Source organism: Pirellulales bacterium (assembly GCA_035499655.1).
Classification (GTDB): domain Bacteria; phylum Planctomycetota; class Planctomycetia; order Pirellulales; family JADZDJ01; genus DATJYL01.
The window spans coordinates 1-45,754 of sequence record DATJYL010000075.1; the positions used below are offsets into that span (position 1 = coordinate 1).

The following is a 45,754-nucleotide window of genomic DNA, read 5'->3' on the forward strand; positions in this document are numbered from 1 at the left end:
GCGCCGCTGGTGTCGGCCATCGGCGTGTCGTTCATCTTCCAAAACATCGGCCTTTTGTGGAAAGGCCCGGCCGATTTAAGCGTACCCAATCTCATTTCGCAGCGGAATTTACTGGGCGATTCGGCAATCACGTTCACGCCGTCCGATGCCGTACTGTTGGTGGTCGTGGCCGCAATTATGGCAGCCTTGACCGTACTGGTGAAATTCACACGGCTGGGTAAATCTATGCGCGCCGTATCGCAGGACCCGGTTGCCGCGCAGTTGATGGGCATTCACGTGGAGCGGGTGATTGGCGGCACGTTTCTCATCGGCGGCGCTCTGGCCGGCTTTGCTGCGGTCATCTATGCCATGTACATCGGCACCATCGGTTTTCAAATCGGCTACGTCAATGGCTTGTATGCATTCACTGCCGCCGTCTTGGGCGGCATCGGCAACATTCCCGGCGCGGTGCTCGGCGGCTTGGTGCTCGGCATGGTCCGATCGTTGGGCTCAGCGTATGTTGAAGAACGGTGGACTGCGGCCATCATCTTCGGCATCTTAATCGTGATTTTAATTTTCCGTCCTTCCGGATTGCTCGGCGAGCGAACTCGCGAGAAAGTCTAACCTCCACCAAAACATTGCAGCCTCGGCCAGAAAAATGGCTCTAACCCAAAAACAACCGGCGCGCTCATTCTGGCGATGGAATCTGTTCCCGCTGGCCCTGTTGGCGCTCTTTCCGGTTGCCTGTTCGCTGGCTCGTTCGATTTTCCCCAATTGGCTGGGCCCGACTTTCGGCAACTCACTGGGCGATCAACTTTCCACCCTGTTCATCTTTGCCATTCTGGCCCTGGGCTTGAACGTGGCCGTCGGTTACACAGGCTTGCTGCAATTGGGTATCGCCGCGTTCTTCGGCATTGGCGTGTACATCACGGGCATTTTGCGCGTACCTTCTTATCCGTTTCAGGTGCCGTTTACCTTGGCGCTAGTGCTGTCGGCCGTGGGAGCCGGATTATGCGGTTTAATTTTGGGCGCGCCCACCTTGCGGCTACGGGGCGATTATCTGGCCCTGGTCACGCTCGGCTTCGGCGAAGTCGTAAAAGTCACGCTTCGCAACTTGGAAGAAATCACCGCCGGCACCAAGGGGCTGAATCCCATTCCGCCGCCGCACATGCCGCAATGGCTGGCTACAGGCGTGGGCTGGCTGGGCATCGAAAACAGTTGGGAAACCGACTATCGCCTGTTCTACTTTTTAACCCTGGCCATCCTGGCGCTGATGATTGTCCTGCTGACGAACCTGGAACACTCACGATTAGGGCGCTCCTGGATTGCCATCCGCGAAGACGAGCTCGCCGCCGCCTGCATGGGCATCAATGCTCCCCGCGCCAAACTTGCCTCCTTCGCCGTCAGCGCAAGCCTGGCCGGCTTAGCGGGCTGCCTGTACGCCACCAAGCTCACCACGACGGCCGATCCTAACTCGTACGATTTCAATCGATCCATCATCATGCTTTGCTGTGTAATTCTTGGCGGCCTTGGAAGCGTGCGCGGCGTATTGTTGGGAGTATTTTTGCTGCTGGGGTTTGACAACATCCTTTCGCCCCAAATTAACTCCTGCTTGCAGTCGTGGATGCAGGGGACGAGTGGCGGGAAATTATCGCCCCTGGCAGAACGATTGTTGTCGTTCAGCAATTGGCGGTTGATGATTTTCGGATTTGCCCTGGTCGCGATGATGCGATTCCGGCCCGAAGGCTTGTGGCCTTCGGTCCGCGTTCAGCGGGAACTGCACAACCAATGACACGGGCTCATTGATCGGCCAATGAACATTAAATGACCAATTCCCAACCGCTGCTCAACATCCGCAATTTGACCATGCGTTTTGGTGGTCTCACGGCCGTCAGCAAGGTTGATTTGCAGATCGAGCCGGGGAAAGTTTTCTCTGTCATCGGTCCCAACGGAGCCGGAAAAACCACCGTCTTCAACGCCATCACCGGCATTTATCAACCAACTGCCGGAACTATTCTGTTCGACGGTCGCCGCCTGCAACGCCCGGTGAATTGGCGTTTATTCGTTGCCTGTGCCCTGGTGGGCATGATCACGGCTTTGGCCGCCGTCGCCGTGAGTGCGAACATCGATGACCTGTGGCACGCCACGATCAAACGCAATTACGATTTTGCCTCGAAACAATTTCATGTTACCAAAGCCTGGAGCGATCTGTGGAGCTACTTAGATGGCGCACTGGCTGTCGAGCCGCAGCCACGCGGCCGCTGGGCCGTGGTCACGACCAATGGCGAACCATTGTTGGGCGCCACCGCCAATCAATCCGGTCGCGCCGCCGCGGAACAACAATGCCAACAACTTCAACAGTTGGTCGCCTGTGGCAAGCCGATTGAGCCTGCGATGCACGGCGATCGCTGGGCCATTATGTCCGCAGCCGGCGATCAGGTTCTAGCAGATTATGCTTCGCCCACCACCGCTTCTCGCATCGCCGCTGCCATCTACGCTGTCCGCGACGAACAGGCCGATCGGCACCGCACCGAATGGGTTACATTCATTGTCGGCCTGTTTTTGGGGATCGCGGGCACGTGTGTCGTCTGGAGCCGGGCTCGTCGCACGCCCGATGTCATCGCTCTGGCCGGCATCGCCCGCACGTTTCAAAACATCCGTTTATTCTCCAATATGACCGTGCTGGAAAACGTTATGATCGGGCTTGATCGCAGCCAATCACGGAACCCTTTTCGAATGATGCTCCGTACGCCCGGCATTCGCCGCGAAGAAGCAGCCCTGCGTCAAACAGCCCGCGGCGCCTTAAAGTTTGTCGAACTCGACGCTAAATCGAACACGCTGGCCAATTCGCTGGCCTACGGCGATCAGCGGCGGCTCGAAATCGCGCGCGCTTTGGCAACCCAGCCGAAACTGCTGCTGCTGGACGAGCCGGCGGCAGGGATGAACCCGGCCGAAACGAGCGAGCTGATGCAACTCATCCGCCGTATCCGCGCCGCCGGCATTACCGTCCTGTTGATCGAACATCACATGAATGTGGTGATGGGGATTTCAGACCGCATCGCCGTCTTGAACTACGGCCAAAAAATCGCCGAAGGCCCCCCTGAAGTTGTCCGCAATAATCCCCAAGTCGTCGAGGCCTACCTCGGCAAGGAACACGAATAAATTTGTACTCATCCGCCGCCGCCGGCGACTCAGCAAAAATCGATTCACTCGCCACATGACCGCACTCCTCTCCATCAATAACGCCGATGCCGGTTACGGATCGATCGAGGTCCTCAAAAATGTTTCGCTCGAAGTGCGCGCCGGAGAAATTGTTACTATCATCGGCGCTAATGGAGCCGGCAAAACAACCACGCTAATGTGCATTTCTGGCGTCAACCGCTTGCGGTCTGGCAATGTTGTATTTCAAGGGCGGGAAATCCATCACTTGCCGCCGCATGAAATCGTGCGTTTAGGTTTATGCCAATCGCCCGAGGGACGAAAAATCTTTCCACGATTAACGGTGTTGGAAAATTTAGAACTGGGGGCCATCGCTCGGCACGATCATGCCGACATCCGCCGAGATTTGGATCGAGTTTATGGACTGTTCCCCATCCTACGGGAACGCGCCAAGCAGGCCGGCGGCACACTTTCCGGCGGCGAGCAGCAAATGCTGGCCGTCGCCCGGGCGCTCATGGGCCGCCCTAAATTGCTGCTCCTGGACGAACCCTCGCTGGGTTTGGCTCCCCTGATCGTGGCGAAAATTTTTGAAGTCATCCGCCAACTCAATCAGGAAGGAATCGCCGTGCTGCTTGTAGAGCAAAATGCCCGAATGGCATTAAAATTGGCCCATCGCGGCTACGTACTGGAGACGGGCCGCATCACCACCAGCGCCCCGGCGGCAGAATTGCTCAACGATCAACGAGTGAAAGACGCATACCTGGGCGAATGAATTGCCAACAGTGGGTCCGGTTGTCTACGGTTGTTTGGTCGTGTCAGATTTCTATTTCCGGCACAGCAATATTCTGCCTTCTGCTTTCCGCCTTTTGCCTTCTACCTTCCCTTAATGCTTCATCCACGGATGGTTATACAGTAAGTACATCAGGCCAAAAACAACTACCGGTACTAATGCAAAGAAAATTATCATCCGCGCGGTTCGCCATTTGGTTTTCCAGACCACTGGCGGCCGCAAGCGTTCGTGCCGGCCGGTTAGGGGCACGTTGTCCGGCGCGTCTAAATCGGCTTTCATTTCCGCCGCCGAAGCGTAACGCTTGTCCGGATCTTGCTCCATCGCGTGCAGAATGATTTCTTCCAAGTGCGGCGAAAGCTCCTTGTTCCGTTTGCGCGGAGCGATTGGGTCGCCCCCCAGCCGCGCGTTCATAATCAAGTATGGGTTCGCGCCGTCAAACGGCGGGCTGCCGGTCACCATTTCGTACAACATCGCGCCTAAAGCGTAAATGTCGGTGCGGGCGTCGCCGCGCTTCCCTTTGACCTGCTCCGGCGCCATGTAATCGGGCGTGCCCATCGATGGGGAAAATCCAGCGAACGTCAATCGCCGCAACCCTTCGGCCTTGGCGATGCCAAAATCCATAATCCGCAGGCCGCCTCCCTTCAGCAGCATAATATTTTCCGGCTTCAAGTCCCGGTGTACGATGCCTTTGTCGTGCATGTAAGCCAGCGCGTCGCAAATTTGGCTGGTAATTTTTAAGGCATCGGCCACAGGCATCACGCCGTAACTGCGCATGACTTGCCGCAGTGTTTTTCCTTCCAGCAATTCCATGGCGATGTACGGCCGGCTTTTTTTCCCGTCCACGGGAATCATGCGCAAGATATTCGGGTGCTGCAGCATCTTGCCGATTTCTTCTTCTCGCTGGAACCGTGAGAAGAAGGCCGGATCGCTTTCGAACTGCATGAACGGCACTTTCACGGCCACAATTTCGCCAGTTTGGCGGTCGAGCGCTTTGAAAATCGAAGCCATGCCGCTGCGGCTGATCACGCTTTGCAGCTCGAAGCGGTCGTCCAGCACTTGGCCGAGTTCGGTTTCTGTCATGGCTGGAGGAGGCTCATCATAAACCGGCAATCCGCGGTAGTAACGCACCTGAGTTACACTGTCGATCACCGCCACTTGCACTGATAAATTGTCGCTGGTTTTGCGCCGCTCGGCCAGCTCGATCAATTGCTTGCACGCTTCTTCCGGCGTGGCGTGCGTGACAATTTCCAAAATTTCATCGTCGGTGATGCAGGCGTACAATCCATCGGAGCATTGCACCAAATAATCGCCGCGGTTCACCGTGCGGGTGTAAAAATCAACTTGAACTGTCGGCTCCTTGCCGATGCTGCGGGTCAGCACGCAGCGCATTTCGCTCGTGGCCGCCTCCAACGGCGAGAGTAATCCCATTTTGACTTGCGAGGCCGCATAATTGTGGTCGGCGGTCACCTGCTCGATGCGACCATTTTGAATCAGGTATACACGGCAATCGCCAACGTGACCTATCGTCAGTTCGTCATGACGAAATATCGAAACGGTCAGCGTCGTGGCCATGCGACCCACGCCGCGGTTCGTCATGCCCCGGTCGTACACCGCCACATTGGCGGCCGTGATCATTTTCCACAGAACTTGCCTGGCAGGAGTCTCCGGCTTGACTTCCAAAAACCGTCGCAACGCCACTTCCACGGCCAATTGGCTGGCCTGCTCCCCATCGCCGTGGCCACCGACGCCATCGGCCAGGGCCAACACCGTTCCCCGAGTTATACGGTCTTCTTCATTTTCGGGCTCCCAATGCCCCACCCAGTCTTCGTTGTTTGGGCGTGGGCCCATCGACGACTGTTGGGCGAACGTCAACTTCATCTGCTAAATGACTCCGCTGTAAACGGCTGATCGGTGGACTGGATTAGAACCACCGCCTATTTTTTCGCTGTTGTTTGCCCGGCCCACTATATCAAAAGTTATTCACAATACAGGACGGGTAAAAAAGACGCCTGCAGGACGACCTGTTCGGCGCAAACGCCCCACTTCATGGCAATACTTGCCTGATTCGTTAGCATATTTTTTATGCACGAGCTGTCCGACGCACGCCAGATAATATCGTCTAAAACATTATGAATCAAACACTTATAAAAACAACGAAGGCGATAAAGATTTTCTAAACTCTGCTGGTACGTTACTTGCAAAATAAACGCCGCATTAAGAAACAGGGCACAGGCGGAGGCGGATTGTCCATGGCCAGCGCGACTACGCGCGAGAAGGGACTTCTCCAAGAGATCAACGCGTGCATATCGGACGGGAAAAATTCGTACGGCCCCCCGGGCTGACAGATTGTTCCCGCTGGTGTTTCGTTCTCTTTCCTTCTCGATGCCCAAACCGCGCTCGGTCTGTGAGGCGGTCGGACGATGTGTTTGCTAACGTGTTTTTAGGCGAGGTGTTGTTTCGTAGCCGCAGTCCCTGTTTCGACTCCTTCCAGGCGTTTGTTCCCATCCTTCTGGCAAATTGAACGAGGTGTTGCATGTCTGCTGATCCTTCCTCTGGCCCGGTAATGAAAAAGACGCTCGGTCTCACCGGGCTAACGATGAACGCCATGGCGCTCATCGCCCCAGGCGCGTTTTTGTGGTTGACGTTGGTAGAACAGTCCCAATATGGGGCTCCCACGGCCGGGTGCGCAATTTGGTTTGGCATTTTCGCAGCCGTTTTGCTGTGTTATGCCACTGCCATTTCTTATGCCGAATTGTCCAAGCTTTATCCCGGAGCGGGTTCATCATATTTTTTTGCCGAACAAGCATTTCTCTCGAAAACCCATGCCTATAAATTCGCACGACTTGCCAAATTCGTCATCGGCTGGGCAAGCCACTTATATTACTGGGTTTATCCAGGGCTGATGGTAGGGGTTACCGGTATTTTCATCGGTTACATCGCGGGTACGCTGATGCCCGACACGTTCAGCAATGCCGTCGGCAGCCCAACATTGATGATTGGTTTCTGCGTCTTTTTCTCAGCCTTTGTTTCCTACATTGCCTATCGCGGAGTCGTTGGTTCCACGGGAGTCAATATCGCAGTCAACGTCATTCAAATCACGGCGCTGTTGATTTTCTCAGTCATTGCCATTGGTTACCGATTGAATCATGGGGAAGGCTCCGTCGGTTGGACTTTAGATCCCGATGGTTACCCCATCAATTACAACATTGCCAATGATAAAGATGGCAAACCGATTAAGGATGATAAAACCGGGCACTATCAACCGGATGTGGTCAAGGACGACAAGGGCAACCCGGTCATGGACAAAGACGGCAAACCGCAGATTTCGTACTTGACTCTCAACTACGCAGGACAAGGTTTCCAACAGTTACCATCGGACCCGAACGATCCCAAAAGTGAAAAGCAAGATACGTTCCAATTTCACGAATCTGCCGTGTCGGTAATCGCGCCTCATCTAAGCGGCGAGCATGGCAATCCTACATTTTTGGTCGTACAAGCCTGCATCGCAATTCTCATCCTAGTGGGCTTTGAATCGGTCACTTCGTTGGGCGAAGAAGCCAAGGATGCCAAGCGCGATATTCCCCGCGCGGTGTTGTTGGCGTTGTTCGTTCAAGGCGTAATTTGTTACTTATTCGAATACTTTGCCGCGGGCTACTTCCTCAATCCGGCTTACCCGATTACAACTGCCGCAGGTTCAAGCGCCCCCTTAGCAGATATGATGTTGTTGGCCGGAACTTGGTTCTTTGGCAGCGCCAGTGCTGCAAAAACCTTCATGTTGGTCGAAGCGGTCACCGTGTTCCTGGCTTTGATTGGCACAACTCTGTCGTGCATGAATACCGGCGCGCGAGTGACTTATGCCATGGGTCGCGATGACGAAGTTCCTTCCCATTTCGGCATGTTGCACGGGAAAAATCTGACGCCACATCGGGCCATCTGGACGCTCTGTTTTGTTTCAATGTTCTTTGGGATTATTACCGTTCTGTGGTATTTATGCGGACCTGGGGCCACCGCAGGGCTCGATACCGCTCTGTCGGACACCCAGAAGGCCAGCATCTGGTATCCAGCCTTTTTGGTGCATTCGTTCGCAGCAGCGCAGAATATTCCGAACAGCTTCCTGATCGTCACTTTGGTAAGCAACTTCGGAACATTCATGCTCTATGGCCTCACCTGCTTTATCGCCATTGTGGCCTTTAGAGAGCATCACACTTTCAGCGGAATTAAACACATGTTTATTCCGCTGTTTGGCATATTCGCTAATTTGGCGTGCATGGTGTGTTACCTCGTAGGGCCATTCTTTATCGCGGGAATGAGCAAGCTGGAGCCTTTTATCGCCTTGGGGGTCGCTGGAGTCTGGGGCGTTTATGGCGTCTTCTACTTCGTCACTTCCGGCAAGAAGAAAGGCAAAACATCGTTTGTCAGTTCCGCCGATGCAGCTTCTCGCAAGGTTTCCCCTGCCTAACTGATTGTCTGATGTTACGTTTCGGTGGTTTAACCTAAACTTGAGGTGCCACGGGTAGCAATTGCCCGTGGCACCTTTTATGTTTTTATAGAGGCAGTTTCCACCGTACACGTTCTTCCCGGTGGAAGATGCTTAGTTCCCCAAGCGACCGTGCCAAAGGCGAACCTGCCGTGGTGGAAGTACAATTGCAAAGAGGAACAAATTATCTCGCGGAAGTGCTGTTTCAAACCGATTGAGGGAGCTTGCATGTTTCAAAGGCGGACCGTTCCTTTATGCGCCGGGTTGTGTCTAGCTTGGGCGCTCATCAATTCACCTGCTGCGCTTGCGCAAGATTCCAAATCGCCCATGCCCAGCGCCGCCGCTTCATCGTTTTCGCCGTTCGTCGTTTGGGCGCTCATGGCAGGTTGCCTGACATTGCTCGTGCCCGGGGGCCTCGCGCTGGTTGCCGGCGGCTTGGGACGACCGAAGAATTCCGCGCATCTGTTCGCCGTGAATTTGATGATTGTGCCGTTGGCCGGCTGTGCGATTTTTTTGTATGGCTTTGCCCTGGGATGGGGAAACCTAGCGGGCGGACTCGCTCCGCCCGGCTGGTCTGCGGGGTTGGACAGCGACATGAATCTGCTCAACCACGGCGTAGGCATCGGTTCCGATCCTAACGCCCCCGACATATCAACCAACGGCCTACTAGGCACGAAAGGTTTTGGACTCGCCGGATTGAACTCGCCCGCCGTATTAGCATTTTTCTTTTTGATGGCCGCACTTCTGATTGTCGCCGCCGCGATTCCCACCGGCGCCATGGCCGAACGCTGGGCTTGGCGAAATTTCGTTTTGTATAGTTTTTGGGTGATCGTGCCGCTGGCGCTATTTGCCAACTGGATGTGGGGTGGCGGCTGGCTGGCCCAAATGGGAAAAAATTGGAATTTGGGGCACGGCGCCGTCGATTTCGCCGGTTCTGGAGTGATTCACGCCATGGGAGCTGTCATCGGCTTGGCTGGCACCATTTGCATGGGTCCGCGGCTGGGAAAATTTGTGAATCGCCGGCCACGCGCCATGCCCGGGCACAGCATTCCTTTCGTCATTATCGGCACGCTCATTTTGCTGTTCGCCTGGTTTGGAATGACAGCGGGCGCCACGCTGGCGGGAACCGATTTGTCGCTCAGCTCGGTCTTCGTGAACACTGCGCTGGGTGGTTTTGGCGGCGCGGTAGGCGCCATGTTTTATCTGATGTTTACTGTGAAAAAGCCCGATCCTACGCTCATGTGCAACGGCTTGGTCTCCGGATTGGTGGCGATCAGTGCAGCCTGTGCCTTTGTCGAACCGTGGGCGGCGCTGGCCATTGGCGCTATCGGCGGTGTGTTGGTCATTATTAGCGTGCTGTTTTGGGATAAGGTCGGCATCGACGATCCCGTCGGTGCAATCTCCATGCATGGCGTGGCCGGCCTGTGGGGCGTCATTGCCGTCGGTTTGTTTGCCACTGGAAAATTCGGCGCCGGCTGGAACGGCGTGGCCCGCGATGATTACGCCAAGCTACCCGGCGGCGTCGATGGTGTCCGCGGGCTGTTTTACGGCGACGGAGGCCAACTTGTGGCGCAGCTTTTAGAAGCCGGCGTGCTGCTTGTCTTTGGCTTCATCGCCGCGTATGGATTATTTAAACTCAGCGCGCTGGTCACGCCGCTGCGTGTCAGCCGCGATGCGGAACTCCAGGGACTCGACGGCAGCGAAATGGGCACCCTAGCATACCCCGATTTCGCGCTCAAAAGCGGAATTTTAGATGCCTGATGTCCACAACCAACCCTGACTCACCGGCCTCCTCCCACACTGCGGCTCTGCAGAAAGCCCCGTTTTCTTGGAAGCGTTATGCGGCCACGGCGGCGGTCATTGCCAGTTGCGGCCTGCTGGGCTGGCTCAGTTACAACGTCGGATTGACGACAACCAACATCGCCATGATTTTCCTGGCGGCGGTGGCGGTCGTAGCGGCACGCTTTGGACGCGGGCCCGCCATTGCCGCGGCGGTTCTCGGAGTATTGGTTTTCGATTATTTCTTCGTCGTGCCGCTTTTTACTTTTGCCCGCAGCGACACACAGTACATCGTCACGTTGGGAGTGATGTTGGGCATCGGCATTTTGATTAGCGAGCTTACGGCCCGGCTGCAAGCGCAATTGCGGACCTCGCAACAGCACGAACGCCAAATGGAGGAACTGTTTCTTGCTTCTCAGCAACAGGAGCGCCGCACCGCGCAACTCTATCGTATGACACGCCAATTAAGCGAGCTGGCCGGGACGGAGTACTTAATTCCCCGGGCTGGCCGCCAATTGATCGAGGCATTTGCTGGCGAAGTCGTGTTATCTTTGTCCAAGGCTGACGGCGAATTACAAATTCAATTTGGCGCCGAAACCGCTCTGGCCGGCAATGCGGCTGACATCTCCGCCGCGCAATGGGTGGCGGAAAACCGCTGCACCGCAGGGCTGGGGACCGATCTGCTTCCCAACGCCATGGCCATTTGGATACCCTTAATCGGTTCCCAGCGCCTGATGGGTGTGATGGGAGTTCGGCCCGGCGACGTTCGTCGGTTGTTCGATGTTGAAGAGCGCCGCATGTTGGAAACCTGCGCCAGCCTGATCGCCTTGGCCATTGAGCGCGATCAATCTCGCCTGGAAGTTCAACAGGCTCAATTGCGTGTCCAGGCGGAGGAGTTTCGCAATGCGCTGCTCAGTTCGGTCTCGCACGATTTGCGCACGCCGTTGGCGATGATTGCCGTCACCGCCGCCAGCTTGCTGGACAATTCGACCGACCCTAATTCCGCTGGCAGCCGCGAAATGCTGCAAACCATGGTCGATGAATCGCATCGCTTGTCGCGACAGGTCGATAATCTGTTGGAAATGGCCCGCCTGAATTCAGGTACACTCGTGCTCAATTGCGAGTGGCAAGTGCTGGAAGAACTGGTGGGGGTGGTCCTGGCCCGCATGCGCGGAGAACTTCAGAAGCATACCGTACAGGTGAATATTGCCCGTGATTTCCCCCTGCTTTGGGTCGCTGCCGAACTCATCGAGCAAGTTCTCGTCAATTTGCTGGAAAATGCTGCACGCTACACGCCGCCAGGCACACGCATCGAAATCACTGCCCATCGCCAAGGCGATGTCGCCGAAATCTGCGTGGCAGACAACGGGCCAGGCCTGTCACCCGGTAGTGAAACCAAAATATTCAATAAATTTTATCGCGGCTCGCGAATTGTGGCTGACGGCCAGCGCGGCATCGGCTTAGGCTTACCCATCTGCCAAGGTATCGTGCATGCCCACTCGGGGAAAATCCGCACCGCCAATCGGACGGCCGGCGGCGCCGAATTTATTATTACGCTGCCCTGCCCACCGCGGAGCCCGCAAGCTAATCTAATGGTAGAGGAATCACTCGCCTGAACGCGCTCAAATCAAACTTTTCAACACTCGCGAATTCCATGTCCGCCAGCATTTCCTCGCCGCCGCTGGTCCTGTTGGTGGAAGACGAAGCGCCCATGCGGAAATTTCTACGGGCGTTTCTGTCCGGCGCCGGTTATCGCATTGAGGAAGCCAGTGCGGGCGAGCAAGCGCTGTCAGTGGCTGCGCAAAATCCGCCCGACGTCGTGATATTGGATCTCGGTCTCCCAGACATGGATGGCCAGGAAGTGCTTCGCAAACTGCGCGATTGGCTCAAATCCCCGATTATCGTCCTGTCGGTCCGCAATCAGGATGCGCAAAAAATCATGGCATTGGACCACGGCGCTGACGATTACCTGCAAAAGCCGTTCAGTACCGGCGAATTGCTCGCCCGCATTCGCGTGGCCTTGCGTCATAACGCCTACGTACAAAACGGCAACGAGACGCCAATCTTCGAATCGGGTGATTTGAAGGTTGATCTGTCCGCCCGCCGCGTTGTTCTCAGCGGCGCTGAAGTGCATCTCACGCGCATGGAATACAATCTGCTCACCACGCTGGTGCGTCACGCCGGAAAAGTGCTGACGCATCAATTTCTGCTGGCGGAAGTCTGGGGGCCATCGCAGGCTGAAAACACGCAACATTTGCGCGTGTTCATGGCCAGTTTGCGTCGCAAGATCGAAGCCGATCCTGCCCAACCGCATTACTTGCTTACGGAGCAAGGCGTCGGATACCGGCTGGCGAGCGAATGAGTCAGGCCGATTGGCCGCCAGCGAAGGAACTTGAGATAGACGATCCTAAATCGTTGCGGTGAAATATCTAAGTTATCTTTGCCCAGCTACCAGAGCGTTGAATGGCTCGCGACCGTCATCTTCGACATCCTCCTGTTGCCGTGGCGCCAACGTCACGGTTGCCAGTTTCTTCGCACAGCGTAATTATCGGCGTTGGTATAGTCATCGTGTGTTATGCAGTGTCGGTTTTGGTCGGCTGGCCGCAGCACGCCACGACCTTAATCGTCAACGAAATGCACGCCGCTGCGGCATCAGCAGCGCAGCCCGATGCTAAAATCAATGTCGCGGGAACCAAGGCTGCGGCCCACGATCAACAAGCGGAACTCACACCGCCACCGCTTTACACGGTCCTCCCCTTCGTGCTCATGTTGGCGGCCATTGCCATCCTCCCGCTTTTGCGCGGAGCCAAACATTGGTGGGAAAGCAATCTCCACCGCTTTTACGTGGCCGGCGGTTTGGCCGCCCTTACCGTGTTGTATTACGCGCTGGCACATCAATATCCCATCATCGGCCACTTTCCCGCTCAGCACGTGGCGCCTTTTGTCCCCGACGAATCATTCCACATAGGCACCGTCAGCAATCTGCTAGCCAATGCGATATTGAACGAATACGTCCCGTTCATGGTCCTGTTGACAAGTCTGTACACTATCAGCGGCGGCATTCGCATCGAGGGCGATCTGCCAGCTCACCCATTCACCAATACGGTCTTTTTGGCGATCGGGGCACTGTTGGCCAGTTTCATCGGCACCACGGGCGCGGCAATGGTCCTTATCCGCCCGTTACTGGAAACAAATCGAGAGCGCAAGCATGTCACGCACACCGTGGTGCTGTTCACGTTCATCGTTTGCAACTGCGGGGGTTGTTTGTTGCCCCTGGGCGATCCACCCCTGTTCCTCGGATACTTGCAAGGCGTGCCGTTTTTGTGGACCCTCACGCTGTGGAAAGAGTGGCTCTTCATCAATGGGTGCCTCTTGGCCATCTATTGGGCCTGGGACAGTTACTATTTTTATCCGCACGAGGATGCGCGCGACATCGCTCGTGATGAATCCCGAGTGCATCGCTTTCGTTTTGCAGGCTGGCAATTGAATGGGCTGTTGCTGTTGGGTGTCATCCTAGCGGTGGCCTTTCTCGATCCCAGCAAAGCCCTTCCCGGCACCGATTGGCATCCCTGGCTCTACTTGCGCGAAGTGGTTCAGCTAGGGCTGCTGACGCTGTCATTGCTGCTGGGTTCGGCCCACACCCGCAAAATGAACGATTTCAATTTCGCAGCCATTATCGAAGTCGCGGTGCTCTTTTTCGGCATTTTCATTTGCATGCAGCCGGCGCTGCAAATTTTGAACGCCCGCGGAGTTGAGCTCGGTTTGAATAATCCCTACAAATTCTTTTGGGGCACCGGAACGCTTTCGTCGTTCCTCGACAATGCGCCCACGTATTTGGTGTTTTTCCAAACCGCAAACGCCATGACCACCGCTCCCGGCCACGGCATTTTAGCACTGCAAAGCGGGCAATTCATCCGTGAAGATCTGTTGGCCGCCATCAGTCTGGGCGCGGTGTTTATGGGCTCGATGACCTACATCGGCAACGGCCCCAATTTCATGGTCAAATCGATCGCCGAATCCTGGGGCGTGCGAATGCCTAGCTTTTTCGGCTACATGGTCTACAGTTGTGCCATCCTGCTGCCGTTGCTAGTGCTGTTAAACGTGTTTTTCTTATAAAATAGAAATCTCGAATCAGACTCGTCCGCTGGCCGATTCGCCGACAACGATGTCTTCGGCCGCACTTTTCCAACGGGCTTGGGCTCGCTTCCTACTTCCAACATTCTCCTCCCTACTTCATACATCCATTTCAGTCCGTGCGAAGATTTCATAAACTCACTTCGCGATCGCATAAATACTCTATAAATTTGCCAATCTTTCCGGCAATCACCGCTTCGCAGCGTAGCATTTCTGTTTTTCATGCCGCGCACTCGCGCATGCAATTTTTTTATCGCTGCGCATTCCTAAGCTAGCGGTCAGCAAGCAGTTGCAAGCGTTCGTTATGAATTGTTTGTGCAGCGCTGCGCTCTGGTACAGCGATTGCAAATCGGCACGCAGCCTTTGATAGGTCGACGCCCATTAATCGCATTGTGGTGTGCGCTGCGCACGGACTTTTTATCCGAGGAGAATGTCATGTCGAACAGGCGGAAACAGCATTTGTTAGGAGAACGGCGGATGACTTACGCGGAAAAATTTTTCCGCTTTCGTCAACGTTTGAAAGATCCCGAGTGGCGGCGTTACGGCAAGCTGCTGTTTGCCGGCAAGTTTCTGGGCATCGCGATGGTGTTTGCAGCGATGATCGGCGTTCCCACGCTAGTGCGGGAACTTCCCAAAATGATTTGCGGCACGGCCCAGGCGCAAGATGCAAAACCCGCAGATCAATCGGCCGCACCCGCGGCTGCTGCCGCCGCGCCGGCTACTCCGCCCGATCCGTTTGAACAACCCATCGCCAAGGCGAAAGACGTTGTTGACCCGGTCAACACCGCTTGGACTCTTGTGGCTGCGTATCTGGTGTTCGGCATGCAAGTGGGCTTCACCATGTTGGAAGCCGGTTTTTGTCGCTCACGTGAAACCGTCAACGTGCTCATGGAGTGCGTCGTCGACACTTGCTTGTGCGGCTGCTTGTTCTATGCGTTCGGTTACGCTTTCATGTTCGGCCACGGTTGCGGCTTCATCGGCTGGGGTGATGCCGACGGCCATCCGTGGTGGTTCTTGCAAAACGGACCAGTCACGTATGAAGGAACCGGCGTGGCGTTTTTAGCCCACTGGATTTTCCAATTCGCATTTGCCGACACCTGCTCCACGATTACCTCCGGGGCCATGATCGGCCGCACTGGTTTCGTGGGCGATTTGCTTTACAGCGTCGGCGTCTCTGGCTTCATTTATCCGATCATTGGCCACTGGGCTTGGGGACCGGATGGTTTCTTGGCCACAATGGGCACGCCCGATCCCAGCGGTAAATGGATTTTCCTGCCCGATTTCGGCATGAATTTCCACGATTTTGCCGGTTCAACGGTGGTACATACCATCGGCGGGTTCATCGCCTTGGCAGGCTCCATCGTGCTGGGTCCGCGGTTGGGTCGAAAATTCAAACGTGATGGCGGCGGTCCGATGCTGCCTCACGATTTAACGGTCGCCGTAGCGGGCGGTTTGATTCTGTGGTTCGGCTGGTACGGATTTAATCCCGGAAGCACGCTGTCAGCGATGGATTTTGAAGGCATCGGCCGAGTCTCAGCCAATACCACACTGGCCGCTTGTGCAGCCGGTTTGGGGGCCATGCTTACCGCCTATATTCCCAGCAAAAAATGGGATGTTAGCTTTACGACAAACGGCTTCCTGGCTGGTTTGGTCGCCATTACTTGTCCGTGCTACTGGGTCAGCCCGACGGGCGCGGTCATTTTGGGATTCATTGCCGGCATCCTGGTGGTGCTAGGCGTCGAACTGCTCGAATGGCTGCGAATTGACGATCCCATCGGAGCGGTTCCGGTGCACGGGTTCTGCGGCATTTGGGGCACCTGGTCGCTTGGGTTGTTCGCTTGCGGACAATACTCGGCCGGAGGCAGCGGGCCATTCCCTCCCGACGTTTCCGATCCCGCTTCGCACCTTACCGGTTTATTTTATGGCGGCGGTTGGAAAGTGTTTGAAGCCCAGGTCATTGGCAACGGAATCATTACGCTGGCCACATTTGGCGTGGCAATGATTTTGATGCTGGTCGTCAATGCCACGGGAACGTTGCGGATTTCCAAAGAAGGCGAATTGTACGGACTCGACTTGCACGAGCACGGTATTTCCGCCTATCCGGAATATGTGCTTTCGAATTGGGCAGCCCCCGGCGGAATGGCCCCAGAAAGCGTGAATAAGCTTTCTTGATGTTGCATTGAACGCAGTCCGGCCGGTTCCTCAATGTGCAGTTGGGGAACACGGCCGGACGGCTTGAATAGATTTCCGAATCGCGGTTTTACATGCCGCAGATTGCATCACCAACAAGTCGGCGTCTCGCTCCGGCGGTGTGGCGCCGTGCGGAGCGAGATGCCGCAACCGGCAAATCGATATCCTTCATCCTTCTCAAACGACAGTTTCTGATCCAGGAGAATTCCCGTGAAAAAGATCGAGGCGGTTATCCGACATTTCAAATTGGACGAGGTAAAAAACGCCCTCAGCGCCAAAGGCGTGCAAGGCATGACCATCACCGAAGTGCGCGGCTTCGGCCGCCAAAAGGGTCATACCGAAACCTACCGCGGCGCTGAATACGCCGTCGATTTTCTCCCCAAAGTTAAGCTCGAAGTCGTCGTCGACGAAAAAAACGCCCAAGGCGTCATCGATACCATCGTCGGTGCCGCCCGCACCGGGCAAGTCGGCGACGGAAAAATCTTCGTCAGCGCGCTTACCGACGTTGTTCGCATTCGCACCGGCGAAACCAGCGCCGCCGCCATTTAAACCGCTGCCGGTGCTATTGAACGTACTGTTTTGCAGTGCGACGTCCCGCACCGTGAATTTTGTAGTGCGATCGAGCTGCGAACGACTACCGCGCGACCGACTCCACGTGCGCCAGCACCAGTCGAATCATATCGTACGGCACACGGCCATCCAAGCGTTCAAAAATGGGACTCAATCGGCGTTCTTCCAGTTGAGCCGCAGCAGCGGTCACTTGGCGGTAAAGTTCGTGGCTGACCCAGCAATCGATCCGCGGCGGTTTTTCTTCGGCGATGAACTCCGCCAGATAGCCGCAGGTCGTGCTGCGCGCCCGATTGATTTTGTGTTTCACATCGTCGATCGACCAACGTTGACGGAACAACTCGAAGGCTTGTGATTTCGCCGCATTGGGAAGCTTGGGCTTGATATATGCCATCGGCGCTTCGCCGCCGCTGCCATCCCCCATGGAAATGGAAGTTGCAGCAGTTTGATCGGTCTCGACTTTATGTTCCGTGCAATACTGGCGAACCAGTTCGACCAAGGCGGCGCCAAAATCGGCCAGCCGTTTTTCGCCGATCCCACGAACTTCTTTCAGCGTTTCCAGTCGCGTAGGCCGAATTCGCGCCAGGCTGCGCAGCGAGGCATCGTCCAGCACCAAATAAGGCGGCACTTGGCGCTGCTGGGCTAACTCCAGCCGCCATGAGCGCAACTGTTCGAACAGGCCGCGGTCTACGCCATCCCAGGAATCGGCATCGACCTGGGCTTGCGTCGGGGCGGTCTGCTTGGGCCGCAGCAATTTCACTTCGCGCTGGCCATGCAACACTTGCCACGAAGCATCGTTGAGTTTGAGTAGCGGCCGTTCCCCCGGCGTGCGATCCAGTAAACATTGATCGATCAGTTGATAAACCATCGATTGCACCTGCTTCTTGGGTACGTCGCGCAACAGGCCATATGTACTGAGTTGCTCGTGCCGGCAGTTGCGGGTCATTTCTGTGTTCGCGCCGGTCAATACATCGACCACGTGCCCCACGCCAAATTTCTCTTCCACCCTGGCAACGCACGATAGAATTTTTTGCGCCGCGACGGTGCCATCTTCCACGCCTTCCACATCGGCCAGGCATACATCGCAGGCGCCGCAGTTTTCCCGTTCGTAAGTTTGGCCGAAGTATTCGACCAGTGCCCGATGGCGGCAGCGCGGCGAATTGCAGAGCCGTTGCATTTGCTTGAGCAATTGCAATTGGGCGTCGATCAACTGGCCCGGGTTCTCGGCGCCGGCGGCACTTTTGTGAATCAGGCCGTCCCACCGCATGGCATCGGCGAACGAATACAGCAGCACGCATTCGGCTTCCAGACCATCGCGCCCGCCCCGGCCTGTTTCTTGCTGATAATGCTCCACCGTTTTGGGCATGGCCGTGTGCAACACGCAGCGCACATTGCTGCGATCGATGCCCATGCCGAACGCCACCGTGGCCACCACTACATTTAATTGCTCCGCGGCAAAAGCATCTTGCACCTGATGCCGCACCTGCGGTTCCAAGCCGGCATGATACGCCGCCGCTTGTATGCCATTGGCATTGAGCACGGCCGCCACGCGCTCAGCATCTTTTCGCGTGATGCAGTACACGATCACCGCTTCGTTGCGATGCCGCCGCACGATTTCGATGGTTTGCCCATACACGTCGACCTGCGGCAGCACACGGTAAACCAAATTCGGCCGATCGAACGAACCGACCAACACCGCCGGATCGCGCAAGTTCAATTGCCTGACCACGTCGTCTCGCACCCTGTGTGTGGCCGTGGCAGTGAACGCATTAAAACTGGCCTGCGGAAATTGCTCGCGCAGCTTCGCCAGTTGGCGGTATTCCGGCCGAAAATCATGACCCCAATGGCTGATGCAATGGGCCTCGTCAATGGCGAACCGCCGCACCTTCAGCCGTTGGGCCATGTTCAAGAACGAAGCTGTGACAGCCCGCTCCGGCGCGACAAACAACAGCCGATATTCGCCGCGGATCAATCGCTGCTCGATGTTTTTCCGCTCCTCGCCTTCAATGCCGCTGTGCAGCGCCGCCGCCGGATAGCCGCATTCGCGCAAACCGTCGACCTGGTCTTTCATGAGCGAAATAAGCGGCGAAATCACCACGTCGGTCCCGCCGCTCACGGCCGGCGGCACTTGATAGCACAACGATTTGCCGCCGCCGGTGGGCAGCACCACCAGTGAATCTCGCCCAGTCAAAGCCGCTTCGATCGCCTCCGCCTGCAATGGCCGCAGTTGCTGAAAGCCCCAGAACCGGCGAATCGTGGCCAGCACCGCGGAATTGACCGTGCCGGAAGCATTCGTCGGATCCGTGGGTAAGGCTGAGACAGCTGCAGTGGACATATGAACCCTTTCTATGAAAAGCCGTTATACCACCCTTTCGGATGTTGTAAAGCTAGCGGAGGAGAAATCTGTCGCCCTATTGGCATTCTATAAATGCGGCTGCATAAATCTCGCCATCTCGCTGGACGAGCGGCAGGCCGACATTTATCATTGAACCTCTCGTCGGGGGAAACCGCTCGCTGCCAGTCAGAACTGCTAGACCATAGCCCAGGATTGTTTCATGGCCGAATTGAATTTGGAAACGCCGGACAAAATCGACCTGCATCCGGGCCCTTGGTATCGCGAGATGAACGGGCACTGCTGGTTTGTGCTTGCCGTGGCGGCCATGGCCTGGCTGTTCGATTGTCTCGATCAGCATTTGTTCAATCAGGCGCGCAGCCCGGCCATGGAAGAATTGCTCACTGGGACCGGCAAAAGTCCCACAGCTTACGGTTATTTTGTGACGGGCATGTTCCTAGTTGGCTGGGGCACCGGTGGCATTTTCTTCGGCGCGGTGGGGGATAAAATCGGCCGCGCGAAAACCCTCGTCATCTGCATTTTGCTCTACTCAGTCTGCACTGGACTCATTTATTTTTCGCACGCCTTTTGGGATTTTGCTGTTTTTCAGATGATGACGGGGTTGGGCATCGGCGGCGTGTTTGCCGTCGGCGTCGCCTTGGTGGCCGAAACGGTCCCTTCGTCCGCCCGTGCCGGCGCGCTCGGTTTGCTGCAAGCCCTTTCTACCGTCGGGAATGCTCTGGCCGGAGTCATTGGCTACGTAATTGGCAAATACTGGCGATGGATGTTTGTCGTGGGCTCGCTGCCAGCGCTAGGGGTTGTGTTTGTGATCTTGAAGCTCCGCGAACCGGAAGCCTGGCTCAAAGCCAAGGCCGAAGGCAAACTTGCCGTCGGCCTGCTGGGCTCGCTGGGAAAAATGTTTTCAGACCGCCGCTGGCGAAAAAACGCCATTGTCGGACTTGTGTTGGGTTGCTCCGGCATCGTCGGCTTCTGGGGGATTGGCGTTTTCAGCAATGACTTGGTTCACGGCGTACTGCAAGATCATCTCAAAGCCCAAGGCTTGGAAGGCGATGCCGTCAAAAGCCAGCTGAGCACCTGGGTCTCTCTGAATACGTTGATGATGCAAGTTGGCGGCTTCACCGGCATGATGCTGTATGCACGTATGGCTCGTGTATTGGGCCGCCGGCCAACTTTTGTTGTTGCCTTTATCCTGGCATTTCTGGCAACGATTTGGGAGTTCCAGGGACTGACGTCGCACTATCAAGTCTTCTGGCTCACGCCGATCATGGGATTTTGCCAGCTTGGCATTTTCGCGCTGTATGCAATTTACTTTCCCGAATTATTTCCCACTAGCCTGCGGGCGACGGGCACTTCGTTCTGCTACAACTTCGGCCGATTCGTTACCGCCAGCGGCGCTCTCATTCAGGGTTATTACGCTCTCCATCAGGCATCGGGCCGATCGGTCGAGACGCTCCGCAGCATTGGCACTTGGACAGCCTTAGTGTATCTGGTCGGCATTCTCGCCCTGCCTTTTGCCCCGGAAACCAAAGGCAAACCGCTGCCGGAATAATGGCGCGGGTATGGTATGGTTATCTAGACATAGCCGGAAGGCCACGCCTTCCGGTCCGGATGCTGTTAACATCCGGCTACTTCAAATTAGCCTTGGTGGGCGCCCGGAGAATTATCCTTGGCATTTTTTCAGCGAATCGTTGAAAAAGTCAAATGGCTGATGAGCCTGGCGCAGCCGGATAATCTGCGCACGCTTGTCAACCTTGGCGGTCCGCCGTGGGTGAGTTATGCCATTCTCGGCGCTATTGTCTTTAGTGAAACCGGCCTATTAGTTGGCTTTTTCCTGCCGGGCGATTCGCTCTTGTTTGCCGCCGGGTTTTTGTCCAGCCAAGATGTGTTCAACATCGCGGTGCTCGATCTGGTTTTAATTCCGGCCGCCATTTGCGGCGACGCTTGCAATTATTTTCTCGGGCGGCAACTGGAAGCACACGTGTTCGAAAAAGGCCGCTTGCGGTTCGTCAAGCATTCGCACCTGATGTCGGCCAAGGCGTTTTACGAAAAGCACGGTGGCCGTGCGATTGTGTTGGCCAAGTTTGTGCCCATCGTCCGCACCTTCACTCCGTTTGTGGCCGGAATTGCCCGCATGACGTACCGCCGTTTCCTCATGTTCAACGTGCTTGGCGCCAGCAGTTGGATTCTGCTGATGACCTGGGCCGGCTACTGGCTGGGCCGCTTCGCCTGGATTAAAGACCATTTCGAACTGGTCGTGCTGGGCATCGTGATCTTAAGCGTCCTGCCGGCACTCATCGGCGCATGGCGTGCTTGGCGCGGCGAAGAACTGCTTCACGGCGATGAACGGCCGACGGCCGATTGAATCTCGCCCCGCGTCCCTCGCCCCACATTCTCGCTCGGCTACCGCCTCGCGGCTAAACGCCCCTTACCCCTCGCCACTTACTTCTCGCCCTTCCCCTCGATCCGCTCTTCTAGCTGCTCTGGCGGCAGCACCACCCCGCAACTGACGATGTATTCCACCGCTTGCTCCACGGTCATCTCCACGTCCAGTACGTCGCTTTTAGGCACCAGCATCGTGTAACCGCTCACCGGCACGGGACTGGTCGGCAACAAAATAGTTACCATCGGCATGCCGGCCACCGTTTGCACGTCGTTCATTCCTTCGTTGGTGACAAACGCTAGCGACCACACGTTGCGGCACGGATATTCCACCGCCACCACGCGGGTAAAATCCAACTCCCGATCGCTGAACACGTAATTTGTGACCTGTTTGGCGGAACTGTACACAGCCCGCACCAGCGGCAATCGGCCAATCCCCTGCTCAAACCAACCCCAAAACGCCCGGCCCAAACCGGCTGCAAACAAAATCCCCAGCACGTACATCAGCAGCACGAACACGACCAAAAACACCGGTCCCACAATCCACGGCCGCAGGTAGGTCACGTCCAGCCATCGCCGATATGCCTCTTGCCCGCTTTCCGGCGGCGCCTCCCCTGGGCTGCGCTTCATGACCGTGGAATAAACCGAAAGCGGTATAAATTGATCGCTTTCCAGCCGCTTGTATTCCTTGCCATCTGAAACGACCACGCTAGGGTCGGACGTGGCTTGTGCATCGGAAAGTTGCGTGCGAATGTCGGCCCATTCACGGACCACCAAATCTCGAGTGGCATTCAGCACCGGCTCCAGAATGTAATAATCCACCGTTCGCACAATCCACAGCAAAATCACCAGAGTCAACAGCGGCGCTGCCACCACGCCCAGGCCACGCAATACCGCCGTGCGAAACGGCCGCAAGCCAGACGATAATTGCGACGACAGGCCCGATGTTTCTGGAGCCATGACTGGCTAGGGCATTCGAAAAGGAACGTACGGCAAACTGAACACGCTGAGCAGCATTTTATCGTTGCGGCCATCCATGGCTCGGCAATTCAACGTCGAGTCTAAGCGTTTTTTCCCGCCGTTACCAGTTGCACGCGGCCCACCGCCTTGATTCGGCAGGCGGCAGCCGATAAATTGGTTGGTTCATGTTTTCGAAAGCGCGTAGGAGATTATCCGCATGGTTCGCATCCGTCCCCGCACCAAACTCAAGCTGAAGCGCAAAGCCCGCCGCTGCCCGAAGTGCGGCGCAAAGCTCAATAATCAACAAATCCGCTGCAAGCGCTGCGCCGCCGAAGTCAGTCTGATGGGCGTGGCCCCTGGCACCCGCAAGGGCCGCTTCGTCAAAGCCTACCGCCGTCGCCGCAAACGAGCCTTGGACGGTGGCTAAACAACTTCAACAACCAAGTCGCCTTCAATTCCGAGAATCGTAGGCGTTTTCTAAGTCGGTCGTCGCCGTGCAGAGTGCGCGATATATTGGGTGGATGCTGGCTGATCCTTCCCCATGCCCGGTGTCCCATCGTGTCCAATTCTCATTCCGCCGATCACCCTGAACTGCTTGCTCCCGCCGGAGATTGGGAGTGTTTGCGCGCCGCCGTCGCCAACGGGGCCAATGCCGTCTATTTCGGCCTGTCGAATTTCAACGCACGGCATCGCGCCGAAAATTTCACACTCGAAGAACTGCCCAAAGTCATGGCATATCTCCACCGCCACAACGTGTGCGGATACGTCGCCTTCAACACCCTGATTTTTTCCAGCGAACTGCCTGAAGCCGTGCGGTTCATTGCAGCCATCGTGGCGGCCGGTGCCGACGCCGTCATCGTCCAAGACCTCGGCTTGGCACATTTAATACGCCAGGTCGCCCCGGGCTTGCCTATCCACGGCTCCACGCAAATGACGCTGACAGAGCCGCGCGGCATCGAATTCGTCCGTCGCTTGGGCGTCGAGCGAGTGATTGTAGCCCGCGAGCTCTCGATCGACGATATCGGCCGCATCGCTCAGCAAACCCCTATGTCTCTGGAGGTCTTCGTTCACGGCGCCCTGTGCGTGGCCTACAGCGGGCAATGCCTGACCAGCGAAGCTCTCGGCGGCCGCAGCGCCAACCGTGGCCTATGCGCCCAGGCCTGCCGCTTGCCCTACGAGCTGTTTGTCGACGGCCAACCGCGCGATACTGTCGATCGGAATTACTTGCTTAGCCCGCAAGATTTGGCCGCCTACGATCTGATCGATCCGCTGGTCAAACTCGGCGTGCGCAGCTTCAAAATCGAAGGCCGCCTGAAAAGCGCCCAGTACGTCGCCATCACTTCGCAAACGTATCGATCCGCCATTGACGCCGCTCTGGCACAACAACCCTTCGCCCTAGACGTCCAGGAGCAGCGCGACCTGCAGCAAAGTTTCTCCCGCGGCTTCAGCCACGGTTTCCTGGGCGGCGTAAATCATCAAGTGTTAGTCCAAGGCCGCTTTCCCAAAAATCGGGGCGTGCGCTTGGGTATGGTGGTCGATAAAACGACCCGGGGCGTGATGGTGGAGTTGGAGGTTGCGCATGCCGGTCAACCGAGCGACATCGTTCAACCCGGCGACGGAATCGTGTTCGACGAAGGCCATCCCGAGCAGGACGAACAAGGGGGCCGCGTGGTGGCGGTGCGAAGGGTTGCGTCCAACGCTTCATTTAGCCGCGTTGCTTGCAACGCATTGGGTGGTGAACATCGCATCGAACTCATTCTGCACCACGGCAGCGTGAACCTGTCGGCCATCGCCATCGGCAGCCTGGTATGGAAAACCGACGATCCGCAACTGCGGCAGCGGATGGAGCAATCGTTTGCCCGCGACGTGGTGGTTCATCGCAAGCCGGTACAGTTCGTTTTGGCCGGCACACTGGGGGGCGCTTTGAACTTGGAAGTGTGCGATTCGACCGGCAACCGCGGCGGCGCAACCTGGCCCGGGCCATTGCAAATCGCTCAAAAACATCCGGTCACGCTGGAACTGCTGCAAAAACAACTTGGCCGGCTGGGCGAAACGCCGTTCGAATTGGCCGGCGTGCAATGCGACCTGCCGCCAAATGCGATGGTTCCCAAAAGCGTGCTGAACGAATTGCGGCGCCAGTCCATCGCCGCTCTTGAGCAAATGCGAGATTCAAAACGCCAGCGGACGATCAATCAGCAAGCGCTGGACGAGTTGCGAAGCGAGGCTCGGAACTACCGTGCTTCATCGCCCGACAGTAAATCGTCGCTGTACGTGCTGGTCCGCAATCTGGAGCAGCTTGAAGCCGTGCTGGCCTGGCGGCCGGAGTTGCCTCTTTCGACGCCGGCCATGGTGTACTGCGATTTTGAAGACCTGCGCCGCTATCACGAAGCCGTTGCCAAAGCCCGCGCGGCGGGGATGCCCATCGGACTGGCCTCGCTGCGGATCATCAAGCCCGGCGAAGAAGGCTTGCTGTGCATCATCGCCAAAGCCCAGCCCGATGCCGTCTTAGTGCGAAACCTCGCCGCGTTGATGCTGTTCTGCGAAAAGGCAACCTTGGCAAAATCAGAAACACTCCATATCCCTCACCCCTCACCCCTCACCACTCACTCCTCCACGCCGCAACTCATCGGCGATTTTTCGCTCAACGTCGCCAACGAATTAACCGTCCATTTGCTAACGCATGAAGGACTCAGGCGCCTGGTGCCCAGTTACGATTTGAATTGGGAACAACTTGCCGCCATGCTCCGCCGGATTGATCCAGGGTTGTTTGAAGTCGTCGTCCACCAGCACATGCCGATGTTCCACATGGAGCATTGCGTGTTTGCTGCCATGCTGTCCAACGGCAAAGACGCCCGTGATTGTGGCCGACCCTGCGACCGGCATAAAGTGGAATTGCGCGATCGGACCGGCGCGGCCTTTCCCTTATTAGCCGACACCGGCTGCCGCAACACGGTATTCAATTCCGTGGCTCAATCGGCTGCCGAGTATATCCCAGAAATGCTGGCCTTAGGCGTGCGTCACTTTCGCGTCGAGTTGCTGCGCGAATCAGCCACCCAAGTTGCACCACTCTTGGAACATTACACCCGCGTAATTGCCGGCTTGGAACCGCCTCGGCAAGCCTGGCGCAGCTTGCAAGTATTGAATCAACTGGGAGTTACGCGAGGGACGCTTCAATTGGCGTGAACAAAAATAACTGCACCTTACATCAATCTGAATTACAATTAAACAAGCGGAGTTTTGCTGAGATAACATCGGAAATGATTGCCTTCCGATCGAACCCGCATCTGCACGGAAGCCTGCATTTTTCGGAGGTTTCCGTGCGAAGTCTTACACCTGGGCGCATCACACTTCGATCGTTCGCCCCCACGGCAATGGTGATTCTGCTGTGGTTCGCTCCTGCCCTTCCTGCAGCCGCGCAATTCGACCAGGGATCCAGCAGCAACTCGCCCCCAGGCGCCAACGCCCCTAAGACCGATCAATCAGAAACTTCTAAAATTCAATTCGGCGTAAAGGTCAAGGCCATTGGCGGGGCCTGCCGCGGCATTGTCGCAACCATTCCGGTTCCGCTGGATTGGCCCGAGCAAAAGGTGTCGGTCGACAGCGAAGACATTTCCCCAGGCGTCCACGAAATGAATTACCGCACGCTCCAGGGAGGCGCCAAACAAATGATCGTTACCATCCCGGTTTTGAATGCCGGGGAGGAAGCCCATGCCCTGGTAACATTTGAAGTGACCCGGTCTTCCGTGTTGCCTCCCGATGATACGTCGGTTTATAAGGAGTGCCCCAAGGACAAGCTGCCCAAAGACGTGCTGCAGTATTTGATGCCTAGCCCCTACATCGAAAGCACGCATCCCAAAATTGTCGCTCTGGCCAAAGATACGACGGAGGGAAAAACAGATTGGGAAAAGGTCGAAGCCCTGTATGACATCACCCGCGAAAAAATCAAATACAAAAATGGACCGCTCAAAGGCGCTCTCAAGGGCTTGCTCGATGGCACCGGTGATTGTGAGGAACTAACGTCGCTGTTTGTCGCGCTCTGCCGGGCCAGCAATATCCCGGCCCGCACCGTGTGGGTGCCCGGGCATTGCTATCCGGAATTTTACTTGGTGGATGGGGCCGGCCAAGGCTACTGGTTTCCCTGCCAGGCCGCCGGAGCGCGAGCGTTTGGCGGAATTCCGGAACATCGGCCGATTTTGCAAAAAGGAGATAACTTCCACGACCCAGACCGCCCGGAAAAAAAGCTTCGCTATGTGAGTGAATTTCTTAAAGGCTCCTCCGTTACTCCACATTCCGGCACTGGCGCAAACGCGCCCGTCGGCAGGCCCCAAGTCCAATTTCTAGGAGGCGAATCGACTTGAGCGGGTTGTCCGCTGCTTGCGATTTTTGCCTTTGCTAGCGTCGCGTGGCCGCTATTGGCTCCACCTCGGCAATTTGTTAGAACTGCGAACCCTTTGCGGCGGAATGGGCTGGCGATGATAGCATCGGCGTGAGCCAATTCCGCGCGATAAAACCGCGGCGCAGGATGCGCGAAGCGAACCAAACCTTCTCCCGATTTACTCTGCCACGGATGGCTTTGGTATGAAGAATTTTTATCGCACATTGCGGATGGTGTTTCGCTACAAGTGGACGCTGGCCGCTTCCACGTTCACTGCCATTATGGTGGCGCTCTTATGGGGTCTCAATATCGGCGGCGCTTATCCGGTAATTGCCGTCGTAACCAGCGGTAAGTCAATACAGGAATGGCTCAAAGCTGAGATCGATACATCGCAACAAAAAATCACCGACTTCAACAAGGAAATTAACAAGCTATGCGCCGACTTAGCCGCAGTTCCTCCGGAACAGCAAGTACCGTTGAAATCCAAGATTGCCAGCGACCGCAGCGGCGTGAAAGCCGAACAATCGCACCTGGATAATTACCTAAAAATCCAACCGTATGCGGAAAAGTTTTTGCCGTCTGACGCATATCTGGCGTTGTTTGTGATCATGATGGTTATTTCGGCGGGCTACATTCTCAAAAACATTTTCCTCGTTTTCGATTCGGTTTTAGTCGATCGACTCTCAAATTTAGCAACATTGGATTTACGCAAAAAGTTCTACCGCCGGACGTTGCGCATGGATTTAGGCAGTTTTAGCGATGCCCGCGTCAGCGAGCTTATGACCCGGTTCACGAACGACGTCGGCGCCATCAATGGCGGCATTCAAACGGTCATAGGCAAGGCAATTCGTGAACCGTTGAAGATGGTGGCGTGCCTCATTGGGGCGGCTTACGTATGTCCGCGGCTATTGGTCATCTCGCTCTTGGTTGCGCCGCTCGCCGGATATTTGATCCGCCGCTTGTCCAAAACGCTAAAGCGCGCCAACCACAAGGCGCTGCAAGAAACCTCGACTCTATACAACATACTCAGCGAAACGTTTGGCGGCATTAAGGTTGTCAAAGCTTTTACTATGGAGCGCCAGGAACGGCTCCGGTTTCACCAAAACTGCAAACAATACTATCGCAAATCGATGAGAATTTCGTGGCTCGATGCGCTAATTCACCCAGTGACGGAATTAGCCGGCATCACGATGATTTGCCTCACGATTTTGGCCGGCACCTATTTGATCATTAAGAACGAAACACACCTGCTCGGAATTAAAATTTGCGACCGGCCGCTGGAATTCGCTGAATTGGCTTTATTCTATGCCATGTTGGCTGGATCAATCGATCCGGCCCGCCGCTTGTCCGACGTTTTCAACGGCATTCAGCGCGCCTTTGCCGCTTCAGACCGAGTGTATGAATTGCTCGATCGTGAACCCACCGTGCGCGACCCCGTGAAGCCGCGTGTATTGGCTCGTCACCATCGGCATATCGTTTTCGACAATGTGAATTTTAGTTATCTCGCCGACCAACCCGTGCTCTGCAATCTTAATCTGCGCATCCCGTACGGCGAAACTTTAGCAATTGTCGGAGCTAACGGATCCGGCAAAACCACCATGGCCAATTTGATTCCGCGGTTTTATGATCCCACTAGCGGATCGATCCGTATCGACGATGTCGATTTGCGCGAGGTCCGCATGCGCGATTTACGCGGCCAAATCGGTTTGGTCACACAGGAGCCGTTCTTATTTGATGATACCGTATTCAACAACATCCGCTATGGTTCACCGCAGGCCACCAAGCAACAAGTTATCGAGGCGGCCCGCAAGGCCTACGCCCATCGGTTTATCGAAGAGCTATTGGAAAATGGCTACGATACCAATGTGGGGCAATTGGGGGGACGCCTTTCTGGCGGTCAGCGACAACGCATTTCAATCGCTCGGGCTATATTGCGCGACCCGCCGATTCTCATTCTCGACGAAGCCACGAGCCAAATCGACTTGGAAAGCGAGCAACTGATCCACAAGGTTCTGGAGCAATTTGTGCGCGGGCGGACAGCCATCATCATTACGCACCGCTTGCAAACACTTGATTTGGCTGACCGTGTGTTAGTTCTCGACCAAGGCCACATCGCCGATTTAGGCGCCCACGACGAATTGATGGGCCGCTGCGAACTTTACCGCCGCCTGTACCAAATCCACCTCCGCGAATCAGCTTAGGCCCGCAATAGGGGTCTACCTCAGCACCATTCCCGGTCAAGGGCTCTCGCCAGATTCGCCTTCATTCCTGCAACTTGACCATCCCTCTCCTCGGCGGATAAATTTATCTAATGGCAGAGGATTGCTCCCGGGCGTGCGGATGAAGCCCAGGCAACGAGCTGCCGTGGGGTCTTTCGTCGAATTGGGCCAGTGACCGACGTCGCAACGTGCAGGCTGCGGCAGGCTCACGGGAAGGGATTTCGTATGCCGCCTCTGGTGATTGATGTTCGCAGCGCTGAAGATACGCGCGATTGCATTCATCGCGCCGTACAAGCCTTGGCAGAAGGCAAGCTGGTGGCCTTTCCCACCGAAACCGTATATGCGCTGGCTACAAGTGCCTTGAACGAAGCTGCGGTAGGCCGCATGTTGAAAACCAAGCGCCGTCCCGCTGGACAGCCCCCCCTGACCTTGGGTATTAAAAGCGCCGACGAAGCGCTCGATTACGTGCCTCAAATGACGCCGCTGGGCCAACGCCTGGCCCGTCGCTGTTGGCCAGGACCGGTCACCATTGTCTGCGCTAATCACAATCCAGAAAGCTTGCTCAACCGATTGCCCGAAGGGGTTCGAAAAGCCGTTACTCCCACCGGAACTGTTGGCTTACGTGTGCCGGGTCACAAACTTTTTCTCGACACGATGAAACTGATTGTCGGGCCTGTGGCGCTCTCCAGCGCCAACCGGGCGGGTCAACCCGATCCGCTGACTGCGCAGGAAGTCGTAGCTGGCCTGGGAGACGACGTGGCGTTGGTGCTCGACGATGGTCGCACGCGCTTCGGGCAGTCTTCTTCCGTGATCAAAATCGGCGATCGCGGCTTCGAAGTCATCCGTGGCGGTGTTGTTTCGGAACAAACACTTTCACGACTGGCCTGCTTCAGCATTGTGTTTGTTTGCACGGGCAATACGTGCCGCAGCCCGATGGCCGAGGCACTTTGCCGCAACATGCTTGCCGCTCGGCTGCATTGTTCCCCTGATGAACTGCAAGACCGGGGCGTCACGATTTCGTCGGCAGGCATTTCGGCCACCATGGGCGGTCGGCCCAGTCCGGAGGCCGTGGCCGTGTTGTCTGAAATCGGCGTCGATTTGTCACATCACGAAAGCCAGCCGTTGGCCGAGCAATTGGTGCGGCATGCCGACATCATTTGGACTATGACCCGCGGCCATCGCCAGGCCATTTTATCACAGTGGCCTGAAGCGGGTAGCCGCGTACACCTGCTCAGCATGGATGGGCAAGACATTCCCGATCCGATCGGTTGCTCCGAGGAGCAATATCGACGCTGCGCGGAGCAGATCAAGGCCGAGTTAGATTCGCGGTTAAAAGACTTGGAGCTGTAAATGAAAATTGCAATTGGCTGCGACCACCGCGGTTTCGAAGTCAAAATCAAGCTTATCGAAATGGTGGCCAAGCTCGGTCACGAGGTGACCGACGTCGGGTCGTATAACGCCGAAAGTTGCGATTACCCCGATTTGGCCGCCGCCGTCGGCCGCAAGGTGAGTTCCGGCGAAGTGGATCGCGGCATTCTGCTGTGCGGCAGCGGGATTGGAATGTGCATTGCCGCCAACAAAATTCCCGGCGTGCGGGCCGCCCCCTGCTATGACGATTTAACCGCCGAAATGAGCCGCCGGCACAACGATTTGAATGTGCTCTGTTTGTCGGCCGACATGCTCGGCGAACGGCTCATTGACCGGCTCGTGGAAGTTTGGCTTAATACTCCATTTGAAGGGGGTCGCCATAGCCGGCGGCTGGAAAAAATCACGGCTTTAGAGCACAGTTCAATCACGGCTCCTTAACCAACCTGCTTGCCATCCGGGCATCCATTTGGTTATCTTAAAGCGTGATTGCTGTCACTCGGCTGGCGATCTCATCTATCTTTCCTCGAGGGCTTGTCATGAGTTCTGCTTCGCACACACCTTCTCAGCCGTCGTCGTTTTCGTTTGCACGTGTCGTAACATTGTTGGCGCTAGCCGTGTTGACTATTGGCATCGTGTACGTCGTTAAATCTCGGGAATGGGAACAGGCGGCGCGCGAGAAAGAGCCGACCATGCTGGCCCAAATGGGTTTCGGTCCGTCCACGCCGATGCAGCTCGATCCGCAGTACACCGACGCCGACGGCGATTTGGTGGCCGACCCGCCGAAAGATCCAGCCAAGCTTGTCAATCCGGATAAAATCGAGTTTTCGTTCGTCGGTTCAGACACGGCCGACGAAGAACGCTCCAACTGGAAAGATTTTGCCGATTTTCTGTCGAAGAAGATTGGCAAACCTGTGGAGGTGGTCGCGTTTAAAAATCGAGAAGACGAAATGCAAGCCATGCGCGACGGCAAGCTACATGTGGCTGGTTTCAATACCGGTAACGTGCAGTTGGCGGTAAACACGTGTGGATTTGTGCCGGTTTGTGCGCCTGGACGTGATGATGGCAGCATCGCCAATTACACTTCTCAAATTATCGTGCCAGTGGGAAGTTCACTGCATGTGCTGCAAGATCTCAAGGGGAAAACCGTCACATTTACCGACCGCACTTCCAACGCCGGTTACAAGGCGGCGCTCATCTTGCTCAAGGATCGAGATCTTCTTCCCCAGCGCGATTACAATTGCCGCTTTTCTATGTCCTATCAAAAGTCCATCGACGGCGTATCCAATGGTCAGTACCAGGCCGCGGCCATCGCCAGCGATATGCTGCAGCGGGCCGTCGCCAGCGGCGCCGCCGATTTGGCCAAGCTGCAAGTCATCGACCAATCCAAGCCGTTTCCTCCGGCTACACTGGGTTACATTTACAACTTGTCGCCGGAATTGGCCAAAAACATTCGCGACGCAATGCTGGATTTCCCCTGGGCCGGCTCTGGATTAGAGAAAGAGTTCGCCGGCACAAGGGCTACCAAATTTGTGCCCGTTTCATATAAAAACGATTTCGAGTGGGCCCGAATTGTGGCCGAGGCGGTCCGCGATCCCCCCGACGCCGCCATTGAAAAAGATTCTGTCAGCCAGTCGCCATAAGCTGCAAAAGTCTCTTTGAGACTCTTTGATATTTATAGCTAAAGCGTAGAACTTGGCTCTACGTCCAGCGTGCGGCCAGCTTCTCCGCAATGATCCTTCCGATATTTAGCGAGGCCGTGGCCGCTGGCGACGGCGCGTTGCACACGTTCACCACACACTGGGTTTCCAAAATCAAAAAATCGTCCAGCATCACGCCGTCGGGGGCCACGGCCTGGGCTCGGACGCCGCTGGGCGCCGCTTCTAAATGCTCCGCCTGAATGGCCGGCACCAACCGCTGCAGTGCCCGTACAAACGCGCGCTTGCTAAAGCTCCGCCACATTTCCCCCATGCCGGTGCGCCAGTATTTGGCGGCCATTTTCAAAAATCCGGAATATGTCAACGTCTCGGCCAAATCGCGCAGCGAAATGTCGCGCTTGCGGTAGCCTTCCCGAGCAAAAGCCAACACGGCGTTCGGCCCGCACTCCACGCCCCCATGGATCATCCGCGTAAAGTGCACCCCCAGGAACGGAAAATTCGGGTCGGGTACCGGATAAATTAAATTACGGCACAGCAAGTGAGCCTCCGGCTTTAATTCAAAATACTCGCCCCGAAATGGAATAATTTTCGGATCGACGTGCTGCCCACTTAGCTTGGCCACGCGGTCAGATTGCAAACCGGCGCACGTCACTACCCATTGGGCTTGGAACTCGCCCGCGGTGCTCTCCACCACCATACTCTCGCTGCTGGTGTGCATCGCTTTCACTCGCGCGCTGCACACAATTTGCCCGCCCGCTTGGCTGATGCATTGTGCTAGCCGTTGGCATACCGCTGAGTAATCGACAATCCCCGCCTCCGGAACATGAATCGCTTGGATGCCTGCCGTATGCGGCTCCAATTCCGTCAACCGGGCGCGGTCGATCATCTCGCACCGTACGCCATTGGCTTGTCCTCGCTCGTAGATTCTATTCAATGCGGGCAATTCACGATCATCCAGTGCCACAATCACTTTACCGCAAATTTCGAAGGGAATTCCTTCTGCCTCGCAGAATTGCTCCATCGCGGCTTTGCCCGCGCGGCAATTCAGCGCTCGCAAGCTTCCCGGTCGATAATAAATTCCCGAATGTAACACGCCAGAGTTATGGCCTGTTTGATGTTGCGCCAACTGCAGCTCTTTTTCCAACAGCGTAACTCGGCGATCGGGATATTCGCGCGTCAAATGATAGGCGGTGGCCAATCCCACGATGCCTCCGCCCACAATTAATACGTCGCTGGTGTGCATTTAAATTCAGAACTGCGTGGGCAGTTGATGTGATGCAACTAAGAAAATGACAAACGGGAATACGGCACTTGCGTGGCCTGCCAAAAGGCGGTATCAGCGAGCAAATTATTTATTGGTCCTTAGGCTTCTGCTCGGCCGAATTGGAAAGTTTAACGGTTAGGTGAACTCTGCGGCCGCAGTCTCACGGTCGTGCCGAATGTATAAACACGCTATCAAACAAAAATCGCCAGATTCTCTTCCATTCTAGTTGCAGGATTGCAAAGCGTAATTAAATTCGAGATTTAGGACCAGGGTACGACCCACGTTCAGGCCGCCGATGCGCTGCCGCATCCCCAACCTGTCCGCGGATGGTTTCGCAATCCGTCCGGCCCGGTCTGCACTTGAAACCGTGAAGCAGCCCTTCGGAGAACCGCCTCCGCGGGAACCGATTCCATCATTTCCTCGAAAGCTTGCCACCTTATGTCGTCGGTTCATCAACCCAATTCGGATGAAGTGGACCATTTGTTGCGCAACGCCCAATTGCGTGACGAGCTGGAGCCGTATCTCGACGAGGCGGTGCTGAGCTTGAATCAAGAGCAAGTTCCCACGCCGGTCGAAAACGAATTCCTGGCCTCGATGCTGGCTTGGGAAAAAGCTCCGATCCTCCCCATCTGCCAATGGTTCACTCCTGCGCTGGCCCCACCCGCGCCAGATAAACTCGACGACGAGCAATTGCACACCGCCCTGTACGACGTCATCCACAAGCTGTTCGACAAGCGCGTGGTTCTCGATTTCACCGATCATCTCACGGACCGTGAGTTATATTGCCTCATCTGGCGCAACATTCTTCCTTCGCCGGAAAAGAAAATCGACAACTCCTCCACGTATCTCCACTGGGATTGTTCGGACGCCAGCGGCGATGCGCTATTATGGCTCCGCTATTACGCCACGGCCGAGGAGCGCGCGCAGTGGGCTGAAGATTTTGGCAATGAATTGCCCCCGCACGAAGAGCCGCCTTATCGCCGCGACCTGCCCCGCGCCGCGTTCTAAACGTTCCCAGCAACACGCGTTCTAGTTGCTGCGACTCATCACGATTCTTTCAGCCCGCGGCAAAATGCACAGCAACCAGGTCACACCCAGCGCGCCGACGCCCGCGGCAATTCCAAATGCCCATTGCGGCTGGCCACGTTGCAACAACGCCCCGACGTACAAACTGGAAATCATATCTCCCACGGCGTTAGCGCTAGCCAATATGCCCAATCCTAGGCTGCGGACATCGCGTGGCAGCAGATCGGCCACGACAGCCTTTTCCAGCGTCTCTTCCATGGCAATGTACGTGCCCGAAAGCACGAAAATCAGCGCCAGCCAGCCGATCGAGCTGCTCTCAATGGCCAACAGTGAATTCGTCGCCACTCCCAATGCGTAGCCGCCAATTAACAGCGGCAGCTTGGCTCGGCGATCACCCAAATGACCAACGGGATAAGCCGCCATGGCACTCACGGCATTGTGCATGGCATACAGCAGCATTGGCAGCGCGGCAAAATGCACGATGGCAACGCCCCCTGCTGCAGTGTTGCCGGAAGCCGCGACGGCTGACGACATTCCCCCATTACCCAGCGCTAATGCCGCCAGCCATACCAGGAACGTACGAGAAAAATCGCCAATTCCAAATACCAGCACGCCGAACAAAATCAACCAAAACATCCGCGGAAACTTTTGCCACGCCCCGGTTTTCCATCCGGCCGAGTGATGAGCATCTCCGCCGGGTTCTTCTTTCGAAATGTCCCCTTCCCGCATCTCTGCCTCTGTTTCTGGTTCAGCATCGCCACGTTCCCGCGCTATAAAAAAAATCGATGCCGCCGCTAACAATCCCGGCACAATGCCCCATTTTATAATCGTCGCCGGATCCACGCGCCACCAAATCATGGCGGCCGCTAATAGCGGTCCGACCATTGCCCCCAGCATGTCTCCGGCACGCTCCAAGCCAAAAGCCCGGCCGTAGTGGGTTTTCTCCACGGCATCGGCCAGTAAAAAGTCACGCAGCGGAGAGCGGTACCCGCGCCCCGCCCAAGCGACCGTGCGCAACGTCACCATGGCCGTCAGCGTTTTCGCGAAGCCAATGGCGGCCGTGCAAACCGTCGTGATCAGGTACCCCAAAGCTGCCCACGGCTTTTTGTGCTGCACGTAATGCCCCAGTACGCCCCCGCCCAACTTGGAAATGCTGACCAGAAAATCGGCCAATCCCTCAATCAGCCCCAGCGCCAGGGGTCCCATCCCCACTGCTTTGATGAAGTCGGGCAACACAGCGGTGGCCATCTCGTGGCTGACATCGGAAAAAAAAGTCGCCACGACGATGCCCCATACCGTGCGGTTCAGCCAGCGACGGGTCATTGCGGTTTTTGGCGACATCGGCTATAGAATGCTGCTTCCTGTGTCGCGTTGATTGTATCTCGATGTGGTTGAAGTGCCATCCATGAAAAAAAGTGATTTGTTGTGTACCTCATGGTACGACTATCCCGAATGGTTTGAGATCGGCTTTGATAACGAAACAAAAAAAGAAGCCGATTTTTTTGAGAAAGCTTTTAAGCGTTGGTGTAAATTTCCTGTCCGGCGGGTACTGGAGCCGGCCTGCGGCAGCGGCCGCCTCGTGGTGGAAATGGCGCGGCGCGGTTTCGACGTGACTGGGTTCGATTTGAGCCAACCGTCGCTGGATTATTTGAGCCGGAAACTAAGGCAGCGCCACCTCAAAGCGACTGTGCTCAATGCTGACATGACGAAATTTCGCTTTGCGAAGCGATTCGACGGCGCCTTTTGCACGTTCAATAGCTTTCGGATTCTTACCACCGAAGCAGCCGCCCGCAGTCATTTACAAAGCGTGGCGGCGGCGTTGCGTCCGGGCGGTTTATTTTTTCTGGGCCTGCACCTCGCCCCGCCCGATGCAGAGCCGCTGGGCATGGAACGTTGGGTGGGCCAGCGCGGCCGGACCCATGTTACCACGACGCTACGGGTGGTCGATTCCAAACCCAAGCAACGCGTGGAGCGGCTGCGAATTAATCTGCTGGTGCGTCAGTTTAGCGGCAACGGCCACGCTCATGTGAAGAGCAACGGTAAATCTACGGCCCGAAAGAAGGATGTCGGCAAGCGAAACAGTCGCCTGGCTACGATCACAAGGCTCCGCGACGAATTCGACTACCGTCTATACACGGCGGCGCAAATTCTCAAGCTGTTCAAAAGCGTCCCGCAGTTCGAATTGGTCGAAGTTTTCGACTTCTGGTATGAAATGGACGAACCGCAGAAGCTCGATAACGATGCTTGCGACTCACTCTTCGTGCTAAGGCGCGTTTAGGGTCGACCGAGCACACGTGCAAAATTCGATGCGCGGCAGGCAATTTTCGTCAGCGTATTGCCGATTGCCCGGCGGACTTTGACATGAGATTTCATGATTGTGTAGGCGAAACTGCCGCTTCGTCTGAGACCCGCGTAGGAATTTTGGGCCTACTTCGTTTTCTGCGCGTGACATCGCGCATGGTGGGCATCTATCAAAGCTTGGCATTGTGCGATGGCGGTTGCCTGATTCGGGCCGAAGCAGGTTGGGTTGTGTTGGTCCCCACACGTCTGGCACTCCCAAAAGACAAGGTATCCGGCAGGGCTGCGGTAGATACTGATTACATAATTGATGCTGTCCCGTGCAACGACACGGGAATTAACAAAATTGACATCAGACACAACGCACCCATTCGGCGTAGATTAAGGGCATCTTCAGCTTACAGCCGGCGGTAACAAAAGCCAATGGAATTGGGCCCAAAGGGGAGCGCTCTAAAAGCAGTAACTTTCTAATCTTACGGAACTTTTTGACGCGGTGCTAACAATTTCCTAACAATTTCCCGGTAGATTGGCGGTACTTGTCAAAACGGCGGACGTGTCGCTTGAAATATCTTCCCTCAGGGCCGATCGATGAAAATTCGATTTTCCTGCACGATCGCACTTTCGCTGGGCGCGGCTGTTTGGCTGGCGAGAGCGGTTTGCGTTGCTCAATCTTCGGTTCAACCGATCAGCGCGGCGGTGCAAACAACAGATAGGACGTCGCCAGCCTCAGGGGCAGCGTCCATGACGCTCGGAGCAGTACAGGTTGACTCCCATCTGCCGGCGTATCAGCAGCAAAGCGGCGAAGTGTCCGGCGATATCAAAGCCATTGGTTCCGACACGATGATTAACCTGATGCTGCTGTGGAGCGACGGCTTCAAGCATTACTATCCCGATGTCAAAGCGGAGGTGGAAGGCAAAGGCTCGTCGACCGCCCCGCCGGCGTTAATCAACGGGATGGCCAACTTCGGTCCGATGAGCCGCGATTGGAAAGCGTCGGAAATTGACGACTTCGAAAAAAAATTCGGCTACAAGCCGACGTCGCTGGTCACCAGCATCGACATGCTGGCCGTGTACGTGAACAAAGATTGCCCATTAGATAGCCTCACGCTGGAGCAGCTGGACGCCATTTTTTCCGCCACGCGCAAGGGTGGATACGGGAAGGACCTTGTCCGATGGGGTGATTTGGGGTTGAAAGGGGAGTGGGCCGATAAACCCATCAGCCTGTATGGACGCAACTCTGCCAGCGGGACATATCAATACTTCAAGGAGCATGCCCTGTTCGGTGGCGACTTCAAACCGAAGGTGGCGGAGCAGCCGGGCAGTTCGGCGGTGGTGAATAGCATTGCCAACGACCGTTACGGCATTGGTTACAGTGGCATCGGTTATAAAACGCCAAACGTGAAGGCCCTGGCGCTGGATAGCGGCAAGGGCTTGGTTCCGGCACTGCCGGAAAACGCCTACAACGGCAAATATCCGATGACCCGCCCGTTGTGGTTGAGCATCAATTACACGCCGGGCAGCCCGTTAGATCCGCTGCGCCGTGAATTTATTTTGTATGTGTTTAGCCAGCAGGGTCAGCGCGACGTGATTAAAGACGGCAACCTGCCGGTCACCGCCGCCATGGCAGAAAAGCAGTTGGCCAAAGTCGGCATGGGTGCGAAAGCGAAAACATCGGCTGCGGGAACGGGCAGCCAAGCGATCGGTGTGCATGTCGAAGCTGTGCATGCCGAAAAGACGCCGGAATGAACGACGAAATCCACTGACCCCCGTGCCAGCGAATGTCCAAACAATTCTCTTTCACCGGCCGCCGACGCCGACGCACCACTCGCTGGACGGTGACGCTGAGTAATTCGCTGGCGCATTTCGTGATTGCCGTCGGCGGGATTGGCACGATTGTGGCCGTTTCGCTAGTGTGCGTGTTTTTAGTGTGGGTGGTGGTGCCGCTATTTCTGCCTGCCTCGGTGGGGAAGGGAGTGGACATTAGGGTTCAGGGTTCAGGGTTTGGGAGAGAGGGCGCAGGAGGCGGGACGCAGAGCGCAGGTGAAAAAGCGCAGGGGGCAAATGGCAACCAGACGCCACTGGCTTTGGGTGCCGACGATTACTGGTTAATGGGTTGGGAAATCGCGCGCGATGGAAGCGTGCGCGTGTTTCGGCTGGATAATGGGCAAACCCTGGAACAACTAACGCCGGAGCAAACTTCGTTGGCAGGCGTATCGTCGGCGTCAGTAGCCATCGATGGCCAATCCGCCGCCTTTGGCTTTTCCGATGGCCAAGTGCGGCTGGGGGAAATCCAGTTCGATTATCAAATTGTGCCGCCCGAGGAATTGCCGGCCGCCGCCCAAAAACTTGCGCCAGGAGAGGTTGCGCAGCTCGAAGGCGGCGCCCTGATTGCGCGGACGGAACAAGGGGATTTTCGCCGGCAAAAATTCGAGCTGAAATTACAGCCGCCGCTGGAGGCAGCCATGGCGGCCATCGTACGGCTGGATCACGTCACCACTGATTCCGGAACCCGCTTTTGTACTCTTTCGGCCGATGGCAAGCTGCGGATGAATTTGCTGAGCGTCACGCACAATAACATCACCGATGAAGATCAAACCGAGCTCACCGGCGCCGAATTGCCGCTGCCGAAAAACGCCTCGACGCTCCCCGATTATGTGCTCGTTTCCGACCGGGGTGACGGCGTTTATGTCGCCTGGCGCGATGGCCGGCTATTGCGGTTTTCCACCCGCAATGTGCAACAGCCGCTGCTGGAAGAAGATATCGACTTGGTGCCCGAAGCGGGCCACTCGCTAACGGCGTTGTCGTGGTTGCTGGGCCGCGAAACACTAGTGGCCGGCGATACGCTGGGCCGTGTGCGAGCCTGGTTTACCAAAGAAACCGGGGAATTCGGCCGCATTTCCGACGACGTGATTCCGCCCGATCATCATGTGCTGGTCGCCGCGCACGAATTTACGGCCCAGGGGCACGCGGTCAGTTCGATGGCCGCCTCGCCCCGTTCGCGTCTGGTGGCCGTGGGCTTTGACGATGGGCAAGTGAAGCTTTTGTATGTGGCGGCACAACGCACCCTGGCGGTGCTACAGTGCCCTCAGCCCACCACCGTGATCGGGTTGGCGATTGCACCCAAGGGAAATTGCTTGTTGGCGGCCACGGCCAGCAGAATTATGCGTTGGAATTTTGACGCCCGACATCCGGAAGCGACGTTGGGGATGTTGTTTTTGCCGGTGTGGTACGAAGGCCGATCGCAGCCGGAACACGCTTGGGAAAGTACTGGCAGCAGCGACGCCTCGGAAGCCAAGTTCGGCTTAATGCCGCTGGTGTTTGGCACGCTGAAAGCCACGATCTACACAATGTTGTTCGGAGCGCCGTTGGCGCTATTGGCGGCGATTTATTCCAGCGAGTTTTTGCATCCGCGGCTGAAAGCACGCATTAAACCGACCATCGAAATGATGGCCAGCCTGCCCAGCGTAGTGCTGGGCTTTTTGGCCGGGCTGGTTGTCGCGCCGTTTGTCGAATCGGTGGTGTCGCAAACGCTGACGTGCCTGTTCACGGTGCCCCTTAGTTTTCTAGTCGGGGCGTATCTGTGGCAATTACTACCCAGCGATACGGTCGTGCGGCTCTCGCGGTTCCGTTTGCTGTTCATCATGCTGATGATGCCGCTGGGCATTTTGGCGGGCATTTGGTTAGGCCCACTGGTGGAACAATGGCTGTTCGCCGGGAACATCAAGGAATGGCTCGACGGTCAGCGGGGCAGCAGCACCGGGGGTTGGTTGCTGTTGCTGTTGCCGCTTGCCGCGTTATTTACCGCGGTGCTGTCGTCGCAGCAAGTCAATCCCTGGCTCCGCCGCCGTGGCGCTCACTGGTCCCGAACGCAGGCGGGTTTGGCCGAACTGTTGAAATTTGTGGCCGGCGTGGCTTTCACCCTTGCCAGTGCGCTAGTCGTGGCGTGGGCACTGGATGCGCTGAAGCTTGATCCGCGCGGCACCTTGGTCGGCACTTACGTGCAACGAAATGCGCTGGTGGTCGGCTTTGCGATGGGCTTTGCCATCATCCCGCTGATTTACACCATCGCCGACGATGCCCTTTCCACGGTGCCGGAACATTTGCGATCCGCCTCCCTAGGCGCTGGCGCCACCCCGTGGCAAACCGCCGTGCGGATTGTCATCCCCACGGCGGCCAGCGGCCTGTTTTCCGCGCTGATGATCGGGCTGGGCCGGGCCGTGGGGGAAACGATGATCGTGCTGATGGCGGCTGGTAATACGCCGCTGATGGATTGGAACATTTTCCAGGGGTTCGAAACGCTTTCAATGGCCCTGGCCACCGAGTTGCCGGAAGCGGCCAAAAACAGCACGCATTATCGAGTGCTGTTTTTGGCGGCGCTGACGTTGTTTGCCTTCACGTTCGTCGTGAATACGGTGGCCGAAATGGTGCGCCAGCGATTCCGCCGGAGGGCCTATGAGCTCTAGAGCCATCGTAGCTCGGCCGACACCTCACGCGGCAACCGGACAGGGCAACTCGGGCCCACAGAAGCCGGTTTCTGCACCAACCGCGGGGGATACACAGCCTACGACTCTTCCGTCGCGGATGTCAGAGGCCGTTCCACCAACAGCTGCCGGTATTCGTCGGCAAATCCGCATGCCCAAGCATCGCGTGTCATCGGCCCACACCACGCTTTCGGCCCACGGTGCGCCCCTGGTGTGGCTTACCGGCGGCGCCTTGGCTACGGCCTTGTTGATGATCATCGGACTGTTGATGCTTGTGCTGTATGAAGGCCTGCAAACTTTTTGGCCTGCTCCGCTGGTGCAGCTTGAAGTCAAGAGCGACGGCGCCGGCCCGGCTACCACATTGCTGGGCGAGATCAGCCGCTCCGAAACCTTCAAACCCGAGCCGACGTTTTTGGACGATCTGAAGCAGCACGCTCCGGATTTATTCGCCAAGGCGCAGGCAGAAATGGCTTCCCACGACGGGTTGTTGCGTCGCCAATTGATTTGGACCGGCCGCACCGCCGCTGTCGACTTTGCGGGCAGTCGCGCGATGTGGGTCAACGATTTTGCCATTCAATCGCAATCGCATCCCGAGTGGGCCATCGTGGTGGAACGTTTCGACGGGGGCCGCAGTTATGGCACGCCCGCCGAATTGACTGGGGATGGTAAATCGGTCGCGAATGGCCCCGAAGAAGTGTGGAGCAAGTACAACGAACTTCATGGCGAGGTGTTGAGCCGGTGGCGACTAAGCGTTTCGCTGGATCGGAACGACCGGGGGGCGATCGACCGCAGAGAACGTTCCGCTCGGCTGGCTTTGGTGGGCGCTCAACTCAATCTGAAAGATTTACAGCGCGATCATCCCGGCGAAGGCGCGGCCATTCAAAGCGCGACAACGGCGGTCGAGACCAAGCAAAAAACGTACGACAGTGTGGAAGTTCAGGCCGTCGCCGAGAAAGCCAAAATTACCGACCAAATAAAAGCCTTGGAAGCCGAAAACGCTCGCTACGCACTTCATCTGACCACCGCCGCTGGATCGCCGCTGGAGTTGCCGCTGGCCGACATCATGCGGGCTTACCCGGCCAATCGTCTGTCGCTGGCGGGCAAGCTTGGCGTTTATGCTTCGCGTTGGTGGGAATTTTTGACGGCCGATCCGCGCGAATCGAACACCGAAGGAGGCGTGTTTCCGGCCATTTGGGGCACGGTGGCGATGACGCTGATTATGTCGGTCTTGGTTGTGCCGTTTGGCGTGTTGGCGGCGTTGTATTTGCGCGAATATGCCAAGGCGGGGGCCATTGTCAGCGCCATTCGCATTTCGATCAACAACCTGGCAGGCGTGCCCAGCATTGTGTTCGGGGTGTTCGGGCTGGGGCTATTCTGTTATGTGATCGGCGCATCGATCGATCAGTTGTTTTTTCGCGCCGCCCTGTCCGAGGGGACGCCCACCTTCGGCACCGGCGGCATTATGTGGGCATCGTTCACATTGGCCCTGTTGACGCTTCCAGTTGTGATTGTCGCCACCGAAGAGGCTCTGGCGGCGGTCCCCAACTCGATGCGGGAAGGCTCCTATGCCTGCGGCGGAAGCAAATGGCAAACCATCCGCCGCATTGTGCTTCCCCGGGCGATGCCCGGCATTATGACAGGAATGATTTTGGCCATGGCCCGCGGCGCCGGCGAAGTGGCTCCGTTGCTGTTGGTGGGAGTGAAAGATTTATCCCCCTCGTTGCCGGTCGACGGCGTGTTTCCGTACGTGCATCCGGAGCGGAGTTTCATGCACCTGGCGTATCAGATTTACATCGTCGGCTTCAAAAGCCCGAATGCCGAGACTGCCAAACCAATGGTCTTCACAACCACGTTATTGCTGATTGTGATGGTAGCCATGCTGAGCATCACCGCAGTATACTTGCGTTCCAAGTTGCGCAAGCGTTTTGTGCTCACGCAGTTTTAGAGTTGCATATCGCATGAGTTGAGTTTCCAACGATTTTCACCCCGGTTGAGGAATTCGTGTCATCGCTCAGTTCCAGTTCAATGTCGCCCGGTCCCAACCCGATGTCGGGGAGAGAATCGTCCCACGAGCCGCCATCGTTGTCGGAAGACGCAGCGCTGCCGAACGGCTCGTCCACGGTTTCTCCAACGCTTGTGGGGGTTAGCGAACCGTTGGCCACGGGACGGCTGGCAGCCATTGCCCAGGGGGATGCCGTTCCGACGGAAACGCATGCCGCGGTGGCCAAGGAAGAGCCAGTACTGCAAATCGACGACTTTAACCTGTGGTATGGGGCCAAGCACGCGCTGCACAACATCAGCATGGCGATTCCGCGCAATAAAGTGACGGCGCTGGTGGGGCCGTCGGGATGCGGCAAATCGACGTTGTTGCGGAGCGTGAACCGGCTGAACGACCTGTTGACGCATGTTCGGATTGAAGGAGACATGTCGCTCAACGGCGATTCCATTTATCACACCGCGGTCGACGTCATCGAGCTTCGCAAGCGGATGGGAATGGTGTTTCAAAAGCCCAATCCTTTCCCCATGAGCATTTACGAGAACGTGGTTTACTCGCTGCGCATCGACGGTGAGCGCGACCGCGGCCTGTTGGACGAGGTTTGCGAGCGCAGCCTGCGCGGGGCCGCACTGTGGGACGAAGTCCACAAAGACCTGCACGAAAGTGCGCTGAAGCTTTCCGGCGGCCAGCAGCAGCGTTTGTGCATTGCCCGGGCCATTGCCGCCGAGCCGGAAGTGTTGTTGCTGGACGAACCATGCTCGGCGCTGGACCCCATTGCGACGGGCAAAATCGAGGATCTAATCCAGGAGCTGCGGGGCTCCTACTCCGTGTTGATGGTCACGCACAACATGCAGCAAGCCTCCCGCGCCAGCGACTACACGGCGTTCATGTACCTGGGCCGCCTGCTGGAATACGGCCCGACGCGGGATATTTTCACCAAGCCAATCCTGAAGGAAACCGAGGATTACGTGACAGGCCGGTTTGGATAGAATGGCGTATAATGACCCAATGACGAAATGTCTGAATGACTAAATGACGTGTTCTTATCGACATCGAAGTTTGGTCTAGCCAGGGTATTCGACGTTCCGTCATTTAGACCTTTCGATATTTCGTCATTTCTCCGCCATGACCAAGCACATCCAACGACAGACCGAAGTTCTCAAGCAAAAAATCCTCTATGTCGGCACGCTGGTGGAGGAAGCAATCGCCAAGGCCATTGCCGCGCTGATTAACCGCGATGCCCAGTTGGCGAAAAGAATTATTGACGCCGACAACGAGATCGACCGCATGGAAGTGGATGTAGAGGAAGAGTGCTTGAAAATCTTGGCGCTGTATCAGCCGGTGGCCACCGATTTGCGGTTTGTCGTGGCCGTGCTCAAAATCAACAACGACCTGGAGCGGATGGGCGATTTAGCCCAAAACATCGCCAAGCGAGTGGTGTATTTGTCGAAAGCCGAACCGATGGATTTACCCATCGATTTCCGCAGCATGGCCGCCAAAGCGCAAACCATGGTCAAGCAAAGCTTGGACGCGCTAGTGAACGCCGACCCGGCGCTGGCTCGGCAAGTGCGCGGCGAGGACGACGAAGTGGACCAAGCGCGGCAACGCATTCGAGACCAAATTATGGACGCCATCCGCAAACACCCCAATCGCGTAGAGTATTTGCTGAAGCTCAACTCGGTTTCCAAACACTTAGAGCGGCTGGCTGACACCGCTACCAACGTGGCCGAGGATGTGATTTACATGGTGGAGGGGGAAATTGTCCGCCACCAGCGCGTGGAAGAATAGTGCGGAGCAAATATCATGTTGCGGCGTCTGGCTTGGATTTCCCCGGCAGGTGTTTTTTCTGTTGGATTGTTCTTGCTGCTGGGCGCGACAGTCGGAATTTGCGCCGACGATTCCGCCGCGCCGCTGCCCCGCTACAAATTGCAGGTGGGCTAGCAACTAAATTATGAGGGAAGCGGAGACGACCTGTACAGCGATGGAAGCAAATACCGCAGCGAAGGACATTGGGAGTTCGACGTGCTTCGCGGCAACGACAGCGGCAGCTATCGCGTGCTTTTTCGGATGGTCAGCGCATCGACCGACATTGACAAAGACGGCAAAGAACAAAAATCGCCCGAGAAGACAGATCTGGCCATGTTCGACATGGACGATATGGGAAACATGACCGAATTATTTGACTCATTTGGCTACAGTGCGGACCCGAAGCTGGATTTGCCCCCACTGCCGGCCGACGCAAAGCAACTGGCCAACGGCTGGCATTCTGACGGTCGGTTTGGAAGCAGACTTCATTTGCAGACCC

35 protein-coding genes are annotated in these 45,754 nt (G+C 56.5%); 30 read left to right on the forward strand and 5 right to left on the reverse strand.

The features are described 5' to 3' along the window. From VMJ32_05380 to VMJ32_05395, 4 genes are all read left to right on the forward strand, one after another. Positions 1-603 (forward strand): branched-chain amino acid ABC transporter permease (locus VMJ32_05380; protein HTQ38435.1); only part of this gene is annotated, 603 nt, incomplete at its 5' end. Between the two features lie 34 nt (positions 604-637). After that, positions 638-1,771: a branched-chain amino acid ABC transporter permease gene (locus VMJ32_05385; protein HTQ38436.1), complete on the forward strand. Its 1,134-nt coding sequence runs from the start codon at positions 638-640 to the stop codon at positions 1,769-1,771. Positions 1,772-1,803: 32 nt separating this feature from the next. Next, entirely contained in the window at positions 1,804-3,141 is a 1,338-nt protein-coding gene (locus VMJ32_05390) for an ABC transporter ATP-binding protein (protein HTQ38437.1), read from the forward strand. Between the two features lie 55 nt (positions 3,142-3,196). After that, entirely contained in the window at positions 3,197-3,910 is a 714-nt protein-coding gene (locus tag VMJ32_05395) for an ABC transporter ATP-binding protein (GenBank protein ID HTQ38438.1), read from the forward strand. A 111-nt stretch (positions 3,911-4,021) separates the two neighbouring features. Here the strand turns inward: VMJ32_05395 and VMJ32_05400 are convergent, their stop codons facing one another. Next, positions 4,022-5,806 (reverse strand): protein kinase, encoded by a 1,785-nt coding sequence (locus VMJ32_05400; protein HTQ38439.1) that lies wholly within the window; start codon positions 5,804-5,806, stop codon positions 4,022-4,024. Positions 5,807-6,461: 655 nt separating this feature from the next. Here VMJ32_05400 and VMJ32_05405 point away from each other — a divergent pair. The 7 genes from VMJ32_05405 to VMJ32_05435 all read left to right on the forward strand — a co-directional run bounded on the left by VMJ32_05405 (position 6,462) and on the right by VMJ32_05435 (position 17,057). Continuing rightward, complete coding sequence (locus VMJ32_05405) at positions 6,462-8,387, forward strand: APC family permease (protein ID HTQ38440.1); 1,926 nt, start codon at positions 6,462-6,464, stop codon at positions 8,385-8,387. 246 nt (positions 8,388-8,633) lie between these two features. After that, positions 8,634-10,166, forward strand: coding sequence for a hypothetical protein (locus tag VMJ32_05410; GenBank protein HTQ38441.1), 1,533 nt, complete (start codon positions 8,634-8,636; stop codon positions 10,164-10,166). Then, entirely contained in the window at positions 10,166-11,800 is a 1,635-nt protein-coding gene (locus tag VMJ32_05415; GenBank protein ID HTQ38442.1) for a DUF4118 domain-containing protein, read from the forward strand. The genes VMJ32_05410 and VMJ32_05415 overlap by 1 nt, the downstream gene beginning before the upstream one ends. Positions 11,801-11,838: 38 nt before the next feature. Next, entirely contained in the window at positions 11,839-12,546 is a 708-nt protein-coding gene (locus VMJ32_05420) for a response regulator (protein HTQ38443.1), read from the forward strand. A gap of 206 nt (positions 12,547-12,752) precedes the next feature. Further along, the gene (locus tag VMJ32_05425; protein ID HTQ38444.1) at positions 12,753-14,300 is read left to right on the forward strand and encodes a sodium:proton antiporter; all 1,548 of its coding nucleotides are present in this window, start codon (positions 12,753-12,755) and stop codon (positions 14,298-14,300) included. Positions 14,301-14,753: 453 nt separating this feature from the next. Then, positions 14,754-16,490, forward strand: coding sequence for an ammonium transporter (locus VMJ32_05430; GenBank protein ID HTQ38445.1), 1,737 nt, complete (start codon positions 14,754-14,756; stop codon positions 16,488-16,490). A gap of 228 nt (positions 16,491-16,718) precedes the next feature. Next, a complete protein-coding gene (locus VMJ32_05435; protein HTQ38446.1) occupies positions 16,719-17,057 on the forward strand; it encodes a P-II family nitrogen regulator in 339 nt (112 codons plus the stop codon). Between the two features lie 85 nt (positions 17,058-17,142). Here the strand turns inward: VMJ32_05435 and recQ are convergent, their stop codons facing one another. Continuing rightward, positions 17,143-19,410 carry a DNA helicase RecQ gene (gene recQ / locus VMJ32_05440; protein HTQ38447.1) on the reverse strand — a complete coding sequence of 756 codons (2,268 nt, stop codon included), beginning with the start codon at positions 19,408-19,410 and terminating at the stop codon, positions 17,143-17,145. 13 nt (positions 19,411-19,423) lie between these two features. Between recQ and VMJ32_05445 the strand changes: the two genes are divergently transcribed. From VMJ32_05445 to VMJ32_05455, 3 genes are all read left to right on the forward strand, one after another. Beyond that, on the forward strand, positions 19,424-19,564 hold the full coding sequence (locus VMJ32_05445; protein HTQ38448.1) for a hypothetical protein: 141 nt from the start codon (positions 19,424-19,426) through the stop codon (positions 19,562-19,564). Positions 19,565-19,630: 66 nt separating this feature from the next. Further along, positions 19,631-20,977: an MFS transporter gene (locus tag VMJ32_05450; protein ID HTQ38449.1), complete on the forward strand. Its 1,347-nt coding sequence runs from the start codon at positions 19,631-19,633 to the stop codon at positions 20,975-20,977. A gap of 117 nt (positions 20,978-21,094) precedes the next feature. After that, positions 21,095-21,790 carry a VTT domain-containing protein gene (locus tag VMJ32_05455; GenBank protein ID HTQ38450.1) on the forward strand — a complete coding sequence of 232 codons (696 nt, stop codon included), beginning with the start codon at positions 21,095-21,097 and terminating at the stop codon, positions 21,788-21,790. A gap of 77 nt (positions 21,791-21,867) precedes the next feature. Here VMJ32_05455 and VMJ32_05460 read toward each other — a convergent pair whose 3' ends face one another. Further along, complete coding sequence (locus tag VMJ32_05460) at positions 21,868-22,767, reverse strand: DUF502 domain-containing protein (GenBank protein ID HTQ38451.1); 900 nt, start codon at positions 22,765-22,767, stop codon at positions 21,868-21,870. A 217-nt stretch (positions 22,768-22,984) separates the two neighbouring features. Here VMJ32_05460 and VMJ32_05465 point away from each other — a divergent pair, with 217 nt between their 5' ends. The 7 genes from VMJ32_05465 (at position 22,985) to phnD (ending at position 32,369) form a co-directional block, all read left to right on the forward strand. Then, complete coding sequence (locus tag VMJ32_05465; protein ID HTQ38452.1) at positions 22,985-23,194, forward strand: hypothetical protein; 210 nt, start codon at positions 22,985-22,987, stop codon at positions 23,192-23,194. Between the two features lie 131 nt (positions 23,195-23,325). Next, entirely contained in the window at positions 23,326-25,950 is a 2,625-nt protein-coding gene (locus VMJ32_05470) for a DUF3656 domain-containing protein (protein ID HTQ38453.1), read from the forward strand. A 134-nt stretch (positions 25,951-26,084) separates the two neighbouring features. Beyond that, the gene (locus tag VMJ32_05475; protein HTQ38454.1) at positions 26,085-27,125 is read left to right on the forward strand and encodes a transglutaminase family protein; all 1,041 of its coding nucleotides are present in this window, start codon (positions 26,085-26,087) and stop codon (positions 27,123-27,125) included. Between the two features lie 220 nt (positions 27,126-27,345). After that, positions 27,346-29,343 (forward strand): ABC transporter ATP-binding protein, encoded by a 1,998-nt coding sequence (locus tag VMJ32_05480; GenBank protein ID HTQ38455.1) that lies wholly within the window; start codon positions 27,346-27,348, stop codon positions 29,341-29,343. 243 nt (positions 29,344-29,586) lie between these two features. After that, a complete protein-coding gene (locus VMJ32_05485) occupies positions 29,587-30,711 on the forward strand; it encodes an L-threonylcarbamoyladenylate synthase (protein HTQ38456.1) in 1,125 nt (374 codons plus the stop codon). Next, positions 30,712-31,167 (forward strand): ribose 5-phosphate isomerase B, encoded by a 456-nt coding sequence (gene rpiB, locus VMJ32_05490; protein ID HTQ38457.1) that lies wholly within the window; start codon positions 30,712-30,714, stop codon positions 31,165-31,167. Positions 31,168-31,265: 98 nt separating this feature from the next. Continuing rightward, on the forward strand, positions 31,266-32,369 hold the full coding sequence (phnD, locus tag VMJ32_05495; protein HTQ38458.1) for a phosphate/phosphite/phosphonate ABC transporter substrate-binding protein: 1,104 nt from the start codon (positions 31,266-31,268) through the stop codon (positions 32,367-32,369). Between the two features lie 58 nt (positions 32,370-32,427). Here phnD and lhgO read toward each other — a convergent pair whose 3' ends face one another. Further along, positions 32,428-33,627, reverse strand: a complete 1,200-nt coding sequence (gene lhgO, locus VMJ32_05500) for an L-2-hydroxyglutarate oxidase (protein ID HTQ38459.1) — start codon at positions 33,625-33,627, stop codon at positions 32,428-32,430. A gap of 459 nt (positions 33,628-34,086) precedes the next feature. Here lhgO and VMJ32_05505 point away from each other — a divergent pair, with 459 nt between their 5' ends. After that, complete coding sequence (locus VMJ32_05505; protein ID HTQ38460.1) at positions 34,087-34,656, forward strand: hypothetical protein; 570 nt, start codon at positions 34,087-34,089, stop codon at positions 34,654-34,656. A gap of 21 nt (positions 34,657-34,677) precedes the next feature. Here VMJ32_05505 and VMJ32_05510 read toward each other — a convergent pair whose 3' ends face one another. Beyond that, entirely contained in the window at positions 34,678-35,997 is a 1,320-nt protein-coding gene (locus VMJ32_05510; GenBank protein ID HTQ38461.1) for an MFS transporter, read from the reverse strand. Between the two features lie 82 nt (positions 35,998-36,079). Between VMJ32_05510 and VMJ32_05515 the strand changes: the two genes are divergently transcribed. From VMJ32_05515 to VMJ32_05550, 8 genes are all read left to right on the forward strand, one after another. Further along, positions 36,080-36,952 (forward strand): class I SAM-dependent methyltransferase, encoded by an 873-nt coding sequence (locus VMJ32_05515; protein ID HTQ38462.1) that lies wholly within the window; start codon positions 36,080-36,082, stop codon positions 36,950-36,952. A 761-nt stretch (positions 36,953-37,713) separates the two neighbouring features. After that, a complete protein-coding gene (locus VMJ32_05520) occupies positions 37,714-38,718 on the forward strand; it encodes a phosphate ABC transporter substrate-binding protein (protein ID HTQ38463.1) in 1,005 nt (334 codons plus the stop codon). A gap of 32 nt (positions 38,719-38,750) precedes the next feature. Beyond that, the gene (locus tag VMJ32_05525; GenBank protein ID HTQ38464.1) at positions 38,751-41,435 is read left to right on the forward strand and encodes a hypothetical protein; all 2,685 of its coding nucleotides are present in this window, start codon (positions 38,751-38,753) and stop codon (positions 41,433-41,435) included. 169 nt (positions 41,436-41,604) lie between these two features. Further along, positions 41,605-43,398, forward strand: coding sequence for a phosphate ABC transporter permease PstA (gene pstA, locus VMJ32_05530; GenBank protein ID HTQ38465.1), 1,794 nt, complete (start codon positions 41,605-41,607; stop codon positions 43,396-43,398). 80 nt (positions 43,399-43,478) lie between these two features. After that, on the forward strand, positions 43,479-44,438 hold the full coding sequence (pstB, locus tag VMJ32_05535) for a phosphate ABC transporter ATP-binding protein PstB (GenBank protein HTQ38466.1): 960 nt from the start codon (positions 43,479-43,481) through the stop codon (positions 44,436-44,438). Between the two features lie 136 nt (positions 44,439-44,574). After that, positions 44,575-45,237 (forward strand): phosphate signaling complex protein PhoU, encoded by a 663-nt coding sequence (phoU, locus tag VMJ32_05540; GenBank protein HTQ38467.1) that lies wholly within the window; start codon positions 44,575-44,577, stop codon positions 45,235-45,237. A gap of 15 nt (positions 45,238-45,252) precedes the next feature. After that, complete coding sequence (locus tag VMJ32_05545) at positions 45,253-45,390, forward strand: hypothetical protein (GenBank protein ID HTQ38468.1); 138 nt, start codon at positions 45,253-45,255, stop codon at positions 45,388-45,390. A gap of 81 nt (positions 45,391-45,471) precedes the next feature. Then, positions 45,472-45,754: hypothetical protein (locus VMJ32_05550; protein ID HTQ38469.1), on the forward strand; the 283-nt coding region annotated here is incomplete at its 3' end.

Bases quoted from the DNA above. Each gene is read 5' to 3' on its own strand.
- VMJ32_05445 (HTQ38448.1), top strand. From the start codon at position 19,424: ATGAAAAGCCGTTATACCACCCTTTCGGATGTTGTAAAGCTAGCGGAG.
- VMJ32_05450 (HTQ38449.1), top strand. From the start codon at position 19,631: ATGGCCGAATTGAATTTGGAAACGCCGGACAAAATCGACCTGCATCCG.
- VMJ32_05460 (HTQ38451.1), bottom strand. From the start codon at position 22,767: ATGGCTCCAGAAACATCGGGCCTGTCGTCGCAATTATCGTCTGGCTTG.
- recQ (HTQ38447.1), bottom strand. From the start codon at position 19,410: ATGTCCACTGCAGCTGTCTCAGCCTTACCCACGGATCCGACGAATGCT.
- VMJ32_05515 (HTQ38462.1), top strand. From the start codon at position 36,080: ATGAAAAAAAGTGATTTGTTGTGTACCTCATGGTACGACTATCCCGAA.
- pstB (HTQ38466.1), top strand. From the start codon at position 43,479: ATGTCGCCCGGTCCCAACCCGATGTCGGGGAGAGAATCGTCCCACGAG.
- VMJ32_05415 (HTQ38442.1), top strand. From the start codon at position 10,166: ATGTCCACAACCAACCCTGACTCACCGGCCTCCTCCCACACTGCGGCT.
- pstA (HTQ38465.1), top strand. From the start codon at position 41,605: ATGCCCAAGCATCGCGTGTCATCGGCCCACACCACGCTTTCGGCCCAC.
- VMJ32_05410 (HTQ38441.1), top strand. From the start codon at position 8,634: ATGTTTCAAAGGCGGACCGTTCCTTTATGCGCCGGGTTGTGTCTAGCT.
- VMJ32_05465 (HTQ38452.1), top strand. From the start codon at position 22,985: ATGGTTCGCATCCGTCCCCGCACCAAACTCAAGCTGAAGCGCAAAGCC.
- VMJ32_05395 (HTQ38438.1), top strand. From the start codon at position 3,197: ATGACCGCACTCCTCTCCATCAATAACGCCGATGCCGGTTACGGATCG.
- VMJ32_05545 (HTQ38468.1), top strand. From the start codon at position 45,253: ATGTTGCGGCGTCTGGCTTGGATTTCCCCGGCAGGTGTTTTTTCTGTT.
- VMJ32_05505 (HTQ38460.1), top strand. From the start codon at position 34,087: ATGTCGTCGGTTCATCAACCCAATTCGGATGAAGTGGACCATTTGTTG.
- VMJ32_05420 (HTQ38443.1), top strand. From the start codon at position 11,839: ATGTCCGCCAGCATTTCCTCGCCGCCGCTGGTCCTGTTGGTGGAAGAC.
- VMJ32_05525 (HTQ38464.1), top strand. From the start codon at position 38,751: ATGTCCAAACAATTCTCTTTCACCGGCCGCCGACGCCGACGCACCACT.
- VMJ32_05390 (HTQ38437.1), top strand. From the start codon at position 1,804: ATGACCAATTCCCAACCGCTGCTCAACATCCGCAATTTGACCATGCGT.
- rpiB (HTQ38457.1), top strand. From the start codon at position 30,712: ATGAAAATTGCAATTGGCTGCGACCACCGCGGTTTCGAAGTCAAAATC.
- VMJ32_05485 (HTQ38456.1), top strand. From the start codon at position 29,587: ATGCCGCCTCTGGTGATTGATGTTCGCAGCGCTGAAGATACGCGCGAT.
- lhgO (HTQ38459.1), bottom strand. From the start codon at position 33,627: ATGCACACCAGCGACGTATTAATTGTGGGCGGAGGCATCGTGGGATTG.
- VMJ32_05480 (HTQ38455.1), top strand. From the start codon at position 27,346: ATGAAGAATTTTTATCGCACATTGCGGATGGTGTTTCGCTACAAGTGG.
- VMJ32_05430 (HTQ38445.1), top strand. From the start codon at position 14,754: ATGTCGAACAGGCGGAAACAGCATTTGTTAGGAGAACGGCGGATGACT.
- VMJ32_05520 (HTQ38463.1), top strand. From the start codon at position 37,714: ATGACGCTCGGAGCAGTACAGGTTGACTCCCATCTGCCGGCGTATCAG.
- VMJ32_05405 (HTQ38440.1), top strand. From the start codon at position 6,462: ATGTCTGCTGATCCTTCCTCTGGCCCGGTAATGAAAAAGACGCTCGGT.
- VMJ32_05400 (HTQ38439.1), bottom strand. From the start codon at position 5,806: ATGAAGTTGACGTTCGCCCAACAGTCGTCGATGGGCCCACGCCCAAAC.
- VMJ32_05385 (HTQ38436.1), top strand. From the start codon at position 638: ATGGCTCTAACCCAAAAACAACCGGCGCGCTCATTCTGGCGATGGAAT.
- phnD (HTQ38458.1), top strand. From the start codon at position 31,266: ATGAGTTCTGCTTCGCACACACCTTCTCAGCCGTCGTCGTTTTCGTTT.
- phoU (HTQ38467.1), top strand. From the start codon at position 44,575: ATGACCAAGCACATCCAACGACAGACCGAAGTTCTCAAGCAAAAAATC.
- VMJ32_05510 (HTQ38461.1), bottom strand. From the start codon at position 35,997: ATGACCCGTCGCTGGCTGAACCGCACGGTATGGGGCATCGTCGTGGCG.